This window comes from Agrobacterium sp. NPDC090273 (assembly GCF_044772305.1).
GTDB lineage: Bacteria > Pseudomonadota > Alphaproteobacteria > Rhizobiales > Rhizobiaceae > Agrobacterium.
Map to the genome: position 1 here is coordinate 340064 of NZ_JBIVYN010000001.1, position 55912 is coordinate 395975.

A 55912-nucleotide genomic window follows, 5' to 3' on the forward strand; every position below is an offset into this window, starting at 1 on the left:
TCCGGGCGAGGGCAAGTTCATCCGGCGTGTTGATGTTGAAGAAGGGATCGATACTGCCATTCACCGTTTCAAGCGGTGGGAAGGATACGCCGATCGTCACATGGCGGGCAAGATAGGCGCGGATGCGCCGGTTCTTCTCATCCTGCAGCCATTCTTCCAGATCGTCTGCCAGCGCAACCGGCCAAAGGGCGAAGACCGGGTGAACCTGACCGCCGGAGGCGGCGATGACGATCTCGTTGTCGCTGGTAACATGTTCTGCGAGGCGGTTTGCCAGATCCTGCGGGAAGAACGGGCTGTCGGCGGGCGCGGTGAGAAAATGGCTCTTGCCGGTTGCAGCAGCCTTGAAATAGCGCATTCCGGCCAGAACACCCGCCAGTGGGCCGGCGTGGCCGGTGATCGTATCCGGGAGCACCGGCTTTCCGAACTGGTCTGCCCAACCATTTGCGGCGTTGACCGCGACGTCCGAGACCTGCGGTGTCATGCGTCGCAACACATGCGCCAGCAGCGGCTCGCTCCCAAGCATGACGGTCGCCTTGTTGGCGCCCATGCGTCTGGAAAGTCCGCCAGCGAGAACAAGACCGGGAAAACGTTCAGCTACGGACATTGTGTTTCTTTTCCCCAACGCGGATGAACCAGGTGGTTATGAATGCGATGATGCCGGTTACCAGCATCACCAGAAGCAGCGGCCATGTGCCGGCTTCCTCCGACAGGACTGCCGAGGCAAGGACCGAAAGTGCGGCTCCGCCGCCAATCGTCATGGCGCCGCCGAGGCCGGAGGCGGAACCGGCAAGATGCGGCTGGACGCTGACCATGCCGGCATTGGCGCTGGGTAATGTCACGCCATTTCCGACGCCGATCAGCGCCAGCGGTACGAAGAAAACATACGCGCTGTGAATGCCGATGCCGGTCAGTGCTATTGCGGCCAGAATGCCGGCGAGACCGATGACATTGCCCGACAGCATCATGATGGTGATGCCGATACGGCTGGCGTAGCGGCCGGAAATGAAGTTTCCGATCATATAGCCTGTTGCCATGAAGAAGAATTGCAGACCGAGCATGGCCGGTGAGAGGCCGTAAATCACGCTGCCAACGAAGGGGGCGCCGCCGAGAAAGGAAAAGAACATACCCGACGAGAAGGTCGATGTCAGTGCATAACCCCAGAAAAGCGGGGAGCGCAACAGCTCCGGCCAGGCATGGAACTGCTCGGAAAAACTGCTGGATTTGCTGTCGTTGGTCTCGCCAAGGTCGAACCAGGCCAGCGCTAGGATGACGACGCCGAGGATGGCGAGAAGCGCAAAACTGGCCTGCCAGCCGGAGACATCGTTGAGGATGCCGCCAATTGTCGGGCCGATCATCGGCACGACCGACATGCCCATGGTGATGTAGCCGATCATCGAGGCGGCCTGTTCCATCGGCACCATGTCCCTGACGATGGCGCGGGCCAGCACGAAAGCCGAGACGATGGCCGCCTGCGCAACACGACCGGCCATGAATACGCCTGTGGTGGTGGCAAACCCGCAGACCAGCGTGGCGAGGATCATGATGGCGATGCTGACGAGCATGACCGGGCGTCGGCCAAAACGGTCGGATAGGGGGCCTATAACGAGTTGCAGGCAGGCTGTGGCAGCGAGATAACCGGATACGGCAAACTGCATGACCGCGTAGTCGGTTTCAAAATAGACGGCCATGGCCGCAAGCGACGGCAGGAAGACGTTCATGCACAGCGCTGCGACGCCCGCGATGATGACCAGCGTGAGAATGTGGGGCGGTGTCGTCCTGTCCAGGAAACGGCCGGTATTCACGTCACTCTCCCGCTTCTTCCGCGCGCATGGATCTCGTTACGTGAGGTTCCGTAACGGAAGCCGGCCTGACGGTTGGCGGCTCGGTCGGTGTGACGGCCGAACGCTTGGCAAGTTGCGACCGGTTGCGCTTGCTTTCGCGGTAGAACGTATAAAGTCCTGAGCCGATGACGATGGCCGCTCCAACGATCGTCCAGGAGTCGATGCGTTCGTTGAAGAAGAAGATGCCGATCATGAAGCCCCAGAGGAGGCTGGTGTAACGGAATGGCGCCACGAAGGAGATTTCTCCGGTGCGCATGGCGACGATGATCGCCTGATAGCCGATCAGAACCAGCACCGCCGAACCGGCAAGGTGAGAAATTATCCAGCCATTCATCGGTTGCCAGCCGCCGAAAGGCTGAATGAGCAGGCCGCCCATCGCCATGTTTACGAATGCCGTGATAACAGTTACCGCAAGCGAGGGGACATCGGCATACATCTTGCGCGTCAGCAGATCGCGGGCGGCGGTGACGGCAAGCGATGCGACGACCAGCAATGCGCCGAAGGTGAAGCCATCCGGGCCGGGGCGCAGGATGACGAGGACGCCGAGAAAACCGACAATGATTGCCAGCCAGCGCCGCCAGCCAACCGGCTCGCGCAGGAACAGGGCCGCCCCAAGCGTCACCACCAGCGGCAGCGATTGCAGGATTGCCGAGGCATTGGAGAATTCGATGAGACCGAGTGCGGTCAGATAGAGGACGGCGGCTGTCACCTCGCAGAGACAGCGCAGGATGATGATTGGCCGCAACAGCGTCTTCAGCGGGCGCAAGGCGCCAAAATGACGTGCGGCAAAATAGACGAGGATCGCGGTCATGATGCCGCGAACGAACATGATCTGGCCGGTGTTGATGTAAGGGGTGACGGATTTCGTCAGCGCGTCGTTGGCTGTAAAGCTCGCCATCGCAACCGCCATAAGCAGGGCGCCGCGGGTGTTGTCCGTCAATGCCATTCCATCTTGTCCTAGACCATGCGCAGCCGTTCGTCGGTCTGGCTCAGCAGCGACATCTCACTGCAAAAAGGCCACGACTCCGCATTCCTCCACCGTTCAGACGTGACACGGTCCGGATGTCATTTCAACCGTTTATATCTGGGGGTCGCGAGAAAGAAGCGCCTGTTGGCGCCTAACCGCCGGTTACGCTCATGTGACGCGCAACAGCGGGGCGTTTATGGGTGCGATCGATGATGAAATCGTGCCCCTTGGGCTTGCGCAGGATGGCTTCATCAATCGCTCTGGAAAGATAGGCATCATCGTCGGAAGCCCGGAGTGCGGTGCGCAGGTCCGCGGCATCGTCCTGCCCGAGACACATATAGAGCGTGCCGGTGCAGGTCAGGCGAACGCGATTGCAGCTTTCGCAGAAATTATGCGTCATCGGCGTAATGAAACCGAGCCTGCCGCCGGTCTCGCTGACCGTGACGTAACGTGCCGGACCACCCGTCTGGTAATCGTTGTCGGTCAGGGTGAACAGTTGCTCGAGAGACGCCCTGAGTTCGGACAGCGGCAGATATCGGTCAGTGCGATCTTCCTCGATCTCGCCCATCGGCATGGTTTCGATCACAGTCAGGTCCATGCCGCGTGCATGCGCAAAGCGCATCAGTTCTGGAATTTCGGCCTCGTTGAAATCCTTCAACGCCACTGCGTTAAGCTTCACCTTGATGCCGGCGGAGAGCGCTGCGTCGAGCCCCTCCATGACACGACCGAGATCGCCCCAGCGGGTGATCTGGCGAAACTTGTCGGCGTCGAGCGTGTCGAGCGACACATTGATGCGCCTGACGCCGCAATCGGCGAGTTCGGCTGCGAATTTGGAAAGCTGCGAGCCGTTGGTGGTCAGCGTCAGTTCTTCAAGCGTGCCTGCATGGACGTGACGGCCGAGATTGCGCACCAGTTCCATGATGTTCTTGCGCACCAGCGGTTCGCCACCAGTGAGGCGCAGCTTTCGCACGCCGCGCGCCACGAAGACGGAACAGAGACGATCGAGCTCTTCCAGCGTCAGCAGATCCTTCTTGGGCAGGAAGGTCATGTGCTCTGCCATGCAATAGGTGCAGCGAAAGTCGCAACGGTCGGTTACGGAGACGCGCAGATAGGTGATCGCGCGCCCGAATGGGTCTACCATCGGTGCGGTTGTTTCCGTCAGGGACTGCGCTTTATCGAGCGATCCGAGGAAGCCGTTCACGTGTCCGTCTCCATTCGCCAAACGTGTTTAGAAAATCTCTTGGCGTTCATTAGGATGTAGTGCCTTGCCTATCGTTGGGCAAGCTCGTAATTCTCGCGCAAAAGCCACTGCTGCGGAAGTGAAAAATGAGTGATGTCTGGCCTATAGAACTGCGTGTGTCGAAAGACCGGAAGGAACTGACCGTCTCGTTCGATGACGGAACCGCCTTTCGGCTGAGCGCGGAAATGCTGCGCGTCCTTTCTCCGTCGGCGGAGGTGCAGGGACACGGGCCGGGGCAGAAGGTCACGGTTCCCGGCAAGCGCAACATCACCATTCGCGCCCTTTCGGCGACCGGAAACTACGCCGTCCGGATCGTTTTTGACGATGGCCACGACAGCGGCATCTTCACATGGAGATATCTGCGCGAACTCGGAGAGACGGGTGACGCACTGTTTCAGTCCTATGAACGGGAACTGGCGGAAAAAGGCTTGAGCCGGTAACGGCAATCCCGCTAGAACACATCAAGGGTGTTGAGAGAGGCATGCTTCGGGAAACCGGGGTCTTCGCCTCCTTTGCTCCGGACTTTCTTGAACTTTGACGGCAATTCGACGAGGGGCGACACCCTCGTCCTGCATTTGATACGGGGTGGCGCGTGGCGGTCGAAGCGAACGGAAATGATCTGGCTCAGGTGGTCGTGCTTTTGGCTGCCGGCGTTGTGGCCGCGCCGATTTTCAAGCGGATCGGACTTGGCTCGGTTCTCGGCTATCTTGCTGCCGGTCTTGTCGTGGGCCCCTATGGTCTCGGTTTCTTTTCCAATTCGCAGGCCATTCTCCACATCGCCGAACTTGGCGTGGTGATGTTCCTGTTCATCATCGGCCTTGAAATGCAGCCGTCACGGCTGTGGTCGATGCGCAAGGATATATTCGGGCTCGGCGCACTTCAGGTGCTCGTATGCATGGCCGGCCTGACGCTGATCGGCATCGCGCTTGGCTTTCCGATCATTCCATCCTTCGTTGCCGGAACGGGTTTCGTGCTGACGTCGACCGCGATCGTCATGCAGATGCTTCAGGAACGCAACAGCATGTCCAGTCTCAAGGGGCAGCGGATCATTGCGATCCTGCTGTTCGAGGATCTGGCCATCGTGCCGCTTCTGGCGCTGGTTGCCTTCCTTGGTTCAGGTGGGGAGGAGGTCACGGCCTCCGAGCGCTGGGTTTCGGTCGGTATTGCGCTTTCCGCCGTTGGAGCACTCATTCTGGCGGGCCGTTATCTTCTCAATCCGTTCTTCCGGCTTCTGGCTGCCTCCGGCGCGCGTGAGGTGATGACCGCGGCAGCGCTTCTGGTGGTGCTGGGATCGGCACTTCTGATGCAGGTCAGCGGCCTCTCCATGGCGATGGGTGCGTTTCTCGCCGGTGTTCTTCTTTCGGAATCCTCTTTCCGCCACCAGCTCGAGGCTGACATCGAGCCATTCCGCGGCATTCTGCTCGGGCTGTTTTTTCTCGGCGTCGGCATGGCGATCGATATCGGCGTGATCGGTGCGAACTGGCAGCTCGTTGTGGTCAGCGTTGCCGGTTACATGTTGCTGAAGGCGTTCCTGATTTACGGCGTTGCGCGTGCGCTTGGCACGACGCGCCGCGAAAGCCTGGAGCGGGCGGTACTGATGGCGCAGGGCGGCGAATTTGCATTCGTGCTCTATTCGGCGGCTGTCAACGCCGGCGTACTCGACCGCGAATCCAATGCCATCCTGACGGCAACGATCATCATCTCCATGGTGCTGACGCCGCTAATGGTCATCCTGCATGACCGTATCGTTCCCAAGGCTGCTCCCAATACCGACGACCTCGATATGCCGGAAAATGTCGAAGGCAGCATCCTGCTGATTGGCTTTGGCCGCTTCGGCCAGATTGTCAGCCAGCCGCTTCTGGCGCGCGGTTACACATTGTCGCTGATCGACAGGGACGCCGATTTCGTCCGTGATGCGGCGGAGTTCGGTTTCAAGGTCTATTATGGCGATGGTTCGCGGGCGGAAATTCTGCATGCTGCCGGCGCCGGAACGGCGCGTGCCGTGCTGATCTGTGTCGACGACAAGGAAGCGGCGATTCGTATCGCCGAAATCGTCAAGCACGAGTTCCCGCTAATTCCTGTTCTGGCCCGCGCCTTCGACCGTGGCCATGCCATCGATCTGCTGAAGGCCGGGGTGGACTACCAGATCCGCGAAACACTGGAATCGGCGCTGATTTTCAGCGGTGAGGTGTTGACTGCCATGGGCGAGGACCAGGAGGATGCGGTGCGTCTCGTCGAGGAGTTCCGCGACAGGGACGCGGAGCGCTTTGCGATGGAAATCGTTGGCGGTATCTATGCCGGGCGTTCGCTGATCCGTGGCAATGCCCAACCTGCCGATCTCGTTGCCGCCCGCACTGCGCGCGAGCGTGCCGAACGGGAAAAGGTGGAGCAGGACGAGGAGTAAGCGGGCTGTTGTTCTCCTGAAGGGGGCATGGTCTGATGTCGATGAGGGAAGAGGGCAGATGACGATTATTCGTAGCGTCGAGGAATTGAAGGCCATCTATGACGGCGTGACCGAAGCATCGGTTGCCAAGGTAACGAGCGCGCTGACCGCCGAATATCGGCAGATGATCGAGGCATCGCCCTTTGTGGCTTTGGCGACGGTTGGACCCGAAGGTATGGATTGTTCACCGCGCGGTGACAGGCCGCAGGCTGGCGACGGTGTCGTGCGCATCGGCGACGAAACGACACTGCTGCTTCCCGACTGGCGCGGCAACAACCGCGTCGACTCGCTGATGAACATCGTGCGTGATCCGCGTGTGGCGCTGATGTTCCTGATCCCCGGTTCCAATACGACGATGCGGGTCAATGGTACGGCTGTGGTTTCCGTCGATCCCGACCTGCTGCAGAGTTTCGAGATGGATGGCAAGCATCCACGCACCGTGATCGTCATCACCATTGGCGAGGTTTATTTCCAGTGTGCGCGTGCGCTCATGCGCTCCGAACTGTGGAACCCCGAACATTTTGTTGATCCGGCCTCGTTGCCAACGCCCGGCACCTTGCTGAAGGCCGCAAAGGCAAGCTTCGATCAGGAAACCTATGATCGGGAATGGCCGGTGCGCGCCGCAAAAACGATGTGGTGACATCGTGGAAGTGGTGACGCCAAAATAGAGAAAAGGCCGCTTTCGCGGCCTTTTTTAATCAGCTCTTTCGGTTTTTCAGCCTTTATTTCTTGTAGATCAGCCAGTTCTTGCCGACGTAGTTCTTCTGCATGCCCTCTTCAAAAAAGACGGTGCGATTACGGCCGGTTTCCTTGGCATGGTAGAGGGCCGTATCGGCATGGGCGTAGAGCTCGCCTGGATTGTCCGCCTGGGCAGCAGACGCGAAGCCGATCGAAATCGTCACCGGGCCGTAATCGATACCCGACTTGGAGTGACGGAATGGCGTGCTTTCCAGCGCAAGGCGGATGCGTTCGCAGGCCACCATGACTTCTTCAGGCGTATTGCCATCCAGAATGATGGCGAATTCCTCGCCGCCGCTTCTGGCAACAAAACCATCCTTGCGCACATTGGCGCGAATGACGGAAGCGACAGTTGCCAGGATCTTGTCACCAACCGGATGACCAAAGGTGTCGTTGATCTTCTTGAAGTGGTCGATATCCAGCAGGGCGAGCGTCGTGTAGTTCAGTCCGAGAGAGCTGTCATAGATGCTGGCAAGCCGGTCGTCGAAAGCACGACGGTTGGAAAGCCGTGTCAGGGAGTCGGTGTTGGCGATGCGCTTATATTCGTCCAGTTCCAGACGAACCTGATGCATTTCCTCCGCATGGCGGTTGACGTCGTTGACTGCCTTTTCGCCATCGACAAGCTTTGTTCCTGTGGCCTCTGCCAGAAGGGCAATGGCGTTTTTCAGGATGTTGGTGCTGGTCGCGTTCTTGTCATCGATGCGCTGGCGCGTCTCGCCGAGAATTCTGTTGTAGTTCTCGATCGAGGATTGTTCGCGACGCAGCGTGTTCAACAGGGCTTCCAGCTCCTGGCGCACGCGCTCCTGCACGTCGTCGATCAGTCTGACAGCGCTGGTGTCGAAGTAGTGCGCGCATAGATCGTCCAGCTCTTCCTGCGTTGCCCGGCTGCCGAGTGCCGTGAGATCTCTCGTCAAGGCCGGGTTGGAGCCGATATAGGCTTCGTAGAAAAGCTGGTAGTTACGCGGAATTGGCGAAACGCCCATGCTGCGCATCGCATAGGTGATCTGCGCGGCGATATCAGGCCCCGTCGCCTTCGGCGTGGATACCGTGTTCATCAAGGAACTCCAGTGAGTCTGCTTACTTTAGAGATTATTGTTAGGAAACTTGTTTTGAAAAGCCTAATTTACAGCGAAGTAATTTTTGTTCACTGAATTTATCTTTCGGAATTTGTACTTATTTGACAACGTATAGGTTTTCAAATTTCTTTTCGTTCTTTGGTCGTTTTTCTTGATCATGCCGTCCGGCAGGTCGTCCGGTTGCAATTGTTCAACAATGCAAGTCTTGCCGTGGACGAAGCTTTGCGGTGGGAGCGCCCACTTACACCGGAACGACCGCATACAACAGAGTGTTCTTTGCGCCGATGATATTTTAAACGATATTATTGGGAAATTTCACCGGCGTTACTGTCGCAGGCAGGTGACATCGTCGGAATGTTTCAGACGTTTTGGGCCCGGAAGCGAATGATCGGGCATTGCGAACCTGCCGCAAGCTCAGGCGCATTGGGTGGACGAACGATCAGGCAGTCGGAATGAGCGAGGGTCTTCATCATCGACGAATCCTGCTTGGTGTAGGCTTCGGCAACTGTTTCCTGTCCATCATCGACGATTAGCCGGGCGCGAACATAGTCCTGACGGTGATCGTTTGCCTTGAGTGCGGTTGCGGTCGTCGCGAGGCCCATTCGCGGCATGGGGGCAAGACGGGCGATCTTGCGGACCAGCGGCTCCAGGAACAGCAGGCTGCAGACAAGGCTTGCCACGGGATTTCCCGGCATGCCGAGAACCTGCATGTCGCCGATCGCCCCCACCATCAACGGCTTTCCGGGCCGCATGGCAATGCGCCAGAAATCGAGCTGCATGCCTTCGGCCTTCAAGGCGGCCTGCACAAGATCGTGGTCGCCGACGGATGCGCCGCCAAGTGTCACGAGAACATCCGCCCTGGCAGCGATTGCCTTGCTGATTGCCGCACGGATCAAGGTATCGTCATCAGGAATGATGCCGAGATCGAGAACGTCCGCGCCTGCATTTTTGGCGAGGGCCGAGACACCGAATGTGTTCGAGGCGATGATCTGGGCCGGGTTCGGGCTGCTTCCGGGCGGCAACAGCTCGTCGCCGGTGGCTAGGATGGCGATCAGCGGCTTGCGGTAGACGGCAAGTTTCGCGTGGTTCATTGCCGCCGCAACTGTCAGTGCGGTAAAATCGAGCTGACGCCCGGCTGCAAGAACGGTTTCACCTTCGGCAAAATCCTGCCCGCGCGGGCGAATATGTTGTCCGACCCTGACTTCGAACGTTGTTCGAATCCTGTTCTCGTCGAGACGGTCGGCGTCTTCCTGAATGAGAATGGCGTCTGCACCTTTCGGCACGGGCGCGCCGGTGAAGATGCGGACGGCTTCGCCATGGCCGAGCGTTCCCTCAAATGCATGTCCGGCGGCAGCCTGGCCAATGACGGTCAGAACGGAGCCGATGACCGGGGCATCAGCGGCGCTGAGCGCATAACCGTCCATGGCCGACGCATCGAAAGGTGGCTGGGTGAGAAGGGCAGGCAGATCGGCAGCCAGAACTCGACCGTCGCACGCCGACAGCGGCAGCAACTCGCTTTCCGTAACGGGAGCCGCCGCATCCAGAAGGCGGGCCTTGGCATCGTCAACGGGCAGCAGCGGTTTCATCAGGGTTCCTCGCGCCGGAAATCGCCGGATTTTCCGCCGCTTTTTTCAACGAGGCGAATGTTGATGATTTCCATCGCCTTGTCGGCGGCTTTCGCCATGTCATAGATCGTCAGGCAGGCGACGGAGACGGCAGTCAGCGCCTCCATCTCGACGCCGGTTTTTCCCGTCAGCTTTGCCATCGCCTCGACGCGCAGGCCGGGCAGGGCGCTGTCTTCGGTGATGTCTACCGCCACCTTGGTCAACATCAGCGGGTGGCACAACGGGATAAGACTGGCGGTCTGTTTGGCAGCCATGATGCCGGCCAGCCTTGCCGTACCAATGACATCACCTTTCTTGGCGTTGCCTTCGCGGATCAGGGCAAGCGTTTCCGGCTTCATTTTTACGAAACCTTCGGCGATGGCGACACGGACCGTATCGGCCTTGTCGCCAACGTCGATCATATGCGCCTCGCCGGACGCATCGATATGGGTCAGCTTGCCGTCGCCGCTCATTCTGCGGCCAGAACGCCGGTCTTGCCTGTCAGCAACGCCACGGTTGCCGCCGTCACGTCGTCCTTGCGCATCAGGCTCTCGCCAACCAGGAAAGTGCTGATGCCGCTCTTTTCGAGACGCTTGCAATCCTCGAAGGTAAAGATGCCGCTTTCACCCACCAAAAGCTTGTCGGCGGGCACGAGACCGGCCAGCTTCTCGCTGGTTTCGAGGCTGACCTCGAAGGTGCGCAGATTGCGGTTGTTGATGCCAAGCAGCGGCGAGGACAGCTTCAGTGCCCGTTCGGTTTCCTCGGCGTCGTGCACTTCCACCAGCACATCCATGCCGAGCGCGAGGGCTTCTTCTTCAAGGCGTTTCGCGTCATCGTCCGAAAGTGAGGCCATGATCAGCAGAATGCAGTCGGCGCCCCAGGCGCGTGCTTCATGCACCTGGTAGGTGTCGAACATGAAATCCTTGCGCAGTGCCGGCAACGCGCAGGCATTGCGTGCCGCGGTCAGGAATTCCGGTGCACCCTGAAAGCTTGGCGTATCGGTCAGGACCGAGAGACAGGCAGCACCACCAGCTTCATAGGCCGCGGCGAGCGCCGGCGGGTTGAAGTCTGGACGGATCAGGCCCTTGGACGGGCTTGCCTTCTTGATCTCGGCAATCAGCCCGAACTTGCCTTCCGCCTGCTTTGCCCACAACGCCTTGTAAAAACCGCGCGGTGCGGTCTGGTCTGCGGCCATCGCCTTCAGTTCCGCAAGCGGCACCTTTGCCTTGGCAGCGGCGATTTCTTCCAGCTTGTAAGCTTCGATCTTCTTCAGAATGTCGCTCATGGTGCGGCTCTCATTCCTCGTTGGAAACGGCGACCAGGCGGTCGAGTGCGGCGGCAGCCTTGCCGTCATCGAGTGCAGCGGATGCGATCTTCATGGCATCGCCAAGCGTTTCCGCCTTGCCGGCGATCACCAGCGATGCGGCAGCGTTGCAGAGCGAAACGTCGCGATAGGCGTTGCGCTTGCCGGAGAGAACTTCGCGCAGGGCAGCCGCGTTGGCAATGCCGTCGCCGCCCTTCAGGTCGTCCATTTTCGCTACGTCGACACCGAAATCCTTCGGCGTCAGATCAAAGGTGCGGATCTTGCCGTTCTCCAGTGCTGCAACATGGGTGACACCTGTGGTGGTCACTTCATCCATGCCATCGCCGTGGACAACCCAGATGCTTTCCGAACCGAGGTCACGCAGCACTTCGGCCAGCGGCACCAGCCAACGGGGCGAGAAGACGCCGAGCAGCTGGCGTTTTGCGCCTGCCGGGTTGGACAGCGGGCCGAGCAGGTTGAACACCGTGCGTGTGCCAAGCTCGACGCGGGTCGGACCGACATGGCGCATGGCCGAGTGGTGAAGCTGCGCAAACATGAAGCCGAGACCGGCTTCGGCAATGCAGCGTGCAATCATGTCAGGGCCGATATCGAGCTTCACGCCGAGCGCGGAAAGCGCATCGGCCGTACCGGATTTCGAGCTGAGCGCCCGGTTGCCGTGCTTTGCCACCGGTACGCCCGTGCCGGCAACAATGATCGAAGCCAGGGTCGAGATGTTGTAGGTGCCGATGCCGTCGCCGCCCGTGCCGACGATATCGATGGCGTCCGCAGGTGCCTTGACCGGCAACATGCGCGCCCGCATCGATGACACCGCGCCGACAATTTCGTCGACCGTTTCACCGCGAACGCGCAGCGCCATCAGAAATGCGCCGATCTGCGACGGGGTGGCCTCACCGGACATCAGGATGTCGAAAGCCGCTCGCGATTCTTCGCGGTTGAGGCTTTCCCCGTTGGCGACCTTGGCAATCAGCGGCTTCAGTTCGGCCATGTGTTCAAGCCTCCCGCTTAGAAGCCGACCATCGCCTGATCGGCGAGGGGCTGATTGATGGTGACACCATAATCGTTCTGCAGACGGTTGACCATCTGGTCGAGCATGTCGTCGCCGGCTGCCGAGGCAATGGCCGTCAACTGCTGGTCATCGTTGGTCAGCGCATCTGCTGGTGCATTGGCGTCGACGGACGTGACCTTGAAGAGAATGCGGCTGGAGCCATCGGCATCTGCGGCTGCGCCGACCATGCCGTCGCCACCGGAGAATACAGCGGCGATCGTCTGCTGACCGAAGATCGCGTCCTCGCCGTTGCGGCGCAGGCCCGACTTCTGCTCGACGGCAAGGCCGAGTTCGCCAGCAATGGTTTCCAGCGTTTCGCCCTTTTCAACGCGTGCCTTCAGCTCGTCCGCCTTGGCGGCAAGTGCCGTACGCTGCTGCTCTGCCGTCCAGTCGGCGACGACATCGTCACGGACTTCGGCCAGCGTGCGGTCGCGGGCTGCGATGATTTCATCGACGTCGAACCAGATGTAGCCTTCGCGACCAAGGTTGATCGGCAGCGCTTCCGTGCCGGGTTCGGTCTTGAACACGTCAGAAACGAGCTGTGGGGAGGGCAGACCCTGAATGGTGTCGCCCTTTTCGTCGAGACCGGAGGCATCGGCGGCAGCGATGGTGACTGGCTTGAGGTTCAGTTCCTTGGCTGCGTCAGCAAGCGAGGAGCCGCCTGCACGCAGGTCTTCGTAACGGTCATGAACGTTGGTGATTTCTTCAGCCGCAGCAGCGGTTGCGAGATCCTTGCGGATTTCCTCTTTCGATTCATCCAGCGTCTTGGTCGTTTCCGGCGTGATGCCGGTAACGCGCAGAACGACCGGACCAAATGCACCTTCGACGACCCGCGTTACGCCGCCATCCTTCTGAACGGCAAAGACCGCATCGGCCAGCGCCGGATCAGGAACGGTGTCGCGGGTGAATTCGCCGAGCATCACGTCAGACGCCGTTTTGCCCTGATCCTTGACGACCTGGTCATAGGTGGTGTTGCCAAGGCGGATCTGCTCTGCGGCAGCTTCGGCCATTTCCTTGTTCGGGAAGGTGAGCTGCTCGACGGTGCGGCGACCGGCGGTGCGGAAGCTGTCCTTGTGGCTGTCGTAATATTCGGTGATCTGGGCGTCGGTGATCGCGGTCGGATCGGCAATATCCGACGGCTCAAGCTTCACATAGGTGAACTTGCGGAATTCCGGAGCGCGATATTTCGACTTGTTGGTCTCGAACCACGGCGTCAGCACGTCGTCGCCCGGTGCCTTGACCGGAGGAATGACGGCGTTGGAGAGGATCACATAATCCACCGAACGCTGTTCGTGGCGATATTGCTTGAGCGCGTCGACCAGGACCTGTGGCGCCTTGAAGCCATCGGACACGGCTTCGACGATCTGGCTGCGAACGGCAACCTTGCTGCGCTCCTTGATGTAATCATCCTCGCGGAAACCGGAGTTGCGCAGACGCTCGCTGAACAGATTGCGGTCAAACTGGCCGTTGACCGACTTGAAGGCGGGGTCTTCGGCGATGAGGTTGGCAAGCCGGTCTTCGGAAAGGCCGAGATTCATCTTCGAGGCCAGTTCGTCCAGCGCCGCGCCTGCGGCCAGCTGGCTGAAGACCTGACGGTCAATGCCGAAGGCCTTGGCCTGTTCGGTCGTCAGGCGTGTGCCAAACTGGCGGCTCAGGTCGGAAATCTGCCGCTGGTAAGCGAGACGGAATTCCTCCGGGCCAACCGTCTGGTCGCCAACGGTCACCACCGCGTGGGAATTCGACGTGACAAGCGATGCGGAGACACCCCAGATGCCGAAAGAAACAACAAGCAGGAGAAGCAGCAGCTTTGCTGCCATGGTTCGAGAAGCATTTCTCAGGGAATCGAGCATCGTTATGCAAACCTCAAAAGAACATCGTTTGCCAATCAGGCGCCAAGCGTGCTGGTCAAAGCGACGCGAAAACACCGGGCATGGCCGCAGCGGCGTTCATAGCCGGCTGCACCGTATCGGGGTTCCTTAAAACAATCCAAACGGAAATTGAAGGGAATTTCCCTTGGAAAAACGGGGTTTGGCAAAAACGGTTCTGTGATCTCGCCCGGCAAGCGCTGTCGTTCTCTCGGCAAAAGGCGGCTGCCGGCGCAGCCGTCGCATCGTTTCTTGCTGCTTGTGAGCGCTTCCAGCGTCGTTATTTCGCTGTCGAATATAAACCCGAATTCACCAAGCCATTGGCATGAATGGGTTTTTCGGTATGCAGGTGCGCATCGATCGGTGGCTGAGACAAGGAGGCAGGGGCATTGTTCGCATTCGGAGGCAGGGTTGGCCGGCCGTGCTGCCGATGACAAAACAAAACCGCCCGGAAATCCGGACGGTCGAATAAGAATCACGTCGCTGTCGCGCTCAGGTTCTCGTCAGAAGACCCGGTTGCGCTTCATGGCTTCTTTCAAATCCTCGCCTTCACGCCGCATTTCTGCGACGGCAGAGACCATGGAAGCCACGAACATAAGGCTGATGAGGGCAAGAAGCGCTGTCAGTACTGTGGTCATGGCATGTCTCCGTTCTCTTAGACGGGGGATTGAGCCTCAATTATCAGTAGTAGTTCATGTACTGATAGCGGGCGGTGAGTTGCGGATATTCCGGGCCCTGATGTTCGGCCTTCTGTTCATAAAGGCTAAACGTTGTTGCCACCATCGCGATGACCAGCATTGTCCAGGCGGTGCTGATGACGCTGATTTTCGCCGAGGTAGACTGTTTTTCTTTTACAAACATCTGTCCATTCCTTGTTCATTTGATCCGAACGCGCCATGTCCATGCATGTTCCGCGTCAATCATAAAAATCGATTAGCATCGCGCCTCTGAAACTTCCTTGAATGGCTTGTTCATCTGGCGTTCAGAAAACCGGCTCCTTACGTCAATCGAGAAAAAGGTACTCGGCTGCGAATGACGTGACGATCGATAGAACGATCATGAAAGCCAGCATGTTTGTTTCTCCAGGTGCTCAACGAGCGAAAGTGCCTTTCGGTTTCCCGATGCTGCTGATTTAAATGAATGGCTCTGAAACGCTCCTGAACACGCCATTCATATGCCGTTCAGGGCGCTGATGGGGTGGTCGAAAACGGCAAATGTCTTGCGCCGCGCCGCTTGCCGTGACAAAAGGCGGCTCAACAATGCCGTGTATCGGCGCCAGTCCCGGCGAAGTATCGAGAGCGATATGACGATTGCCTTTTATCCCGGATCGTTCGATCCGATGACCAACGGACATCTGGATGTGTTGATCCAGGCGTTGAACGTTGCATCGAAGGTGATCGTTGCCGTCGGTGTTCACCCTGGCAAGGCGCCGATGTTCTCGTTCGACGAGCGTGCCGCATTGATCAAGCAGGCGCTTGCCGAAAGCCTTCCCAACGAGGCGGCCCGGATGGACGTCGTCTCCTTTGACAATCTTGTTGTCGATGCTGCCCGCCAGCATGGTGCGCGCCTTTTGCTGCGCGGCCTGCGCGATGGCACCGACCTCGATTACGAAATGCAGATGGCCGGCATGAACCGCCAGATGGCGCCGGACATTCAGACCGTATTCCTGCCTGCCGGTTCGTCGTCGCGACCCATTACGGCCACATTGGTCCGCCAGATCGCCGCGATGGGCGGCAATGTGGAAGCCTTCGTTCCGAAAGCCGTGCTCGAAGCCCTTAACAGCAAGCTGAAACGTTAGTTTCAGTGTCATATCTGGGAGCCAATTCAATGAAACTGCTGAAGTTTGCCTTTGCAGGCGCCATGTTTGTCGGCGCACTCACCGCCAGCACGCTCGCCTCCGCTGCCGAAACGCTGACCATTCAGCTCAAGGACGGCCCGGTTGTTATCGAGCTGATGCCCGATGTTGCGCCGAAGCATGTGGCGCAGATCGAGGCACTGGCAAAGAAGGGCGCTTACGACAACGTTGCCTTCCACCGCGTCATCGACGGTTTCATGGCGCAGACCGGCGACGTGCAGTTCGGCAATATGGAAAAGGGCTTCAGTGCCCAGCGCGCCGGCACCGGCGGCTCCGATCTGCCGGATATCAAGGCCGAGTTTTCCAAGGTTCCGTTTGAGCGCGGCACCGTCGGTATGGCCCGTTCGCAGGACCCGAATTCCGCCAATTCGCAATTCTTCATCATGTTTGCCGAAGGCGCTTTCCTCAACGGTCAGTACACCGTCGTCGGCAAGGTCGTATCCGGCATGGAAGCCGTCGATAAGATCAAGCGTGGTCAAGGCGGCAATGGCGAAGTTTCCAACCCCGACCGGATGATCAAAGTCACCGTCGGAAATAAGTAAGGAGAGATATCATGGCCGAGATCAAAGATCCGGAAAACACCCTCATCGTGGAAACGACGGCTGGCAAGGTCGTCATCCAGTTGCTTCCGGACGTTGCTCCGGGTCACGTTGCCCGCATCAAGGAACTGGTTTCCGAAGGTGCTTATGACGGCGTCGTGTTCCACCGCGTCATCGAAGACTTCATGGCCCAGACCGGCGACGTCAAGTTCGGCAAGAAGGGTTCCGAGAGCTTCAACCCGGCGCGTGCCGGAATGGGCGGCTCCGACAAGCCGGACCTGAAGGCTGAGTTCTCCGCAGTTCCGCACGTTCGCGGCACCTGCTCGATGGCCCGTTCGCAGAGCCCGAACTCTGCAAACTCGCAGTTCTTCATCTGCTTCACCGACGCACCATGGCTGAACAAGCAGTACACCGTCTGGGGCCAGGTCATTGAAGGCATGGAATCCATCGACAAGGTAAAGCGCGGCGAGCCGGTGAAAGATCCCGACTCCATCGTTTCCATCCGTCTTGCATCCGCAGCCTGAGCTCAGGATATAGACGTTTGACCGCTTAGAGCGCCGTGCATCCGCTGGGATGCACGGCGCTCTCACTTGTTAAATCCTGGCATCGCGCTTTCGGACAATCGCTTCCGATATTGGCGTAATGCATCGGCCGGCGTCCGCCGGACAGGTTTTTGAACTTCAAGAGCACCATCATGCGCGTAGACCTTTTCGATTTTGATCTTCCCGAGGAAAACATTGCCCTTCGCCCGGCCAATCCGCGCGACAGTGCGCGCCTGCTCGTGGTTGATCCGAATACGGACCGCATGACGGATCACAACGTGTTCGATCTTCCGTCATTTCTGAAGCCCGGCGATGCGCTGGTGTTCAATGACACGCGCGTCATTCCCGCTCAGCTTGAAGGTGTGCGGCTGCGCGAGGGCGCGCAGGAAACACCGGTTTCCGCAACGCTGCACATGCGTGCCGATGCCAGCCGCTGGAAGGCGTTTGCCCGTCCGGGAAAGCGCATCAAGCAGGGTGATCGCATCCGCTTCGGTTATGAGCGCGACAATGCCTGCGGTCTGGCCTTCCTTGAGGCGATTGTTGAGGAAAAGGGCGACGAGGGTGAAATCACACTGTTGTTCGATGTATCGGGCCCGGTACTGGATGAAGCGATTGCCTCCGTCGGCCATATTCCGCTCCCGCCTTACATCGCCGCCAAACGGCCCGAGGACGTGCAGGACCAGACCGATTACCAGACCATCTATGCCCGTGAAAAAGGCGCGGTTGCCGCGCCGACTGCCGGTCTTCATTTTACGCCTGCATTGTTCGAGGCGCTCGATAAGGCCGGTATCGAACGGCATTTCGTGACGCTGCACGTTGGTGCGGGCACGTTCCTGCCGGTCAAGGCTGACGACACCGACGATCACAAGATGCATCTGGAGATCGGTTACGTCTCGCAGGAGACGGCCGACAAGCTCAATGCCGTGAAGGCGAGGGGCGGGCGCATCATCTGTGTCGGCACGACCTCGCTTCGCCTGATCGAAAGTGCGGCGGCCGAAGACGGTCAGATCAAGCCGTGGTCTGCCGCAACCGGCATCTTCATCACGCCGGGTTATCGCTTCAGGGCTGTCGATATCCTGATGACGAATTTTCACCTGCCGAAATCCACGCTGTTCATGCTGGTTTCGGCCTTTAGCGGGTTGGAAACGATGCGGGCGGCCTATGCCCATGCCATCGAAACCGGCTACCGTTTCTATTCCTATGGCGATTCCAGCCTGCTGTTCCGGAAAAACTGATGCACGAGAACTTTACCTTCACCCTTAAAGCAACCAGTGGCGGCGCCCGCCTCGGCGAAGTCGCGATGCCGCGTGGCGTCATCCGCACGCCGGCCTTCATGCCGGTCGGTACTGTGGGTACCGTCAAGGCCATGTATCTGGATCAGGTGCGCGAGCTCGGCGCCGACATCATTCTCGGCAATACCTATCACCTGATGCTGCGTCCCGGCCCGGAGCGGGTGGCGCGGCTTGGCGGTCTGCATGAGCTGATCCACTGGCCGCATCCGATCCTGACCGATTCCGGCGGTTTCCAGGTCATGTCGCTGTCCGGTCTGCGCAAGCTCGACGAGAAGGGCGTGACGTTCAAGAGCCACGTCGATGGCTCGCTGCACCACATGTCACCGGAACGTTCCATTGAAATTCAGGGCCTGCTGGATTCCGATATCCAGATGCAGCTCGACGAATGCATTGCGCTGCCGGCCGAGCGCAAGGAAATCGAACGCGCCATGGAAATGTCGCTGCGCTGGGCCGAACGCTGCCGCGTTGCCTTCGGTGAGCAGCCGGGCAAGGCGATGTTCGGCATCGTGCAGGGAGGCGACCAGCCGGATCTGCGCATTCGCTCCGCTGAAGGTCTGAAGCAGCTTGACCTCAAGGGGTATGCCGTGGGCGGTCTCGCCGTTGGCGAGCCGCAGGATGTGATGCTTGGCATGCTCGACATCACGCTGCCGGTTCTGCCGACCGAAAAGCCGCGTTACCTGATGGGGGTCGGCACACCTGATGATATTCTGAAATCGGTGGCACGCGGCATCGACATGTTCGACTGCGTGATGCCGACCCGGTCGGGCCGTCACGGTCTGGCATTTACCCGTCGCGGCAGGGTCAACATCCGCAATGCCCGCCATGCCGAAGACATGCGCCCACTGGACGAGCAGTCCAATTGCCCGGCCTCGCGCGACTATTCCCGCGCTTACCTGCACCATCTGGTGCGCGCCAACGAAGCGCTGGGCGGCATGCTGCTCTCCTGGCACAATCTTGCCTATTATCAGGAGCTGATGCAGGGTATTCGCAAGTCGATCGAAGAAGGCCGCTTTGCCGATTTCTATGCGGAAACCATAGAAATGTGGGCGAGAGGCGACATCGAACCGGTCTGACCCTTCGCTCCCCATCGCTGCAGTTCGGACGCCCTGGCTTGGCAAACGCGCCTTATGTTCTTTTCCGGGATGATTCCACCGGTACGGTGACGGCGTTCACCGAACCGGAAGAGATCATTTTTGCGGACGAGCCAGAGGCGTTTTTTGCGGCGCTGAAGCGCATGGAAACCCTCAGAAAGAGCGGAAAATATATTGCCGGTTACATGTCTTATGAAGCCGGCTACCTATTTGAGCCCAAACTTGCGCCTTTTACCCAGACGGATCGCAAGGTGCCGCTTCTGCTGTTTGGGGTGTTTTCCGGGCCACACGAAAACGATAGCCGATTCGACCGTCCGGTGAACCTACCGGCGGCGGACGCGTTGCTTTCCGATCCACACCCGGCCTGGACGCTTTCCGAATATCGCGAGCGGTTCGACCGTCTGCACATGCATCTGCGGAAAGGCGATTGTTATCAGGGCAATCTGACAATGCCGGTACATGCGCGCTGGTCCGGCGATCCCCTGACCGCGTTCTGGTCGTTGATCGAGCGGCAACCGGTCAAATACGGTACCCTGGTCGATCTCGGCGGCCCCGTCATCCTGTCCCGTTCGCCTGAACTGTTCTTCTCGGTCGATGGAGAGGGATGGATCGAAACGCATCCGATGAAGGGCACGACCCCGCGCGGAGCATCAGAGGCGGAAGACAGGGCGATCATCGCGGCGATGCTTGAGGACGAAAAGACCCTGGCCGAAAACCGCATGATCGTCGATCTGCTGCGCAACGACATTTCCCGGATTACCGAAGTCGGCAGTCTGGATGTTCCAAAGCTGTTCGAAATCGAGACCTATCCCACCGTGCATCAGATGGTCAGCCATGTGCGGGCAAAACTCCTGCCAGACATCACGGTCGAAGATATTTTCTCGGCGCTGTTTCCCTGTGGTTCGGTTACCGGCGCTCCGAAAATGTGGGCCATGAAGATCCTGCATGATCTGGAGCAGACGCCCCGAGACGTCTATTGCGGCGCGATTGGCGTCATGTCTCCGAGTGGAGAGATGCGGTTCTCCGTGGCAATCCGCACCATGACGCTGTTTGAAGATGGCAACGCCACCTTCAATGTCGGCGGTGGCATTGTCTTCGATTCCGAGGCAGAGGCGGAGTATGCGGAATGCCTGCTGAAATCCCGTTTTGCCGTCGGGGACAGATTGTTGCAGGGGCGATAAGCGGAAGCTTTTTGTCTTCTCGCTTTTGGTCTGTGAATAAGCTCGGTATCTTTCCGTAGCCTATCTCTCTCTTCCCTCATTCCTAGCTTGTGTCGACTAACGCTCGATCACGTCAAACGCGCCATTGTCCACCAGAACTTCCGTCGCATGGGGATGACTGAGGAAGCCAGCGGGGCTTGCGCTGGCGCCATAGGCGCCGGATTGCAGGAAAGCGACGAGGTCGCCAGCCTTCAGTTTTGGCAGGGCGGCGTTGCGGGCAAGGGTGTCGAGCGGGGTGCAGAGCGGGCCGACGACGGTTGCGGTTTCATCGCATGTCTCGCGCATCCTGGCTGGAGCCACGATCGGATAATTGCGCTTGACGATCTGGCCGAGATTGCCCGATGCAGCCAGATGATGATGCATGCCACCATCGGTGACAAGGAATGTGGTACCGCGCGAGACTTTCACCGAATTGACTTCGCAGACATAAATGCCTGCCGGTCCAACCAGATAACGGCCGGGTTCGACAATCACCCGCGTCGCCGCAAGGTTCGGATCGCCCGCAAGCATGGCTTTGAGAGGGGCAATCGCAGACGCGACAACGCTGAGGTCAAGCGGCGTCTCACCGGTGAAATAGGGGATGCCCAATCCGCCGCCGAGATCGATTGTTTCAAGCGGTTTGCCGAGCATGGCCGCAACGCGGCCGCCGAGCGTGACAGCATGTCTCCACTGGGAGACAAGTGCGTCCGCATCGAGAATCTGCGTGCCGCCATAAACGTGGATGCCGACGAGATCGACATTCGGCGCTGTGTTGAAGAGCGGCAGAATGGTTTCGAGTTCTTCCTCATCGAAACCGAAAGCGGTCGCCTTGCCGCCCATACGCATGGCACCGGCCTGCGCATCCGGCACCGGGTTGATGCGGATCGAAACCTTGACCGGCTTGCCGATGGCCTTGAGGCGGGCGATTTCTTCAGCGCTCTCAACGTGTATCTCGCCGATACCGCCATCGATCACGGCGCGCAACTCGCTTTCGCGTTTGCCGGGACCGGCAAAGATGATGTGTTGAGGCGGGACGCCAGCCTTCAGTGCAGCGTGGTACTCGCCGATCGACGCGATCTCGGCACCAGCACCCTGACCATGAAATAGCGCGATGACGGCTGGCAGCGGGTTGGCTTTTACCGAATAATAGATGTCGGCAAACCCGTTCAGCGCCGCCTGCAGATCAGCATAGGTCCGGCGCATGACAGCGGCGTCGTAGATGAAGGCGGGTGTTCCGGTCCTGGCAACGATGTCGCCAATCGGCACGCCACCGGCAAAAAGATCGTTTCCCTTCACCTCGAACCATGCGGAAGCAAGGTCCGGGCCGTGGTTTGCAGTCTTGTCCGTGGGCGCCATCGTACCGTCTATTTGTCTGTCCGTTCGCGCACCAAGGCGCGATAATCGACCTTGCCGTTTGCTGTCACCGGAAGCTGATCGACCAGTTCAATGGCGCGCGGGATCATGAAGGGGGCGAGCATTTCCGCAGCTTTTCTGAGTGCCGCGGAAACATCGATGTTCTGGTTGGCTGCTGTTGCCACAGCATGCACCTTTTCCCCCGCGAAGGGGTCTGGCAGGCCAATCACCGCAACCTGATGAAAAAGACCTGTCGACATCAGGCTTTCTTCCACCTCGGTCGGGCTGATGCGATAACCCGATGATTTGATCATCGCGTCATTGCGGGCAACGAAACTGAAAAAGCCGTCTTCGTCTTCAATCGCCAGATCGCCGGAGTAACATACCGTTTCGCCGCCCTGTGTGGCGGGAATGAAGGGGTGAGGTCGCAGCACCTTCGCGGTGTCTTCCGGCCGGTTCCAGTACCCCATGGATACCGTCGGGCCGCGATGAACGAGAATTCCGGGTTCACCGGGTTTTGCGCGTTGTCCTTCTGCGGTGACAATGAAGATCTCGCATTCCGGAATGGCCTTGCCGATGGAGGTCGGGCGGAGGTCGATTTCTTCCGGTGGCAGGTAAGTGGACCGGAATGCTTCGGTCAGGCCGTACATCAGGAAGATTTTCGTGTCGGGCAGCTTGTCCCGCAGCGCCTTGACGGTTTCGGAGGGAACACGCCCGCCGGAATTGGTGAGGTAACGCAGATGCGGCAGCGGCGTTTTGGCAAGAAGCGGTGCGGCACGCGTCAGGATCGCCCACACGGTCGGCACGCCTGCAAGTGCAGTAATCTCGTTGTCACGCAGTGCCTTGACGATATCGTCGCCCAGTCTGAACGTCGAAATCACCGTGACTGCGCCCTGTTCCACAGCCGTGAGCAGCTGGTTCAGGCCATAGTCGAAGCTGAAAGGCAGGATCGAAAGGATACGATCTCTTTCGGTGATTTCCAGATAGGTGCGTACGATGCGCGCCCCAGCCAGAAGGTTCCGGTGCGAAAGCATGACGCCCTTTGGCGAACCGGTCGAGCCCGATGTATAGAGGATCGCGGCGAGGTCCTCGCCAATTGCGGCCGAGGGTTTTGTGCCGAGATCCTGACGGGCGTCAATCTCTTCAGCCAGAAGAACCGTGACATCCGAAAGCCCTGTCAGGGCGGCGTCCAGTTCCGCACGCATCTCGGTGCTACCGATAATGAGTTTCGCGCCGCAATCCTGCACGATATGGCGGATTTGCGGAGCCTTCAGCAACGCATTGACCGGGACGAAGGCGCCGGAGGCGGCGCTGACACCGAAGATCGACCAGCATTCCTCAAGGCCGCGTGGCAAGAAGACGACCACACGGTCGCCGCGTTGCAATCCTTTCTCCCGCAGCGCTGCCGCACAGCGCGCCGTTGCCAAGGCAAATTCGCGGTAGGTCAGCGATTTTCCATTGTGGGCAAGCGCCTGGCGGTCATTGTCCGCCTGCGCGTCCAGCAGATGATGCAGGAGGTAAGATGGTTTCATCTCTTTTCCCGCACGACAAAAGCGATGAGTTCTGCGGGCGTGCCGAGGTTGTCAGGGGTGAAGTGTTCATCCTCAAGCAGGATGCCAAACGTCTCGCCCAGAAACACCATGAGTTCCAGGAAACCGAGGGAATCGATCACGCCACCTTCGAGAAGCGGAGTATCGGCGCTGAAGGGCGCAGATGCGGGAAAACGTTGTGCGAGATAGTCGTAAATCGTGTCCGCAACATCGCGCTCGTTCAATTTCGCTGCAAGCATATCAAGTCTCCGATTTCCCGTCGTTACCTCATGTAAGTCGGGATTCACTCTTGTCTGCGCAACACCGGCAGGCGATTTAAATGGTCCATCTCAATTTCGAGACCTCAACGATCTTTGACTCTTATCGAGATAAAAGCCACGTCGCGACTACGTCCTAGAGTGGTAATAACACCAATTCTGAATATGTTTCGTTAACAAGGCGAGCATTCCACTCGCCTTTTACTTGTGTCGTCGCAGTCTTGTGCAAAGCAAAGCCGCCGCTGTTCTTGTCTTCTTGCGGGCATGGCATGGTCATGGCAAGCCGCCCATGTTTCAGAAGGAAACGGGCAATGGTGCCAAGGTTCTTCTGGGCCAGATGGCGGTCGTCGCAATAGATCAGTCGAGCGGAGGGCAATCGCTTGGTGGTTGTCTTCAAAAAGACCAGTGGGTGATAGCTGTTGTCAACACGAAGGGCAGCCAGAATACAGCCTAGGCGGCGGTGGTCTTCCAGCATCTGCGTTATATCTAGGGAAAAGGCATCCTGCGGCACCTTCTGCATTTCGACGACTGCCGCCTCTGATGGGCGAAGGGCCTTGAGGGGCAGCGGATAGAACAGCGTGACATCCGTGGCCGTTATAAACCCCAGCCTTTCATTGAGCGTGGCGGCCTCGGGCGAGGGTGTCAGATCGGTGTAGGTTTCATCCGGCGATGCGGATACCAGTTGCAGCATACGCGGCGCAAACCAGCGGCAGGATGGATCGAGATACCAGCTCGAGAGGTTGACAACCGGGCGCTCGCTGCCGGGCAGGCGGCTTTTGAGTGTCAGGAGAACGCCGACTGCCTCTTCCTTTCTCATCAGAAGCTGGCCGATACTGCCGAGATTGCGGCGCTCGTGATGGGCGCTGACGCGGGTCAGGCCTTCGCGCCAGAAGGAGGCCGTTTTTTCCGGAAAACCTTTGACCAGCAGCGCATGGGCTGCGTCGATGTTATCCTTGTCGATGGGAACGGTCTTCAGCGTCTGTTCTCCGGGGTTTCGTCTCGCCGGGCCGAAAGCAGTTTCAACCGTGCCGCGTATTCAACGCTTTATGACGATAATTTTACCGGGCCGTTAAGTGCCGAGGTTGAGCGGCGAGTTGTGCGATCACATTTTTATGATCGGTTGGACAGGAGGCGCGAAAGATGCGCCGCCTGCCAGTTCGGGTCGGATCGTGAGGATCAGTAGACGACGACGCCGCGGATCGATTCACCCTTGTGCATCAGTTCGAAGCCCTTGTTGATGTCTTCGAGCGGCATGGTGTGGGTAATCATCGGATCGATCTGGATCTTGCCTTCCATGTACCAGTCGACGATCTTCGGAACGTCGGTACGGCCACGCGCGCCACCGAAGGCCGTGCCCATCCAGTTACGGCCGGTCACAAGCTGGAACGGACGGGTGGAGATTTCCTGGCCAGCGCCTGCAACGCCGATGATGACAGACTTGCCCCAGCCACGGTGCGAGGCTTCCAGCGCCTGACGCATGACCTTGGTGTTACCCGTGCAATCGAAGGTGTAATCCGCGCCGCCGATCAGGTCGCCGTTACGCTTGGTCATGTTGACCAGGTAGGGCACGATGTCGTCGCCGACTTCCTTCGGGTTGACGAAGTGCGTCATGCCGAACTTTTCGCCCCAGGCCTTGCGCTCGGGGTTGATGTCGACGCCGATGATCATGTCGGCACCGGCAAGACGCAGGCCCTGCAGCACGTTGAGGCCAATGCCGCCAAGACCGAAGACGATGGCCGTCGAGCCGATTTCGACCTTTGCGGTGTTGATGACGGCGCCGATACCTGTGGTGACACCGCAGCCGATGTAGCAAACCTTGTCAAACGGAGCGTCGGGATTGATCTTGGCAAGGGCGATCTCCGGCAGAACCGTGAAGTTCGAGAAGGTCGAGCAGCCCATGTAGTGATGGATCTTGTCCTTGCCGATCGAGAAGCGGCTGGTGCCGTCAGGCATCACGCCCTGGCCCTGCGTCGAACGGATGGAGGTGCAGAGGTTGGTCTTGCGCGAGGTGCAGGAATAGCACTCGCGGCATTCCGGCGTGTAGAGCGGGATAACGTGGTCGCCCTTTTTGACCGAGGTGACGCCTGGGCCGACATCCACGACGATACCGGCACCCTCATGGCCGAGAATGGCCGGGAACAGGCCTTCCGGGTCAGCGCCCGACAGCGTAAAGTCGTCGGTGTGGCAGATGCCCGTGGCCTTGACTTCGATCAGCACTTCGCCCGCACGCGGTCCTTCGAGCTGAACGGTCATGACTTCCAGTGGTTTGCCTGCCTGAATGGCAACAGCGGCGCGAACATCCATCGGTGATCTCCTTGGGATTGCCTATGTGATTTGAAACGTTTTTTGCCTGAGCCTGCCGGGAGCGACAAGGGCCACAGGTGTAAAAATACGGTTTGTGGAATCAAAACGGGGTGCGTGGGAAACGCACCCCGCCTGTTTTTAAAAGATTGTGCCGTCGTGAAACTTACGAGGCTGCGACGTTTTCCTGTTCGTCGGCGGCAGTTTCAACACCCAGCCACCCGGCGCAATCCTTGAGGGCGCGTGCGGCAATAAGCTGGCGCTTCATGATGGTCTTGTCCTTGCCACGGAAGCGCTTGACGCCTTCCGGTTTGACGATGGAGCCCGGTGCGAGTTCCGGAAACAGGCCAAAATTGATGTTCATCGGCTGGAAGGAGCGCTTGCCCGGCTCATCGGTGGAGGAGAGGTGTCCGCCGGTGATGTGGTTGAGAAGCGCACCAAGCGCGCTGGTCGCGGGCGGCGGGCTCAGTTCCTCACCCTTTCGCTCGGCAGCGGCGAAGCGACCGGCCAGAAGGCCGACCGAGGCGCTTTCGACGTAACCCTCGCAACCGGTGATCTGGCCGGCAAAACGGATGTCCGGACGCGATTTCAGTCTGAGATACGGATCGAGCAAAATCGGGGAATCAATATAGGTGTTGCGGTGCAGGCCACCGAGACGCGCAAACTCCGCGTTTTCAAGGCCGGGGATCATGCGGAAAATATCCGCCTGCGCACCGTATTTCAGCTTCGTCTGGAAGCCGACCATATTGTAGAGCGTGCCGAGCGCATTGTCCTGACGAAGCTGTACGACAGCGTAAGCCTTGACGGTGGGGTTGTGGGAATTGGTCAGCCCCATCGGCTTCATCGGGCCGTGACGCAGGGTCTCGCGGCCGCGCTCGGCCATGATCTCGATTGGCAGGCAGCCATCGAAGTACGGTGTGCCTTCCCATTCCTTGAAGCCGACCGTATCGCCTTCGACCAGCGCGTCGATGAAGGCATTGTACTGCTCTTCATTCATCGGGCAGTTGATGTAGTCCTTGCCGGTGCCGCCCGGACCGACCTTGTCGTAGCGCGACTGGTACCAGCAGATATCCATGTTGATGCTGTCGCGGTGAACGATCGGCGCAATGGCATCGAAAAATGCAAGCGCATCTTCACCCGTTTGCGACTGAATGGCGGCGGCGAGATCGGGCGATGTCAGCGGGCCGGTCGCAATGATGGTGTTGCCCCATTCCTTCGGCGGCAGGCCGTTGACCTCTTCGCGCACGATTGTCACCAGAGGGTGACTTTCCAGCATGTCCGTCACGGCCTGCGAAAAACCGTCGCGATCGACGGCCAGCGCGCCACCGGCCGGAACCTGGTGTTTGTCGGCGCAGGCCATGATCAGCGAGCCGGCAAGGCGCATTTCGGCGTGAATGACGCCAACGGCATTTGCAGTCGCGTCGTCGGAGCGGAAAGAGTTCGAGCAGACGAGTTCAGCCAGCGTATCGCCCTTGTGTGCGTCCGTGCCGCGTACACCGCGCATCTCGTGCAGAATGACGGGGACGCCGCTCTGTGCGATCTGCCATGCGGCTTCCGAGCCGGCCAGTCCGCCACCAACGACGTGAATGGGGGAATAAGTCTTGTCTTGCATCGTCAACCCATATGCCGCCGGGAAGCATGAGCCTCCATGACGCGGCAGTTTTTTAAAGTGAGTGTTTCGCGCAATCCTCAGGGATGCGTCTTCGTGCCGATGCAGTAGCATGCAAGCGCGTTGCCGCCAAATGTTTTCGCGGCGCGCATTGGCTGGCGCTCATAGGAGGAGGCGGAAGAAAAAAGCGGTGAGGGTGCGCGTGACTCCATGTGCGATCTTCATTCGGGCATTGCGCCTGACACCGGTGCGATCAAGTCTTTGATTGCGGGATACGCCTCGGTGCCGAAGAAACGATATAACGGAAGAAATGACCCGGAACCGCGTTCTGTCCCCAGAATCAAAAACGGCGCCAGAGGCGCCGTTTCTTTTACCTGTCGCTCAGTCATCGCGCCCTGGAGGTCGGGCAGCGGGATGACCCTTGACGCTGATTAGCGGAACGAACGGGAAGCAACGTTACGGATGTCGTAACGGGTCAGGCCAATGTCGTTCAGAGCCTGGTTGGAGAGGCTGCCGAGCTCGTTCATCGTGCGGCGGTAGCTGATCCAGTTTTTTGCAATGCGAATCGGGTTCATCGTTCTTTTCCTCAATCTAAGTTGTGTTGGTGTGTTGTCTGAATTTCGCGGCCGGCTCAGAAGTTGTTCTGCGCTCTCGGCTGTTGAGGCTTATATAGAGGCAATCAGCCATGTTTTGGAGTGCAGATTTTAAGCGACTGCCATGCATTTGTGCAATGTGTCGGCTAATTTTGCGGCTGCAGGGGTCATATGCGCGTTTTTTGAGCGAAAATGCCCGCGTCATAGGCGGTCAGGCGCGGGGTAGGGTTCATGAACCCGCCTGTGCTGCGTTTCAGGGCGAAAAGCGACGGGAATCCCTGGTGCGGAGGCTGTCTGGCTGAAGGCTTGGGGCGGCTTTAGTTCTGCCGATTGCGCAAGGTTTGGGATGCCGTTTGCATCATGCGTGTGCAGTGTCATACGCCAAAAAACAGAAAAGGCCGGAGGCGGGAAGCCTCTGGCCTTTTTGGGAGGTCAATTCTGCGCGTCGCCAGTTATGGCGACACTTTATATTACATGCCGACTGCGGTGCGAGCGACGCGACGGATGTCCTGACGGCCAATGCCGAGGTCGTTCAGTTCGCGGTCGGTCATGCGGCCGAGTTCGGTTACGGTCTGACGGTACTTGCGCCAGTTGGTGAGCGAGCGTGCAATGTTCATGGTCATCTTCCTTTTCGTGGTGTCCAGTCCGCGGCCCGTCTTGGGAGGATGTGGCCTGCGCTGAACTTCGATCTCTTGTATGGCCGTAGATATAATCGTTTTAATCGAAACAAAAACAGACAAAGCAAGATGCCACCTATGCATCATTTGCAAGGCAGTGGGCGTATTCGGCCGTTTCAGGCATTTCCGTGCTCAATTTGTGACCAAAATTGAGGCTTTCACCCGATTGTGGTGGTTTGGACCGGCTGCCAGCCAATCACCTGATGGTCCCGTCGCGGGAGAGGGTTAAAAATCGGTATGTTTTTCGGAAGGGGGCGGGTCCGAGGTGACATGATTCCCGCGATGCCACTGACGTGTGGCGAGCGTCATGCACCATTTCCCTGGTTTCAGCGCGCTCCTTATATATAGTGCTGCGAAGTTCGCGTAGTGAGCCTTTCTGGCTGATAGCCATCATTTGCGGGCTTTTGAGCGTGAAGTCGGCTCGTCCGGGCTGGAAAATTCGTTGGAAACGGACGAGGCCGGAAACCCGCGCTTGACCCTTCCTGAACATTGTGACATACCGCCGCCCAACGTGCGGGTATGGCGGAATTGGTAGACGCATTGGTTTTAGGTACCAACGCTTCGGCGTGGGAGTTCGAGTCTCTCTACCCGCACCACAAGCAAAGCTTGGCGGTGCCACGCTTGCGCCAGAGTATGCCGGTATAGGCATGGGTCGGCGAGATGCAGGCTGGAACGGCGTGATGTCCTCAGGACATCCGGTTTCGGTCGAGCAGGGCGGGGCGTCAGGTCCGGTCCGGCGCATTTTGCTGCGCGGGAGGTCTGACGGTTCGCGAGATACCGCTCATTATTTCCCGAACCCAAGCACATATCAGGTGTCCGGCGCCGTTTGTGCAATGAGAATTGAAGTCACGGCCGGTATCCATGTTTCCGGCGCAGTGCTCGAAAGTAAACCAACGGCTGTCTGAGCACCGCCGCCATGATTGTGAAGGTTTGAGAAAATGCAGGTTATCGAAACGCTCTCTGAAGGGCTGAAGCGCGAACTCAAGGTCGTTATCCCGGCTGCCGACATGAAGGCTCGTCTGGATGAGCGCCTGGTTGACGCCAAGGACAAGGTTCGCATCAACGGTTTCCGTCCGGGCAAGGTACCGGTTGGCCACCTGAAGAAGATGTACGGCAAGTCGATCATGGTCGAGCTCGTCAACGAACTGGTTCGCGAGAAGCCGACTGAAATTCTCTCCAGCCGTGGTGAAAAGTCTGCAACGCAGCCGGCAATCGCCATGACCGAAGACGAAAAAGAAGCCGACAAGATCATTGCAGGCGAAGCCGATTTCGAATTCACGCTGGCTTACGAAATCATTCCTGCGATTGAACTGAAGGCCAACGACGGCATCAAGGTTACCCGCGAAGTTGTTGAAGTCTCCGAAGACGAAATCAACGAGCAGATCCTCAAGATCGCTGAAAGCGCACGCACCTACGAAACCAAGAAGGGCAAGGCCGCTGAAGGCGACCGCGTCACCATGAACTACCTCGGCAAGGTCGACGGCGTTGCTTTTGACGGTGGCGCTGCTGAAGACGCAGAACTGGTTCTCGGTTCGGGCCGTTTCATTCCTGGCTTCGAAGACCAGCTCGTTGGCGTCAAGGCTGGCGACGAAAAGACCATCACCGTAACGTTCCCGGCTGATTACCCGGCTGCAAACCTTGCTGGCAAGGAAGCTGCCTTCGACATCACCGTCAAGGAAGTTGCTGCTGCTGGCGCCGTTGAAATCAACGACGAACTTGCTTCCAAGCTTGGCCTCGAGTCTGCTGAAAAGCTCAAGGAAATCGTCAAGGGTCAGATTGAAAGCCAGTACGGCAACGTCACCCGCCAGAAGGTCAAGCGTCAGATCCTCGACCAGCTCGACGAGATGTACAAGTTCGACACGCCGGCTGGTCTCGTAGACGCCGAGTTCGACAACATCTGGCGCCAGATCAACACCGATCTCGCACAGTCCGGCAAGACTTTTGCTGACGAAGACACCACCGAAGAAGAAGCTCGCGAAGAATACCGCAAGCTGGCTGAACGCCGCGTTCGCCTCGGCCTCGTTCTCTCCGAAATCGGCGAAAAGGCCGGCGTCGAAGTGACCGAAGAAGAAATGCAGCGCGCCCTGTTCCAGCAGCTTCAGCAGTTCCCTGGCCAGCAGAAGGAAATCCTCGATTTCTTCCGCAACACGCCTGGCGCTTCCGCTTCGCTGCGCGCTCCGATCTTCGAAGAAAAGGTCATCGACAAGCTGCTCGGCGAAATCTCGGTAACGGACAAGACCGTTTCCAAGGAAGAGTTGCTGGCTGACGACGCTGAAGAAGCGACCGAAACCAAGAAGAAGGCTCCGGCCAAGAAAAAGGCTGCTGCCAAGGCTGACGACGCTGCTGAAGGCGAAGAAGCCGCTCCGAAGAAGAAGGCTCCGGCCAAGAAGAAGGCCGCTGAAGGCGACGCCGAATAATCTTCTTCAGCACACGCTGAACAAACGAAAGGCCGTGGCGAAAGCTGCGGCCTTTTTGTTTTGGAAGCGGGCCCTTCAAACCCTGGAACGGTCGCGTCATCTAAACGCTCACTGGTATGATTTCGCCCTACAAGCCCCACACCAGATCCTCTAAAGCCGTCCTGCGATTGTAATGAACGCAGCCACAAGCTGCGATGGTAGCGGGGAATCCCATGAGACACGATGAGGTAATCGGCAGGGGCAGTTTCACACTGCAGCGCCAGGATGTTTTGGCTGTGATGCAGGATATGCGTGGGGCGTCCGCACAGGTCGTCGATGACAAGACAAGGCTCTGGAGAAAGCTCAGGATGCTTTCGGTCGTCGTGCTTATTCCGACGATGATCGCTGGCATCTGGGTAAACAAAGCGCCGTGGATGCAGATCGGCGTGGTGGTTCTGATGGTGTTTGGTGTTCTCTTCAAGTTCAGTGACTGGCGCATCAAGCGCGGCATGAACCAGTTGGGCGCCACACGTAAAGTTTCGCGCAACGCTGTCGTCAAAGCCCTCGAAAAACGGATTTTCAAGGGGCGGGACAGTGTTCGGGGCGAGGCGCGCTTCGGTGAAGATCATTTCGAACTGGTGCAGGATAATGTGCAATTTTCGGCCAGCTATGATGATGCCGAAAAGATCGGCCTTATTTTTCAGCGAAACGGCATGCTGCAAATCACCCCTGGTGATGCCCGCAATCTACCGGACGTGATCTTTTTCATTCCACTCGCACAACTTTCCGGCGCGGAGAGTGTGATGGAGCGTGTTCAGCAGAGCCCGTCATTCGTTTTTACCTACGCCTAGGTTTTGCCGGTTTTTTTTGATCTTTTAGACCTGACTGCATAGCCAGGCACCGGACACGGGCGTGGCGATACAGTCACGATCCGCGCCTTTAATGCGGCGCATATAATTTTTGCTGCATGTGCGCTTGTTCATCTCCCGTTCATCTGGCAGAATGCCAAGCATGATTTCCTGGTTGCTTCGCGCTGCCATCAAGGGAAATGCAAGGCCATCCCAAGGGGGTGGCCCTCATCGCCGACAATCTCGTTGGACTCGACTTTTACCGTGCAAACCGGATCGCACCGGTGCGCCCTTAAATGGCCTGGGAACAAGATATGCCGTCACGGACGCCAATTTTCGTTTTTTGCCTGCCTTTCGTTGCAAGCCTTTTTGCCGCAAGCACAGTTTACGCTGACGATGCCGGCCTGATTTGGAAGCCGGTCAAGAATTCCAGCCGGTCTTATTCGGCGCGGCTTGGGGCAAAGCTGCCGACCGATACGCCCATTCGCGCCGGGCTCGAAATGGGTATGAATGCCTCGAGGAAAGGGCAGGTGACGGATACGCCTGTGCGGTTCTGGGGCAACATGTCGATTGCTTCGACAAACCTGCCGGGGGTTTCACTTGCCCGCGATGTGGCAGTCATGTTCAATGCCCTGACCGGCTCCAGTGCGCTGACGATGACATCGTCGCAAAAGCGTATCGTCACGCCAGAGCTGGATATCGAAGCCAATCGCAATTTCACCGTTCGCTATGATGGCTCCGCGCAGCAGTGGAGCGGTCTCGATGTCTCGCAATCCCTGCGCCTGACGCGCTCGCAGACCGGCACGGCCTTCGTTCTGACAGGTGCCAGCCGAAACAGTTTCGATGAGTTCTCGACCGGCGTTGCCGTCGAACAGAAGCTTGGCGATCATCTGACCGTCAGCGGCACGCTCAATCAGGGCTTCGAGGACAGTTTCCGTCCCGGCGTGAACGCTCGTTACAGCATCAAGTGGTGAGCGCTTATACGACTTGATGGGTCTGTCACCCCGGATCACGTCCGGGGTAACGGCTGCAAATAATGACTGGCGATAGCGCGGCCTATTCCTTCTTTTCACCCATGCGGTTCCAGGCATCCAGGCCGGCAATCTTGTAGGCTTCGGCAAGGGTTGGATAGTTGAAGGTGTTTTCGACGAAATATTCCACCGTGCCTTTGAGGTTCAGCACGGCCTGGCCGATATGCACCAGTTCGGTCGCGCCTTCGCCAACGATGTGGACGCCGAGCAGGCGGCGGGTCTTCAACGAAAAGATCATCTTCAGCAAGCCGCTGTCGAGACCCATAATGTGACCGCGTGACGTTTCGCGGAAATGCGCGATGCCGCATTCATAGGGAATGCCGCGCTCGAGAACTTCTTCTTCCGTCAGGCCGCAGGTGGAAATTTCCGGTACGGCGTAGATACCATAGGGGAAGAACTGCGGCGGTTCGCCAGCCGGCGCACCAACCGCGTGGCGGGCAGCGATACGGCCCTGTTCCATCGAGGTCGATGCGAGGCTTGGGAAGCCGATGATATCGCCGGCGGCATAGATGTTCGGGACGGAGGTCTGGAAGGTCACGGGATCGACCTTCAGACGGCCACGGCTATCGGCTTCCAGTCCGCAGGCGGCAAGGTTCAGCGTATCGGTCGCGCCGACGCGGCCAGCGGCAAACAGCACGGTCTCGGCTTTGAGAACGCGTCCATTGCCAAGCGATACCAGGCACTTGCCGCTCTCGTCTCGCTCGACCTTTTCAGCCTTCTGGCCGAAGATCAGCTTCATGTTGCGATCACGAAGCTGGTAGGTGAAGTCCTCGACGATTTCCTTGTCGATGAATTCCAGCATGGTTTCGCGCGGTTCGATCACCGTTACCTGGGTGTCGAGCGCGCTGAAGATGGTTGCATATTCGATGCCGATGACGCCTGCGCCAACCACGATCATCGAGCGCGGCAGTTCCTTGATTTCGAGAATTTCGTCGGAATCGATCACGGCCTCGCCATCGAAGGGAATGTGCGGCGGTCGGTAGGGTCGGGTACCGATCGTCAGCAGGATAGAGGTGCCGGTGACGCTCAGGATTTCGCCATCGTTCTTCACGACCTTCAGCGTGTTGGCGTCGATGAAGCTTGCCGTGCCGCGAATGTGCTGTACGCGGTTGCGGGCGAACTGGTGTTCGAGAACCTCGACTTCGTGGTCGAGTGTTATCAGCAGGCGGCGGCGCAGGTCTTCGGCATCGATTTCCTGTTTGACGCGGTAGGAGCGGCCGTAAAAGCCGCGCTCGCGCCAGCCCGTCAGGTTCAGCGCGGTTTCGCGCAGCGTCTTGGAGGGGATGGTGCCGGTGTGTACCGAGACACCGCCAACGCGGGTGCCTTTTTCCACGACCAGAACTCTTTTTTCCAGCTTGGCAGCCTGGATGGCGGCGCGTCTTCCCGCCGGACCGCTACCGACAACAATCAGATCGTACTGGTGCATGAAAAACCCCGGAACATTAATGCATTTGCGATGACCGGAACTGTTGTCCGGCCTGGCGTCGCTGCGAAACGGGCATGATGCCCTTTCGACGGAGGGAACTGATTCCCTTGCCTTGCCCGCAAGAGTGCAATGCAACAAACGCCTGCGTCAATCTGTAGCGGAAGATTCTGACGGATTCGTAACCGGAACAGCCAATCTCCGTTTTGCGACGTGGAAAATGAATGGCTGCTGTTATCGCCGGGCAGATTGCCGCCGGTTCAGAGCTTCCTGTCTGTTACCTTGCTATGAAGCTGCGCCAGTTCCTGCCGCAGCAGGGCGAGTTCGGCCAGAACCTTCACGTCGATCTTTTCGTGCAGGGACAGAACCTCAAGCTCGGCCTTGAGATTGACTTCATAGTCCTTGGCGGCCTCGAAGCGGTCACGCGCCGCCTGCCGGTTCTGCGACATCATGATGATCGGCGCCTGGATGGCTGCGAGCATGGAAAGCAGCAGGTTGAGGAAGATGAACGGGTAGGGGTCAAAGGCACCGGTGGTAAGGATGATGGTGTTGATCACCGCCCAGAAGATCAGGAAACAGCAGAAGCCGATGATGAAGCCCCAGGAGCCACCGACCCTGGCAATGCCATCGGCCAGTTTGTCACCAAGGCTGGCGCCGGCGGAAAACTCCGCATTCGTGTCCGTCGAGATCAGCTTCTTCTGGTGCGACAGTTCCAGAATGCGCCGCTCCACCTCGCCAATCTCGCGGGACGAGCGTTTGAAATGCGAAACGATATAGTCGGAGATATCTGACACGGCGGAACCCCGCTTGGCTTTTGTACGTGCTGAGACATAAGCCCGCATGGCGACGGAATTCAAATGATTTCCGTGCCATGCGGGCCGGCGTCCCTCGCCGATGGGGTCAGACTGACGGCTGCTGCTCCGTGTTCAGCCAGTTGAAGCCTGGGAAGAAGCGCTCGCGGCCGTATTGCTTGCCAAACATCATATCGAATTGCAGCATGCGATAATTGCTCACCGACTGGGGAACGTCCTTCGGTGAAATCGACCAGTCGGGCAGGGCGTCGCCCTCCTTCGTCACCAGCATGTGCCTGTCGATGACGGAGAACTTGTCCTGAAGTTCACCGAGTGTATCCGTATAGAACGGGTCGGAGAAGCCTGCCGTCTTGAGAATGTGGTAGGGCAACAGGGACGGGCTGATCGTACCGATGTTCTTCTGCACGCCCTTTTTCGACGACCAGACGACGAGTGGCGTTTCGTGTTCCTTTTTCATGACGTCGAGCGGCGCGCGGCGGCTTGCCACCATGCCCGGCATATAGCCGCTTTCCATGAAGGTACGGCCAAGCGGCGGCAGATGGTCGCCGAAAAGAACGATGATGGTTTCGCGGTCGCGCTTCTTGGCCCACTTCATCAGCTTGACGAGGGATTCATCGGCTTCGACCACGCCCTGCGTGTAGGTGGTGAGCGCCTGCGATGCCGGTGCGGAGAGATCGCCGCTGACGCCAATGGTATTGGCAGCGTAACGATCGGCCTCGTAAGGGCCATGTCCCTGCAGGGTGACGGCAAAGAGGAACAGCGGGTTCGCGGTCTGGTCCGCGGTCGTCATGATCTCTTCCATCAGCGCGTCGTCAGAGGCAAAGTTGCCGCGCTTTTCCATCGGAGGCAGGGTTTCTTCCGAGCGGAATTCCTCGAAACCGAAGTTCTTGTAGACTTCCTTGCGGTTCCAGAACCATTCCTGGAACGGGTGCATGGCAATGGCCGAATAACCTTCGCCACGGAAGAAGCTGGCGAGCGAGGGAACTGGGCGACGGATATATTGCTGATAGGGAATGCTGCCATAGGGCAGGAAGGCGTTGGAGAAGCCGGTCAGCGCCTCGAATTCCACATTGGCCGTCATGCCACCGAACTCCGGCGAAAACACGTTGCCGGATTGCTTGGCGCGGATTGCCGGCATCGGATCGGCTGAAAGCTCGACGTTTTTCAGTCGTGTCGGGTCCCACAGCGATTCACTCATCAGCATGATGACATCAGGGTAATCGCTCTTGTTGGCAGCAAAGGCGGAGGAATCAGGCATCAGTTCGGCGATGGTGTTTTCGCTGTAGCCGTCGGGTGCCGAGACATTGGCCATCGGAATGTTGAAGGCAAAGGCCATCAGGAAGCCGTTGTGACGGTAATTTTCCTTCTGGTCCCACATCATGGGGATGATGTTGAGGCGGTCACGCATCCAGGAGTAATGTGAATACTCCATCAGCGAACCGAGACCGGCCAGCAGGGGCAGGGCCAACGCAAGGCTCAGGACACGCTCGCGCCAGCGCAGCGATGGCGCATGTTTGCGAACGGAGATCCACGCAAAGACCAGCACTCCGACAACGGCGCAGAGGCCGAGGACGACAAGTGCCGCCACCAGCGGCTGGGCTTTCAGCATGGTCGGCAGGAGTTCAACGATCTGACGGCCGAACAGCAGGTCGGAGGGGTAGAGCGGATCGGAAAGATAGGTCTGTTTCTGTGCCGAAATCAGCGCCACCAGCAGCAGTGTCGGAGCAACGACGATCAGCGACAGATAACGGCGGCCGAAAACGGCATCGAGCGCGATAATCAGCAGCGCCAGCGAGGCAATGGTTGTCATGCCGGGGCGAACGGACGAGGTGAGAAACGGCCCAACATCTGTCAGCGTGCCGCGCACGATCCATTCCAGTGCAACAATCAGCAGAATGGAGATCACCACAAGATTGGCGGTCGTGTAGGCAATCGCCGCACCTTTGGAAAGGGCACGGTTGGAAAGGCCGCGAGCCAGGCCAAACGAAAAGACAGACTTCGCCTTTTCGGAAGCCGCTGTTTCAGGCGCCGAATTTCTCAAACTCTTAAACTCCGGTATGCAGTGCGACGTGACGAAGCGGGAGTGAATCGTATGTCGCGAAAGTGTCATGTAACTGTCACATAAGCGGGATGAATGCGACATGAACTTTGCGTTCACACACAGATGGCGCGATAACCTCTGCGTGAACGCAAGAGATGATGCGCGCACTGCATTTGCCGCGTTGCGGAGCGGGCGCGAGCGCGGTAATGAAGAGCCATGAGCGACAGACAGACCACTGCGAACCATCTCCGGATTGCCGTCGGGCAGTTCAATCCCACAGTCGGCGACGTGGCGGGCAATCTCGTCAAGGCGCGTGAGGCGAGAGCCGATGCGGCAACGCAAGGGGCCGATCTCCTGCTTCTGACGGAGCTGTTCATTTCCGGCTATCCGCCTGAAGATCTGGTTTTGAAGCCGGCTTTTCTGAAAGCTTGCCTCAAGGCCGTGGAAGAACTGGCAGCGGATACGGCCGATGGCGGGCCGGGCGTGATTATTGGGTTCCCGCGCCAAGGCGAGACCGGCCGGCACAATTCTGTGGCGCTTATCGACGGTGGCAAGATCATTGCGCTGCGCGACAAGATCGACCTGCCCAACTACGGCGAGTTCGACGAAAAACGCGTCTTTTCGGAAGGTTCGATTTCCGGCCCCTATAATTTCCGGGGCGTGCGGATCGGCATTCCGATCTGCGAGGAAATCTGGAACGACATGGGTGTCTGCGAGACGCTGGCGGAAAGCGGCGCCGAGCTACTGCTGGTGCCGAACGGTTCGCCCTATTATCGCGGCAAACTCGATGTTCGCCATCAGGTCGCGCTGAAACAGGTGATCGAAAGCGGCTTGCCGCTGATTTTCGCCAACCAGCTTGGTGGCCAGGACGAACTGGTGTTCGACGGCGCAAGCTTTGCCTTCAATGCCGACAAGACGCTGGCCTTCCAGATGAGCCAGTTCGAGGCGACGCTTGCCGTTACCGACTGGAAGCGCAACGGCGATGGCTGGCGCTGTGAAAACGGGCCGTTCTCGAAAATTCCTGAAGGCGAAGAGGCTGACTACCGGGCCTGCCTGCTTGGCTTCCGCGACTACGTCAACAAGAACGGCTTCAAGAGCGTGGTTCTCGGCCTTTCCGGCGGCATCGATTCGGCCATCTGCGCGGCAATCGCCGTGGATGCGCTGGGCGAGGAGCGGGTTCGCTGCATCATGCTGCCATACCGCTACACTTCCGAGGATTCGCTGAAGGATGCTGCGGACTGCGCCAGGGCACTTGGCTGCCGTTACGATATCGTGCCGATTGCCGAGCCGGTGGACGGTTTCATGTCGGCGCTGTCGGACCTGTTCGAAGGCACGGAAGAGGGCATTACCGAAGAAAACCTGCAGAGCCGTGCCCGTGGAACGATCCTGATGGCCGTTTCCAACAAGTTCGGCTCAATGGTGGTGACGACGGGTAACAAGTCGGAAATGTCGGTCGGCTATGCTACTCTTTATGGCGACATGAACGGTGGCTTCAACCCGATCAAGGATCTGTACAAGATGCAAGTCTACGCAATTTCGAAATGGCGTAATGACCATGTGCCGCCTGGCGCCCTCGGCCCTTCGGGCGAGGTCATTCCGCAGAACATCATCTCCAAGGCGCCATCCGCCGAGCTTCGCCCCAACCAGACGGACCAGGATTCGCTGCCGCCATATCCGGTCCTCGATGATATTCTGGAATGCCTGGTCGAGCAGGAAATGTCGGTTGAAGATATCGTGGCGCGTGGTCATGACGTTGCCACCGTGCACCGCATCGAGCATCTGCTCTATCTCGCCGAATACAAACGCCGCCAGTCGGCGCCGGGCGTTAAGATCACCAAAAAGAACTTCGGCCGCGACCGGCGTTACCCGATCACCAATCGCTTCCGTGACCGGTAGTTTTTTATGACGCGCAACTTTAGCTGCGCGTCATTTTCACCGCCGGCAAACGGCACGGAGTGAACCGCGCCGCCGGATCTGGCCTTTATATGGCTTGCCCGACATCGATGCGGTTGCCATCCGGGTCTTCGAAAACGAAGGCCCGCAAACCGTAGTCCTTGTCCTGCAGGCCCTTGATGATGCGCAGGCCGTTTGCCCTGCAAAGGGCGTGCAGCGCGTCGACATCGCTCACCATCATATGCGCCACGTTGAAGGGGGCTGCCTTGTGCGATGGCTGCAAGGTCAGGTGAAGTTCAGCATTGCCCTGCTTCAGGATCATGAAGCCAACGGGATTGCCGTTTTCGAAAGTTTTGGTGAAGCCCAGCACGCCCACATAGAAATCATGGGCCTTCTGGATATTCTTGACGGGAAGCATTGCGGCGACACGGCCGAACCGGATCGCTTGATCGGCATTGGTATTCATCGAGAAACCTCGAAGGAGAGAGGGCGACAGACGCGGACGGTGCCGGTTCGTTGCCATGCTCCAAATTTTCGTATGCAGGACGGTGCCTGCGACGTTGTGACCATAGAGACAGCTTCGGGGTATGCAAGCGCCAAATGTTTCGGCCATAGTGCGGGTCGATGACGAAGCGGGAGGCAGAATGCGCAGTTCGATCGAAATCTATAATATCCGCACACGCCAGGCGCGGGTGGTCTGGCAGACACCGGAACTGTTCGAGGCGCCGAACTGGTCGCCTGATGGCACGTATCTGCTCTTGAATTCCGAGGGATTTCTCTATCGCCTGCCGCTTTCCGGCGATCCTTCGCCTCAGAAGGTCGACACGGGGTTTGCGACGATCTGCAACAACGATCACGGCATTTCACCCGATGGGTCGATGTATGCGCTCTCGGACAAGGTGGAGTTCGGCAAGAGCACCATCTATCTTTTGCCATCCTCCGGTGGCGCGCTGAGGCTGATGACGAAAAACCTGCCGTCCTACTGGCATGGCTGGTCGCCGGATGGAAAGCAGTTCGCCTATTGTGGCATTCGCGATCAGGTATTCGACATCTATTCCATGGAGATCGAGACCGGTATCGAGACCCGCCTGACGCATGGCGAGGGGCGCAATGACGGCCCGGATTATTCTGCCGATGGGCAGTGGATCTATTTCAACTCCAGCCGCACCGGCCAGATGCAGATCTGGCGCGTGCGCACTGATGGTTCGGCGGTCGAGCGCGTGACAGACAGCGTTTATGGCGACTGGTTTCCGCACCCGTCACCGAAGGGAGACAAGGTGGTTTTCGTCTCCTATGATGGCGATGTCTTCGACCATCCACGCGACCTTCATGTGCGCGTGCGGCTGATGGACCCCGATGGCGGCAATGTCGAAACGCTGTTTGATCTCTTCGGCGGGCAGGGCACGATGAACTCCCCCAACTGGTCACCGGATGGGGATGAGTTTGCCTATGTCAGGTATTTCCCTGTCGGATAAGCCGGCACGCGTGTCTGTCTCCGTCACAGCGCACGCATGAAAGAGATATTTCCAGCCCAAGGATTTGGGCTGGCCGGATTTCGGCTCAAGGCCCAATAAGACGGGCAGGCTGGGTGTTTGCCACAGCCATGTCTCCGTTCGGCATTCATGATGCTTGCATTCCCGCGCCGCCGTGGCCATAACCTCAGGCATCAGGTGCCTGCCCACGGGGCGGGAGAATCGGGAATCCGGTGTGAGACCGGAACGTGCCCAGCGCTGTAAGGCGGACACCAGCTTTGATTGCCACTGAAGTCATTCGGGAAGGCGAAGCGGGTGGATGAAGCCAAGTCAGAAGACCGGCCTGATACGATAGACCAACCCGCGCGGACGGCGGAAGGTTGTTGATGGGTGAGGCGCTCTCGTGTCTTGCCCCGGCATTGTTGGGGATTAACGATGCAACCTGAAGACTTCCGCAAGGCCATGCGTCCGGCCAGTGAATTTTGCGAACAAGACAAGGCCGCGCTTTACCGCGCCATTGAAACGCGCCGTGATGTGCGCGACGAATTCCTGCCCGATCCGCTGCCGGATGATCTGGTGACACGTCTGCTGGCCGCCGCACATGCCGCGCCATCCGTCGGTTTTATGCAGCCGTGGAATTTCACTCTTGTCACCGATGGCGCCATCAAGCAGGCGGCCTGGGTGGCGTTTCGCCGCGCCAATGAAGAGGCGGCGGAGATGTTTTCCGGCGAGCGGCAGGCGCTTTACCGCAGTCTGAAGTTGGAGGGACTTCGCAAGGCGCCGCTCAGCATTTGTGTGACCTGCGACCCGACCCGTGGCGGCGATGTGGTGCTGGGACGCACCCACAATCTGCGCACGGACGTCTATTCCACCGTCTGTGCCGTCCAGAATCTCTGGCTTGCTGCGCGGGCTGAAGGGGTCGGCGTTGGCTGGCTCAGCATCTTTCATGACAGCGACATTCGCGTCATTCTCGATATTCCCGAGCATATCGAAATCGTCGCCTGGCTCTGCCTCGGCCGCGTCGACACGCTCTATAGCGAGCCGGAACTTGCCGTCAAAGGCTGGCGCCAGCGCCTGCCACTGGAAGAGCTGGTGTTCAGGAACGGCTGGGGCAACCGCTGAGCGTTGTTACTGTTGCGGCTGGATACCCTTGAGGGCAGGGTTCTTCAGATCGATGCGGCTTGTTTCGTCCGGCAGGAACTTTGGGCCGACGACGCGCACCTTGTTGTTGTGCGGATCGTACTCACGCTCCGGGACCTGCAGTTCCGGCGCCTTGGCAGCCTCGGGCTCGACAGGCTTCGCCACCTTGTCTCCCGGTGGTGACGTGATGTCGGTGATGCTGGAGTAGGGCTTTTCGGCCTCCGGCGTCGCAGCCGCTTCCTGCTTTTTCATCTCGTCCTGATAGGCCGCCATGTTGCAGCTGCAGCCCGGTGCGCGGGTGGACGCATTGCGATAGGCGAAAGCCGTCGGCAGTTCCTTGTAGGGTTTGCCGGTTTCGGCCGATACCATGTCGGATGTCTCCTGATCCGTCATGGAGTGGTAATAAAGTTCTGTTTCCGTGCCGGGGCACATGTTGCGGCACTGCTCCGCCTGTCCACGAAAATCAAGTGGCGAGGCGTTGGAAGCAATCGGAAAGAATGAACCGTCGCAGGTCTTCACGCAGAGGGTTCTGAGACCGGCCTCGCCGGATAGGCCGGGTTGCGTGGGGATTCCCGTCTGGTCGTACCGCGGGGCGTTCCCGTATACCGTAACGTTACGTTCCGTTACGGCAGGCCGTTCGGCCTCCACCGGGCTGCAGCCATTTGCGTCCAGAGCCGCCAGAATGCGCTGACGGCGAATGCCGGGATCATCACCGCGCTGGGTTGCCAGTGCCTGATCGCGATCATGGATGATGGCATCGCGCTCGTGTTCAGCGTCGAGAAGCGCATCGCCTATTTCCGCGCAGACACCGGCATTCGGACTGCCGTAGGTGATGATGCTGCCGGAAGAACAGCCGTAGCCACGCAGATCGTTCCTGATCCTGCGGATGGCGATGTTCTGGCGGGCAAGGGCGTTGGCGTAGAAGCGGACTTCCGCCGTGTTGCCGATGACGCGAGGTGGCTCACGCAACTGGGCATAGAGCGTGTCGCACACCTCGTTCGCAAATGCTGCAGCGGGTGCGGCAAGGAACATCGCAAAAAAGAAGCCGGTCATGCGGCTGCGGCAGGTCAATTTGTCCGTTCCGTCAGGTCTTGCGGGCAATGCTGTCAGCCGTGCTGTCGGCATTGCCAGTCCAAAGTGTCTTTTCGGACTTTAGCATATGCCGTTGCCGCAAGGCGGCAACAGCGCGTTCAAAATTGCGTTAATATCCCGTCAGGAGGCCATCACACCGAAGGGTGCGAGGCCTGAACGACAGCCAGAGCCGCCATGTTGACGACGCCGCGCGAGGTGACCGACGGCGACAGGATATGGGCCGGCAGAGCCGTGCCGAGCAGGATCGGGCCGACATGTAGACCTTCGGTCAGCGTGCGGGTCACACCGAGCGTGATGTTGGCGGCATCGAGGTTCGGGAAGACCAGAAGGTTGGCCTCGCCCGTCAGTGCGCTGTTCGGCATGGCGCGCTTGCGCAGTGCTTCCGAAAGCGCGGAACCACCCTGCATTTCGCCGTCCACTTCCAGTTCCGGTGCCACGTTCTGGATGATCTGCAGCGCACGGCGCATCTTGCGCGCGCTTTCTGAATCACGCGAACCGAAGTTCGAATGGCTGGCGAGCGCGATCTTCGGCGTAATGCCGAAACGACGGATTTCCTTGGCGGCAAGTACCGCCATTTCGGCCACTTCTTCCGAGGTCGGCTCGTAATTGACGAAGGTATCCGTCAGGAACAGCGCGCCCTGCTGGGTGATGAGCAGGCTGAGACCAGCGAAGGAGCGGACGCCTTCCTGCTTGCCGATGATCTGGTTGACGTCCCGCAGGTGGCGGTCGTAACGGCCTTCAAGGCCGCAGATCAGGGCGTCTGCTTCACCACGCTTTACCGAGAGCGCGCCGATGACCGTGCTGTTGGTACGAACGATGGTACGCGCCGCTTCCGGGTTGATGCCGACACGGCCAACGAGGGCAAAATAGTCGTCGACATATTCGCGGTAACGCGGATCGTCTTCCGGGTTCACGACGGCAAAGTCGGTGTGCGGACGGATACGCAGGCCAAAACGCTTCAGGCGCGTTTCGATGATCTGCGGACGGCCGATCAGGATCGGAACGCCGGTGCCTTCTTCGAGAAGAACCTGTGCGGCACGCAGGACGCGTTCGTCTTCGCCTTCCGCGAAGATGATGCGCTTCTTTTCCGCGACCTTGGCCGTGTTGAAGATCGGCTTCATGATGAAGCCAGAACGCCAGACGAAGCGGTTCAACTGGTCGAGATAGGCTTCGAAATCGGTGATCGGACGCGCGGCGACACCGCTTGCGGCCGCGGCACGGGCAACAGCGGGCGCGATGCGCAGGATCAGGCGCGGATCGAATGGCGACGGGATGAGGTAGTTCGGGCCAAAGACCGGCGTATCGCCGCTATAGGCCTTGGCGGCAACTTCGGAGACTTCTTCACGCGCCAGCGCTGCGATGGCCTCGACGGCGGCCATCTTCATCTCTTCGTTGATCGTCGTGGCGCCGCAATCCAGCGCGCCGCGGAAGATGTACGGGAAGCAGAGAACGTTGTTGACCTGGTTCGGGAAGTCCGAACGGCCAGTGCAGATCATCGCGTCCGGCCGGGCAGCGCGGGCAGCCTCGGGCATGATTTCCGGGTTCGGGTTGGCAAGCGCCAGGATCAGCGGGTTTTCCGCCATGCGCTCCAGCAGTTCCGGCTTCAGCACGCCTGCAGCCGAAAGGCCGAGGAACACGTCTGCGCCATCAATGGTTTCGGCAAGCACGCGCTTGTCGCTCTTCTGGGCGTAAACTTCCTTCCACTCGTCCATCAACGTGTTGCGGCCGTCATAGACGAGGCCTTCAATGTCGTGGACCCAGATGTTTTCCTTCTTTGCACCCATGGAAACGAGAAGGTTAAGGCAGGCGAGGGCGGCCGCACCGGCGCCGGAGGCGACGATCTTGACGCTCGACAGTGACTTTCCGGTCAGTTCCAGCGCGTTGGTGACGGCTGCCGCAACGATGATGGCCGTGCCGTGCTGGTCGTCGTGGAACACCGGGATGTTCATCTTTTCTCGAAGCTGACGCTCTACCTCGAAACATTCCGGCGCCTTGATGTCTTCAAGGTTGATGCCGCCGAAGGTCGGCTCCAGTGCTGAAATGGTCGAGACCATGTCGTTGATACCGGGCGCGTCGATTTCGATGTCGAACACGTCGATGCCGGCGAATTTCTTGAACAGAACGGCCTTGCCTTCCATGACCGGCTTCGACGCCAGCGGGCCGATGTTGCCGAGACCGAGAACGGCCGTGCCGTTCGAGATCACCGCAACCAGATTGGCGCGGGCCGTGTAATCGGCAGCGGTTTCCGGGTTTTCGTGAATGGCGAGGCAGGGTGCGGCAACGCCCGGCGAATAAGCGAGCGCGAGATCGCGCTGGTTGCCGAGCGGCTTGGTCGCCTGGATTTCCAGCTTGCCTGGACGCGGATAGCGGTGAAAAAAGAGCGCCTGTTCTTCAATGTCGGCCTTTGCCGTGGTGGCGGGCGTTTTGTTCTTATCTTGAGACGTCATGCTTTTCACCGTCGTATCTGTTTTGTCTTGGTAGGCACCTGCATACAACAAACAGCCTGTGCGTACAGCCGTTATTTGCCGCTCCGTCATGCAAATTCGGGGCACGGGTTATTCGCATTTTCGTGAGGTACGCGGCCGGAATTGTCACAAAAAAGCCTGTCTGTCATTTTGCTGAAACACGAGTCTGGTTCTGAGAGGCATGAAAGTCGCAGAAGACGCAGCCGAACAGGGGGATGAATTCCGTGGCCGGTCACAGTGAACCCAGACAGTTCAGAACGCTTTTCATTTCGGACGTCCATCTTGGCTCAAAAGCCGCCAAGACGGATTTCCTGCTCGACTTCCTGAAACATCACGAGGCCGAGACGCTGATACTCGTCGGTGACATCATCGACGGCTGGCGCTTGCGGCGCAGCTGGTACTGGCCGCAGGGCTGCAACGACGTCGTGCAGAAATTGTTGCGCAAGGCGCGCAAGGGTACGCGCATCGTTTACATCCCAGGCAACCATGACGAATTCCTGCGAGAGTTTCCCGGCACGCATTTCGGCGGCATCGAAGTGGCCGAGCGGATGATCCACGAAGCGGCGGATGGCAAGAAATACCTCGTTATCCACGGCGATGAATTCGATGTGGTGGTGCGCAATGCAAGGCTTCTCGCCTATCTCGGTGACTGGGCCTATGACGCGGCCATCGCGCTCAACATCGGCATTGCAGCCGTGCGTCGGCGTATCGGCCTGCCTTACTGGTCGTTCTCGGCTTGGGCAAAGCTGCAGGTCAAACACGCCGTCAACTTCATCGGCGAGTTTCAACGCGTTGTTGCCGACGAAGCGCGCCGTAACAATGTGGATGGCGTGATCTGTGGCCATATTCACCATGCGGTGATGGAAGACATGGATGGCATCCGCTACATCAACACCGGTGACTGGGTGGAAAGCTGCACGGCGATTGCCGAAAACATGGATGGCAGCTTCGAACTGATCACCTGGATGCAGGCAAGCGACGTTGCCTCCGAGGGCGCCTCCGACGAGATGGAGCCGGTCAACCTGCCGGGCCTGATCGGCAGACGGGCCGCCTGAGCTCACGGACTTCATATAAAAAGGGCGCGGTGTAAAATCCGCGCCCTTTTTTATGGTGTGAATGGTCAGCCCCACAGTTCCGGTTTGGGCGGGTAGACCAGCGATCCCTCGTAGATGAGGCCGGGTTGGCGATCCTCTGCAAGAAGCAGGGGGCCGTCGACATCGGCAAAGGCCGTGTCCTGTGCGGCGAAGATCGCAGGCGCCATGCCGAGCGAGGTGCCGAGCATGCAGCCAACCATGACGGTGTAGCCCAGCCGATCCGCCTCCGCCTTCATCGCCAACGCTTCCGTCAGTCCGCCCGTCTTGTCGAGTTTGATGTTGATTGCGTCGTAGCGATTGCGCAGACCTTCCAGATCCCTGGTGGAATGCACGCTTTCGTCGGCGCAGATCAGGACAGGGTGCTCGATGCGGGCGAGAATATCATCCTTGTCGGCGGGAAGCGGCTGTTCGATCAGCGAAATCTTCAACTCCGCGGCCAGCCGCAGGTAATATTCGATATTGCCGTCATTCCAGCCTTCATTGGCGTCGATGATGATGCGGGCGTCGGGGGCTGCGGCGCGTACGGCACGCAGGCGCGCTTCATCGCTCTCCGTGCCGGTCTTGATCTTCAACAACGGGCGGGCGGCATTTTCCGCCGCCTTGGCCGCCATCGTCTCAGGTTCGCCAAGGGAAATCGTGTAGGCGGTGACCAGCGGTTTTGCGGCGGCGCCAAGCACAAGATCGGCAACGCTTTTTCCGGATGTCTTGGCTTCGAGGTCCCACAAGGCACAATCCACCGCATTGCGGGCGGCGCCCGGCTTCATCGCCTTTTGCAGTTCGGCACGTGTCAGGCCATTGGAAACGGCGTCGGCCATTTCTTCGATATCGGCGATCACGCCTTCAATGCTCTCGCCGTAACGCGGGTAGGGAACACATTCGCCGCGACCGGTGACGGAACCGTCGCGGATCGTGCACGTTACGACGTCGGCGTGAGTCCGGCTGCCGCGCGAGATGGTGAAGCTTCCTGCAACGGGAAAGCGTTCGGTTGTGGCTTGGAGGTAACGGGGCATGATTTTTCACTTCCGAATAAGCGACAAGAAGGGGATGACGCCAAATTTATTACGAATTGTCAGCCGTCACTGTGGCCTGTCAAAGGTCAAAACGTTATGAAACCTTTAAGATTCTCATGAAGGCTGCATTCGCTCGGAGCATTATGCAAGAACAGGACAGACGGCAACAGGCGAACCCGGCCGCAATCTCCGAGGACAACAATGTCCACGGCGAGGGTGTTCGCTACGCGCTGACCGGCTCCTGGCGAAACAGCGATCTGGCGCATGTCTTCGAGGCTGTGGAGAAGATCGGCAAGAGTGCGCCGGGCGGTGCAATCGATATCGACCTCTCCGGCGTCGACGCCATCGATACGACGGGCGCCTGGATCATTCACCGCTTGCGGCAGGAGCTTGAGGCGCGCGGCGCCACCGTCAAGCTCGACGGCAACAGCCGTGTCGAAGACCTCATCGGCCAGTTGCCCGATCAGCCGCCGCAGCCAAGCGAACCGGTTGAAAAGCGCGGCTGGGCAGAACGCATCTTCGCACCCGTTGGCGAAGCGGTGATCCAGAGCGGTGCGGATTTTCTGGCCGGCATGTATATTCTCGGCTCCGCGGTGCGCGGTGCGCAGATGAAACTCGGGCGCGGACGCGGCGTATCGCCTGCGGCCATCGTCAACCAGATCGATCACATGGGCGTGCGCGCCGTGCCGATCATCGTGCTGATGTCGTTCCTGATCGGCGCGATCATCGCGCAGCAGGGCGCGTTCCAGCTTCGCTATTTTGGCGCGGAAGTCTTCGTTGTCGATCTCGTCGGCATTCTGCAATTGCGCGAAATCGGCGTTCTCCTGACCGCGATCATGATTGCCGGTCGTTCTGGCAGCGCCATTACCGCCGAAATCGGCTCCATGAAGATGCGCGAGGAAATCGACGCGTTGAAGGTCATCGGCCTCAACCCTGTCGGTGTTCTGGTGTTTCCGCGGCTTGTTGCGTTGACGATCGCGTTGCCGCTTCTGACCATTCTGGCCAACTTCGCCGCGCTTTTTGGCGCTGCCGTCGTGGCGCTGCTTTATTCCGGCATCACATTCGAGGTGTTCCTGTCGCGCCTGCATGGTGCGGTCGAGCAATCCACCATTGCCGCCGGCATGATCAAGGCGCCGTTCATGGCGCTCATCATCGGTATCGTTGCTGCGGTGGAAGGCATGAAGGTTGGCGGTTCGGCAGAATCGCTCGGCCAGCATGTGACGTCCTCCGTGGTGAAATCGATCTTCGTCGTCATTCTGGTCGATGGCCTGTTTGCCATCTTCTACGCAGCCATCGATTTTTGAGGAGGGCGCGTTGAACCAGCCGACCACACAGTTACAACCGGCCCAGACGCCCGAGAAAGACCGCGAAGTGGTGCTTTCCGTCGAAGGCGTGACGGTTGGTTTCAGCGGCAAGAACGTGCTGGAGAACCTCAATCTCGACGTTTATCGCGGCGAAATCCTCGGCTTTATCGGTCCGTCCGGTGCTGGCAAGTCGGTGCTGATGCGCGCGGTGCTGCGTCTTCTTCCCCGTCAGGCGGGCACGATCCGCATTCTCGGCACGGATTACGACAAGGCGACCGAAGACGAGCGGGTGAAGCTCGACACGCGGCTTGGCGTTCTTTTTCAGCAGGGTGCGCTGTTTTCCGGTCTGACGGTCAAGGAAAACATCCAGCTTCCGATGCGTGAATATCTCGACCTGCCGCAGAAGCTGATGGACGAACTGGCCTATCTCAAGATCGAGATGGTCGGTCTGAAGCCCGATGCGGGCGACAAGTATCCGTCGGAGCTTTCCGGTGGCATGATCAAACGTGCCGCACTTGCTCGCGCGCTGTCGCTCGATCCCGATCTGGTTTTCCTGGATGAACCGACTTCTGGCCTTGATCCCATCGGCGCCGCAGAATTTGATATGCTCATTGCGCGCTTGCGCGATTCGCTCGGTCTGACCGTGTATATGGTGACGCACGATCTCGACAGCCTGTTTTCCGTCTGCGACCGTATTGCGGTGCTGGGGCAGAAGAAGGTTCTTGTCGAGGGAACGCTGCAGGACATGTTTGCCTGCGACGACCCCTGGGTGCAGTCCTATTTTCGCGGCAAGCGGGCGCGTTCTGTCGTTCTTCCGGACGGCAAGCACGAAAATCCGGTGGAGTAACGAACAGTATGGAAACCAAGGCGAACTACACCATTGTCGGAATTTTCACCCTGATCGTGATCGCCGCTGCTTTCGGCTTTGTCTACTGGATGGCTGAGTTCGGCCGTGGTGGGCCGACAGCGCAGCTCACCGTGCGTATTCCCGGCTCGGCAAACGGCCTTTCGGTCGGTTCGCCGGTGCGCTTCAACGGTATTCCGGTTGGTACGGTGCGCGGGCTTGCCATCGACCGCGACGATCCGGCCTATTCCATTGCCTTCACCGAAGTGCAGGCCGATGCGCCGGTGTTTCCTTCGACCCGCGCCGTGCTTGAAATTCAGGGCCTGACCGGTGCCGCCTACATCGAGCTGTCCGGCGGCAACAAGGATGGCGAGCGCATTCTCCAGAAAGCCGTTGATACCGGTGTTCCTGCCGAACTGACAGCCGATCTTTCGAGCGTGACCAACCTGCTTGCCACTGCCGACAAGATTTTGAAGCGCGCCGATGGCGCCATCGGCGAGCTGCAGGGCTTCGTGCAGGATGCGCGTGGACCGTTGACGCAGACGGTGCGCAACGCCGAGAAGTTTTCGGATGCGCTGGCTGCCAACTCCGATGGCATCAAGACCTTCATCGCCAGCCTGAGCTCGCTCTCTACGACCGTGCAGTCCGTTTCGGTGCGTCTCGACAGCACGTTGACGGCCGTTGAGGATCTGGTGAAGGCAGTCGATGCCGGCAAGATCGATTCCATTCTGACCAATGTCGACAAGGTGACGAAGGATGTCGCCACCGCATCGAGCGATATTCAGGGCATCATGGAAACGGTGCAGAGCACTGCGCGCAACTTCGAGGCTGCCAGCACCGAGGTGCAGACTGTCGTCAAGCGCGCCGACGCGCTTCTGGCTTCCGTCGATCCGGCCAAGGTAGGCAATGTCGTGGACGATGTGTCCACCGCCACTGCCGACGCACGCGATGCGGTCGCCAACTTCAAGCAGATTGCCGATGATGTGGGCGCACGCCGCGCCGATATCGATCAGGCCGTGTCCGACTTCACCGAAATGGGACGCAAGCTGAACCTTGCATCCAGCCGTGTCGATGGCATTCTTGCCAAGATCGACACCATGCTTGGAACCGAGGATGCCAACTCGCTGTTTGCCAAGGCGCGCGAGACGCTGGTGTCCTTCAAGGCGGTGGCCGACAATCTCAATGCGCGCATCGGTCCGATTGCCGACAATCTGACCCGGTTCTCCGGCTCCGGTCTGAAGGACTTCCAGGCGCTGATCGGCAGCACGCGACAGACCGTCGACAATCTGAACAATGCGATCACCAATATCGACCGCGATCCGCAACGGTTGATTTTCGGGGGCGAAACCGTGAAACAATACGATGGCAGGACCAGGCGTTAAGAGGGGTTTTGGGGTGAAAAGACGACTGATCAGCGGCAATACACGCCGCACCCTTTTGCTGGTTCCGCTGGTATCCGCGCTGCTGGCCGGATGTGCCGGAAGCCCGAAGAACGACACGTTCGATCTGTCGGTTTCGTCGGCTGGCGAGACGCAGGGACCATCGCTGAAAAGCCGGCAGTTGCTGATTGCCGATCCCACCGCTCTGAAGGCGCTCGACAGCGAGAACATCGTTGTGCGGCTTTCGGGATCGGAAGTGCAGTATCTCGCCAATTCGCAGTGGAGCGATCGCCTGCCGCGCATGGTGCAGTCGAAGCTGGTTGAAGCGTTTGAAGATACCGGCAAACTGGGTGGTGTCGGACGGCCGGGGCAGGGCCTTGCCATCGACTATCAGGTCGTGACCGATATCCGCGCCTTCGAGATCGATACGGCGCGCAATGTCGCCAACATCGAAATCTCGGTGAAGCTGCTCAACGATCGCAACGGCACGGTCAAGGCGCAGGAAGTATTCCGCGCCGGTGCCCGCGTCAGCGGCTCGGGTAATGCCAATCTCGTCAAGGCACTCGATCAGGCCTTCGCGTCCGCAACGCGCGATATCGTAAGCTGGACGCTGAAGTCGCTTTAACCGGCTGTCGTCATTCCTGACATGGAAACGCTGTGCGCGCGGTCGCGGCCGGTTTTGACCGGCCGCACCTGATGTTGTCGACATGCGAGGTCCTCATGCGAATTTCAACGCTGCTGTTGGTTGCTGCTCTTTCCATTGTTGCGCAGACCGGTGTCGCCTGGGCGGCGGGCCTGCGGCTGGTTGAAGTGCCTTCGTCTCAAGGCAAACCGTCGATAAGGGCGGCACTCTGGTCGCCCTGTGCGGCAGCGCCGGTTGACACCCGTATTGGACCTTTTGTGCTGCCCGCCGTGCGCGATTGCGACATCGCCGAGGGGAAATATCCGCTCGTGGTCATTTCGCATGGCTTTGAAGGCACCTATCTCAGCCACCGCGATACGGCTACGGCGCTGGCGGATGCCGGCTTTCTGGTGGTGGCGATCAATCATCCCGGCGACAGTGCTCTCGACATGACACGGGCCGGCGAGGTTTCGGCACTGACCGAGCGCCCGTCCGATGTGATCCGCCTGCTCGATCATCTGCTTGGCGACTGGACGGACAGTCGTTTCATCGATGCCGATAAGATTGGTGTCTTCGGCTTTTCGCGTGGCGGCTATACGGCGCTTCTGCTTGCCGGTGCTGTTGCCGATTGGAAGAATGCCACGCTGCCGTGTCCTGAGGGGCAGGCGACAGTCTGCGCCGGGATGAAGGAAGAAGGCGTGGGAATGCAGGATGCCTTTCGTGATGCCAGAGTGAAGGCCGTGTCCGTTGCCGATCCGCTGAATGCTTTTCCCGATGCCGACGATCTGCGAACGATTACGATCCCTGTCCAGCTCTGGCGGTCGGAGCGCGGTGGCGACGGTGTTACGCCGGAGGATTTTGCGGCACTGCGCGACAACCTGCCGGCAAAGCCCGAGTTTCATACGGTGGATGGGGCAGGGCATTTTTCATTTGTCGCCCCGTGTCCGGCCGAAATGGCAGAGATGGCGCCGCAGGTTTGCGGCGATGAAAAGGGGTTTGACCGGGTGGCGTTTCACCGCACGCTCAACGAAGGCGTGGTGGCCTTCTTCAAGGCGTCGTTGCGCTGAGATTGCGCTCAGAGGGGGTAGGGCGACCTATTCGGCCGCCGCTTCTGTCTGCCACTCAGGCAGCGGGAACAGCTTGTCGTAGGCCAGATTGAATATGAAGGCATAGACCACGTAGAACAGCGCGAACGAGATATCCATCACCAGCGCATGCATGAGGCTGATGCCGAGATACCAGGCGATGAATGGCATCAACGCGATCAGCAGGCCGATCTCGAACAGCACGGCATGGGCGACACGGATTGCTGGCGTCTTGAGGGTGGTACCCTTCAGGCGCTGCATGGCGTGATCGAAGATCAGGTTGTAGAGATAGTTCCAGGTGGTTGCCAGCGTGGCGCTGACCACACCGACGATACCGATGTCTTCCATCGGCATGCCGAAAACCAGCGCACCTAGCGGAACGACCAGCAAAAGACCGATGATTTCAAAGCTGAGCGCGTGGCGGATACGATCTGCAAGGGAACGCATGGTGTTCTCCGGTTGATGTCCGGGCCGTCCCGATGCGATTGCCATGATGGCCGAGGTCGTCCTCGCGAGAGCGATATAAGCCTTTGCAGCGCCGCTTTCAAGCATTTGCAGGGATAGCTGAGGGAACAAGACGGCATGTCTGTCGTTAACGCCTCGGAAGGAGGCGTGCCATGCAGCAGAATTCCACAGCTGGAAGAACGATTAAGGCCGCAAACACGGAAACGGTATCGACGTATCATCCGATCATCATTCCCCTCAAGGGAAGTTTCGCAGCGATGATATTCCGCCGTTCCCGGGGCCCAAAAACACATGATGTGCAAAAAGGGTAGCGGTGTTTGATCCGGTTTTTCTTGCCTCGTGCAAGAGAAGATTGGTGCGCAGACTGTATTGCCGTTTTTTAGTGCCCACTAAAGTGTGATTTTCAATCAGCAAGATCTCCACATAGACTGGAGATCGCCATAATAGCGAAGGGAGAATGACATGAAATCAGTTCTCATAATCGCCGCTGTACTTGGTTTTTCCGCCAGCGCAGCGTTTGCGGAATGCGCAGGTCATCAGCAGATCAACGCATCCGTTCCAGCCGTAGATCGCGAATTCAAGACCGCCAGCATCGTTCCGCCGTCTGATCCGGTGGAAAAACCGATCCTTGTTCTCAAGAAGACAGACCGCCTTCCATCATCGACGACGGTGGGAGAGCCGGAAGCTGCACTGCAACGCATGCAATAAGCCTGGCGACATCTTCATACGATCATCCCGCGTGGCATCTGGTTCGCGCGGGATTTTCATTTTTATAGCTGCAATCAGCTATCCAGCTTCAGAGAAAGCTGCCGCTCCACGGGGCGCTTTTTCAGAACATAGAGCGGGCGGGTGGTGATGACTTCGGTGCGCCGCTGCAACTCACGCCGTCTTTCCAGTGCGCGCTCCCGCATGCTCTGCGAGCGGGCAACAACGGACAGTGCATTTTCTATGGTGATGTCTGGCCTGTTCATGCTGACCTCCATAATGTTCACTTTATGTTCTCATTAATGGCGGTTGATGTCAACACTGTGGCAGCGTGGGCAAGTCCTGTCTGGAAATGGGGTAAGAAGGGAGGAGGGCGGCTCAGGAGCGGCTTCTCACTGTTCGGGATGAATGGCGGGCAGATACCCGCCTCCCGTCGTCTGGCGCGCTCTCAGCAGAGCGGGCGCTGTTCTGACAGAACAATCTCGGAGGTAAAGTCGCCGACATGTTCGCTTGCCAGTGCAATGATGGCCATGGCGGCCTGCTGGCGGTTCCATCCGGCATCGATTGCCTTCTCGAGCAACCCCTGGATCGATGGTTCAAGTGCGAACTGGCATTCCGATTGATAGTCGAGCGTGCCGATGGAAAGCGATGGTGGGTTAATGGCGGCCCGCATCGTTTAGTCTCCCTGTTTTCCCGCATGTCGCACGCCATACATAGTGGCGACATGTCTCTTCAGAGGCCCGTGATGCAGCAAGACCTGATATCTCGCACGCATCGCAGACAGCGATTCCCCACAGCAGCCGGACGTTAGCGGGAAGTCGCAACGACTGTCAACGAACGGTTGGTGGTGTTTGCAACCGAGACGTCGGGTTACGTGTCGTCAGCGTCGTGATCTCACAATTTTTCACTTCTAAATGGCTTTTTTCGCCAGATCAGCAGGGCCATGACATAAAGGGCGAACATGACGAACCAGGCGAGCGGGGCAACCATGAAGAGGGCAGCGTAACCGCAGCTTCCCTCGAAACAGGAGCCGAGAAGGCCATTTGCGGCAAGCGCCGACGACAATAAAAATGCAAGCGTTCCGCTTCCGACGATGCCGAGAACGAACAGCACTATATTGGTGATCAGTCTCATGGTCTTAATCATAAGTACGATTAAGACAGCTTTGGGGAAAAACGCGGTCGATCCGGAAATTTTAACGGGTGGGGCAAATCAAAGGCAAATTCCACCCTCGCGGCTTCGCTGAATCATCAGCGAAGCGTCTGTCGGGCGGGCCGTCTCGCCTTCACCTATTCGGTGATTGTGTATTCGCCGAGTTCACAGAGGTCCTGCGTGTCTTCGAGATCTTCCAGCTCGTCGCCCTGAAATTCGAAGCGCATGTCGTATTTGCATACGGTGCGGCCATCGGCGATGGTGATCTCGATCGCTTCTCCCGGACCGAGCGCCTGTTTGCCGAAAACGTCATTTTCCCAATCGTCGACGCCGACCGGTGAGGTGTAAAATGCGTTCAGGACGGAATTGGTGCCGTTCTTCAGCGTGAAGACGAGATCTTCCGCGTGGGAAGCACCGGCAACCGTCATTGCCGCGCTAAAGACCGCGACTGCGACCAAATTCAATTTCATTGTTCCCCTCCAATCCATGTTGTGTCGGGAGAGAAATACAGGGAAGAATAGCTGTTGCAATTTGTATCACTTGGCGTGGTTAAATTTCATGGTTTCAACGGGGTTCGGTGATTAACCGATGCAATCCCTGAATATAAAATCGCATGGTACTCGCGTTTTACATGAAAT

General features: G+C 58.7%; 55 protein-coding genes, 1 tRNA gene and 1 riboswitch (1 of these 57 only partly in view). Of the genes, 24 read left to right on the top strand and 32 right to left on the bottom strand.

The window, feature by feature from the left end; genetic code table 11:
- The 4 genes from mobA to moaA all read right to left on the bottom strand — a co-directional run.
- Positions 1-604 carry the 5' portion of a molybdenum cofactor guanylyltransferase MobA gene (mobA, locus tag ACIQT8_RS01650; protein WP_138793187.1) on the bottom strand. It extends 26 nt beyond the left edge of the window, so only the first 604 of its 630 coding nucleotides appear in the window; its start codon is at positions 602-604; its stop codon lies beyond the left edge, outside the window.
- Positions 591-1802 carry a multidrug effflux MFS transporter gene (locus tag ACIQT8_RS01655; protein WP_400962723.1) on the bottom strand — a complete coding sequence of 404 codons (1212 nt, stop codon included), beginning with the start codon at positions 1800-1802 and terminating at the stop codon, positions 591-593. Before ACIQT8_RS01655 ends, mobA begins: the two co-directional genes overlap by 14 nt.
- A 1-nt stretch (position 1803) precedes the next feature.
- A complete protein-coding gene (locus ACIQT8_RS01660; RefSeq protein ID WP_262522602.1) occupies positions 1804-2787 on the bottom strand; it encodes a DMT family transporter in 984 nt (327 codons plus the stop codon).
- A 172-nt stretch (positions 2788-2959) separates the two neighbouring features.
- On the bottom strand, positions 2960-3949 hold the full coding sequence (moaA, locus tag ACIQT8_RS01665) for a GTP 3',8-cyclase MoaA (protein WP_400964335.1): 990 nt from the start codon (positions 3947-3949) through the stop codon (positions 2960-2962).
- Between the two features lie 185 nt (positions 3950-4134).
- Between moaA and ACIQT8_RS01670 the strand changes: the two genes are divergently transcribed.
- The 3 genes from ACIQT8_RS01670 to ACIQT8_RS01680 all read left to right on the top strand — a co-directional run bounded on the left by ACIQT8_RS01670 (position 4135) and on the right by ACIQT8_RS01680 (position 7131).
- The gene (locus tag ACIQT8_RS01670; protein ID WP_400962727.1) at positions 4135-4488 is read left to right on the top strand and encodes a gamma-butyrobetaine hydroxylase-like domain-containing protein; all 354 of its coding nucleotides are present in this window, start codon (positions 4135-4137) and stop codon (positions 4486-4488) included.
- 152 nt (positions 4489-4640) lie between these two features.
- On the top strand, positions 4641-6452 hold the full coding sequence (locus tag ACIQT8_RS01675; RefSeq protein ID WP_138793182.1) for a monovalent cation:proton antiporter-2 (CPA2) family protein: 1812 nt from the start codon (positions 4641-4643) through the stop codon (positions 6450-6452).
- Positions 6453-6510: 58 nt separating this feature from the next.
- Positions 6511-7131, top strand: coding sequence for a pyridoxamine 5'-phosphate oxidase family protein (locus tag ACIQT8_RS01680; protein WP_262522601.1), 621 nt, complete (start codon positions 6511-6513; stop codon positions 7129-7131).
- Positions 7132-7213: 82 nt separating this feature from the next.
- Here the strand turns inward: ACIQT8_RS01680 and ACIQT8_RS01685 are convergent, their stop codons facing one another.
- From ACIQT8_RS01685 to ACIQT8_RS01710, 6 genes are all read right to left on the bottom strand, one after another.
- Positions 7214-8284 (bottom strand): GGDEF domain-containing protein, encoded by a 1071-nt coding sequence (locus ACIQT8_RS01685; RefSeq protein ID WP_138793180.1) that lies wholly within the window; start codon positions 8282-8284, stop codon positions 7214-7216.
- 380 nt (positions 8285-8664) lie between these two features.
- On the bottom strand, positions 8665-9891 hold the full coding sequence (glp, locus tag ACIQT8_RS01690; protein WP_400962731.1) for a gephyrin-like molybdotransferase Glp: 1227 nt from the start codon (positions 9889-9891) through the stop codon (positions 8665-8667).
- Positions 9891-10382 (bottom strand): cyclic pyranopterin monophosphate synthase MoaC, encoded by a 492-nt coding sequence (gene moaC, locus ACIQT8_RS01695; protein WP_400962734.1) that lies wholly within the window; start codon positions 10380-10382, stop codon positions 9891-9893. The genes glp and moaC overlap by 1 nt, the downstream gene beginning before the upstream one ends.
- On the bottom strand, positions 10379-11194 hold the full coding sequence (gene trpC, locus ACIQT8_RS01700) for an indole-3-glycerol phosphate synthase TrpC (RefSeq protein ID WP_400962736.1): 816 nt from the start codon (positions 11192-11194) through the stop codon (positions 10379-10381). Before trpC ends, moaC begins: the two co-directional genes overlap by 4 nt.
- A gap of 10 nt (positions 11195-11204) precedes the next feature.
- Positions 11205-12218, bottom strand: coding sequence for an anthranilate phosphoribosyltransferase (gene trpD / locus ACIQT8_RS01705; RefSeq protein ID WP_262522597.1), 1014 nt, complete (start codon positions 12216-12218; stop codon positions 11205-11207).
- A 17-nt stretch (positions 12219-12235) separates the two neighbouring features.
- Positions 12236-14128, bottom strand: coding sequence for a SurA N-terminal domain-containing protein (locus tag ACIQT8_RS01710; RefSeq protein WP_400962739.1), 1893 nt, complete (start codon positions 14126-14128; stop codon positions 12236-12238).
- Between ACIQT8_RS01710 and ACIQT8_RS01715 the strand changes: the two genes are divergently transcribed.
- Positions 14086-14472, top strand: a complete 387-nt coding sequence (locus ACIQT8_RS01715; RefSeq protein ID WP_400964406.1) for a hypothetical protein — start codon at positions 14086-14088, stop codon at positions 14470-14472. The two genes, ACIQT8_RS01710 and ACIQT8_RS01715, sit on opposite strands and share 43 nt — an antisense overlap.
- Before the next feature lie 174 nt (positions 14473-14646).
- On the opposite strand, the gene ACIQT8_RS01720 is transcribed toward ACIQT8_RS01715, so the two are convergent.
- Positions 14647-14781: a hypothetical protein gene (locus ACIQT8_RS01720; RefSeq protein ID WP_262522595.1), complete on the bottom strand. Its 135-nt coding sequence runs from the start codon at positions 14779-14781 to the stop codon at positions 14647-14649.
- Between the two features lie 43 nt (positions 14782-14824).
- Positions 14825-15004 (bottom strand): hypothetical protein, encoded by a 180-nt coding sequence (locus ACIQT8_RS01725; protein WP_138793173.1) that lies wholly within the window; start codon positions 15002-15004, stop codon positions 14825-14827.
- Between the two features lie 442 nt (positions 15005-15446).
- On the opposite strand from ACIQT8_RS01725, the gene coaD reads away from it, so the two are divergent.
- The 6 genes from coaD to ACIQT8_RS01755 all read left to right on the top strand — a co-directional run bounded on the left by coaD (position 15447) and on the right by ACIQT8_RS01755 (position 20643).
- Complete coding sequence (gene coaD / locus ACIQT8_RS01730; RefSeq protein ID WP_262526110.1) at positions 15447-15941, top strand: pantetheine-phosphate adenylyltransferase; 495 nt, start codon at positions 15447-15449, stop codon at positions 15939-15941.
- 29 nt (positions 15942-15970) lie between these two features.
- On the top strand, positions 15971-16540 hold the full coding sequence (locus tag ACIQT8_RS01735; RefSeq protein WP_262526109.1) for a peptidylprolyl isomerase: 570 nt from the start codon (positions 15971-15973) through the stop codon (positions 16538-16540).
- A gap of 11 nt (positions 16541-16551) precedes the next feature.
- Complete coding sequence (locus ACIQT8_RS01740; protein ID WP_138793170.1) at positions 16552-17061, top strand: peptidylprolyl isomerase; 510 nt, start codon at positions 16552-16554, stop codon at positions 17059-17061.
- A gap of 170 nt (positions 17062-17231) precedes the next feature.
- Entirely contained in the window at positions 17232-18314 is a 1083-nt protein-coding gene (queA, locus tag ACIQT8_RS01745; RefSeq protein ID WP_400962746.1) for a tRNA preQ1(34) S-adenosylmethionine ribosyltransferase-isomerase QueA, read from the top strand.
- A complete protein-coding gene (gene tgt / locus ACIQT8_RS01750; RefSeq protein ID WP_400962749.1) occupies positions 18314-19444 on the top strand; it encodes a tRNA guanosine(34) transglycosylase Tgt in 1131 nt (376 codons plus the stop codon). Before queA ends, tgt begins: the two co-directional genes overlap by 1 nt.
- Before the next feature lie 38 nt (positions 19445-19482).
- The gene (locus ACIQT8_RS01755; protein WP_400962751.1) at positions 19483-20643 is read left to right on the top strand and encodes an aminodeoxychorismate synthase component I; all 1161 of its coding nucleotides are present in this window, start codon (positions 19483-19485) and stop codon (positions 20641-20643) included.
- A 96-nt stretch (positions 20644-20739) separates the two neighbouring features.
- Here the strand turns inward: ACIQT8_RS01755 and ACIQT8_RS01760 are convergent, their stop codons facing one another.
- The 8 genes from ACIQT8_RS01760 to ACIQT8_RS01795 all read right to left on the bottom strand — a co-directional run bounded on the left by ACIQT8_RS01760 (position 20740) and on the right by ACIQT8_RS01795 (position 28941).
- Positions 20740-22017 (bottom strand): type III PLP-dependent enzyme, encoded by a 1278-nt coding sequence (locus tag ACIQT8_RS01760; RefSeq protein ID WP_400962754.1) that lies wholly within the window; start codon positions 22015-22017, stop codon positions 20740-20742.
- An 8-nt stretch (positions 22018-22025) separates the two neighbouring features.
- Entirely contained in the window at positions 22026-23546 is a 1521-nt protein-coding gene (locus ACIQT8_RS01765) for an AMP-binding protein (protein WP_400962757.1), read from the bottom strand.
- Positions 23543-23803, bottom strand: a complete 261-nt coding sequence (locus tag ACIQT8_RS01770; RefSeq protein ID WP_262526103.1) for an acyl carrier protein — start codon at positions 23801-23803, stop codon at positions 23543-23545. Before ACIQT8_RS01770 ends, ACIQT8_RS01765 begins: the two co-directional genes overlap by 4 nt.
- 154 nt (positions 23804-23957) lie before the next feature.
- Entirely contained in the window at positions 23958-24638 is a 681-nt protein-coding gene (locus ACIQT8_RS01775; protein WP_400962761.1) for a hypothetical protein, read from the bottom strand.
- A gap of 359 nt (positions 24639-24997) precedes the next feature.
- Positions 24998-26125, bottom strand: coding sequence for an S-(hydroxymethyl)glutathione dehydrogenase/class III alcohol dehydrogenase (locus tag ACIQT8_RS01780; RefSeq protein ID WP_262526101.1), 1128 nt, complete (start codon positions 26123-26125; stop codon positions 24998-25000).
- A gap of 163 nt (positions 26126-26288) precedes the next feature.
- The gene (gene trmFO / locus ACIQT8_RS01785) at positions 26289-27734 is read right to left on the bottom strand and encodes a methylenetetrahydrofolate--tRNA-(uracil(54)-C(5))-methyltransferase (FADH(2)-oxidizing) TrmFO (protein ID WP_138793162.1); all 1446 of its coding nucleotides are present in this window, start codon (positions 27732-27734) and stop codon (positions 26289-26291) included.
- 428 nt (positions 27735-28162) lie between these two features.
- On the bottom strand, positions 28163-28306 hold the full coding sequence (locus tag ACIQT8_RS01790; RefSeq protein ID WP_138793161.1) for a DUF1127 domain-containing protein: 144 nt from the start codon (positions 28304-28306) through the stop codon (positions 28163-28165).
- Positions 28307-28794: 488 nt separating this feature from the next.
- The gene (locus tag ACIQT8_RS01795) at positions 28795-28941 is read right to left on the bottom strand and encodes a DUF1127 domain-containing protein (RefSeq protein WP_178340833.1); all 147 of its coding nucleotides are present in this window, start codon (positions 28939-28941) and stop codon (positions 28795-28797) included.
- Positions 28942-29514: 573 nt separating this feature from the next.
- Here ACIQT8_RS01795 and ACIQT8_RS01800 point away from each other — a divergent pair.
- The 4 genes from ACIQT8_RS01800 (at position 29515) to ACIQT8_RS01815 (ending at position 33219) form a co-directional block, all read left to right on the top strand.
- Positions 29515-29597: transfer RNA gene (locus tag ACIQT8_RS01800), tRNA-Leu, on the top strand.
- A gap of 342 nt (positions 29598-29939) precedes the next feature.
- Complete coding sequence (gene tig, locus ACIQT8_RS01805) at positions 29940-31418, top strand: trigger factor (protein ID WP_138793160.1); 1479 nt, start codon at positions 29940-29942, stop codon at positions 31416-31418.
- 212 nt (positions 31419-31630) lie between these two features.
- Positions 31631-32248 (top strand): hypothetical protein, encoded by a 618-nt coding sequence (locus tag ACIQT8_RS01810; protein ID WP_400962768.1) that lies wholly within the window; start codon positions 31631-31633, stop codon positions 32246-32248.
- Positions 32249-32559: 311 nt separating this feature from the next.
- Complete coding sequence (locus tag ACIQT8_RS01815) at positions 32560-33219, top strand: hypothetical protein (RefSeq protein ID WP_400962770.1); 660 nt, start codon at positions 32560-32562, stop codon at positions 33217-33219.
- 82 nt (positions 33220-33301) lie between these two features.
- Here ACIQT8_RS01815 and sthA read toward each other — a convergent pair whose 3' ends face one another.
- The 3 genes from sthA to ACIQT8_RS01830 form a co-directional block, all read right to left on the bottom strand.
- Positions 33302-34702, bottom strand: a complete 1401-nt coding sequence (gene sthA, locus ACIQT8_RS01820) for a Si-specific NAD(P)(+) transhydrogenase (RefSeq protein WP_138793157.1) — start codon at positions 34700-34702, stop codon at positions 33302-33304.
- Between the two features lie 257 nt (positions 34703-34959).
- Positions 34960-35493: a DUF1003 domain-containing protein gene (locus ACIQT8_RS01825; RefSeq protein WP_138793156.1), complete on the bottom strand. Its 534-nt coding sequence runs from the start codon at positions 35491-35493 to the stop codon at positions 34960-34962.
- Positions 35494-35599: 106 nt separating this feature from the next.
- Entirely contained in the window at positions 35600-37552 is a 1953-nt protein-coding gene (locus tag ACIQT8_RS01830) for an LTA synthase family protein (protein WP_400962774.1), read from the bottom strand.
- A gap of 216 nt (positions 37553-37768) precedes the next feature.
- Here ACIQT8_RS01830 and ACIQT8_RS01835 point away from each other — a divergent pair, with 216 nt between their 5' ends.
- Positions 37769-39448 carry an NAD+ synthase gene (locus ACIQT8_RS01835; RefSeq protein WP_400962777.1) on the top strand — a complete coding sequence of 560 codons (1680 nt, stop codon included), beginning with the start codon at positions 37769-37771 and terminating at the stop codon, positions 39446-39448.
- A gap of 85 nt (positions 39449-39533) precedes the next feature.
- Here ACIQT8_RS01835 and ACIQT8_RS01840 read toward each other — a convergent pair whose 3' ends face one another.
- A complete protein-coding gene (locus ACIQT8_RS01840; RefSeq protein ID WP_400964336.1) occupies positions 39534-39911 on the bottom strand; it encodes a glyoxalase superfamily protein in 378 nt (125 codons plus the stop codon).
- 178 nt (positions 39912-40089) lie between these two features.
- On the opposite strand from ACIQT8_RS01840, the gene ACIQT8_RS01845 reads away from it, so the two are divergent.
- Both ACIQT8_RS01845 and bluB read left to right on the top strand, forming a co-directional pair.
- Complete coding sequence (locus ACIQT8_RS01845; RefSeq protein ID WP_400962780.1) at positions 40090-40920, top strand: hypothetical protein; 831 nt, start codon at positions 40090-40092, stop codon at positions 40918-40920.
- Between the two features lie 176 nt (positions 40921-41096).
- Positions 41097-41279, top strand: a riboswitch (cobalamin riboswitch).
- Between the two features lie 100 nt (positions 41280-41379).
- Positions 41380-42039, top strand: a complete 660-nt coding sequence (gene bluB / locus ACIQT8_RS01850; protein ID WP_400964338.1) for a 5,6-dimethylbenzimidazole synthase — start codon at positions 41380-41382, stop codon at positions 42037-42039.
- A gap of 6 nt (positions 42040-42045) precedes the next feature.
- Here bluB and ACIQT8_RS01855 read toward each other — a convergent pair whose 3' ends face one another.
- Positions 42046-43128 (bottom strand): DUF2865 domain-containing protein, encoded by a 1083-nt coding sequence (locus tag ACIQT8_RS01855; RefSeq protein WP_400964340.1) that lies wholly within the window; start codon positions 43126-43128, stop codon positions 42046-42048.
- Positions 43129-43280: 152 nt separating this feature from the next.
- Positions 43281-45596, bottom strand: coding sequence for an NADP-dependent malic enzyme (locus ACIQT8_RS01860; RefSeq protein WP_138793150.1), 2316 nt, complete (start codon positions 45594-45596; stop codon positions 43281-43283).
- Positions 45597-45829: 233 nt separating this feature from the next.
- On the opposite strand from ACIQT8_RS01860, the gene ACIQT8_RS01865 reads away from it, so the two are divergent.
- The gene (locus tag ACIQT8_RS01865) at positions 45830-46669 is read left to right on the top strand and encodes a UDP-2,3-diacylglucosamine diphosphatase (RefSeq protein WP_178340831.1); all 840 of its coding nucleotides are present in this window, start codon (positions 45830-45832) and stop codon (positions 46667-46669) included.
- Positions 46670-46734: 65 nt separating this feature from the next.
- Here ACIQT8_RS01865 and dgcA read toward each other — a convergent pair whose 3' ends face one another.
- A complete protein-coding gene (gene dgcA, locus ACIQT8_RS01870) occupies positions 46735-47718 on the bottom strand; it encodes an N-acetyl-D-Glu racemase DgcA (protein WP_400962783.1) in 984 nt (327 codons plus the stop codon).
- 143 nt (positions 47719-47861) lie between these two features.
- On the opposite strand from dgcA, the gene ACIQT8_RS01875 reads away from it, so the two are divergent.
- From ACIQT8_RS01875 to ACIQT8_RS01895, 5 genes are all read left to right on the top strand, one after another.
- Positions 47862-49022: an ABC transporter permease gene (locus tag ACIQT8_RS01875; protein WP_138793147.1), complete on the top strand. Its 1161-nt coding sequence runs from the start codon at positions 47862-47864 to the stop codon at positions 49020-49022.
- 10 nt (positions 49023-49032) lie between these two features.
- A complete protein-coding gene (locus ACIQT8_RS01880) occupies positions 49033-49869 on the top strand; it encodes an ABC transporter ATP-binding protein (protein ID WP_400962786.1) in 837 nt (278 codons plus the stop codon).
- Positions 49870-49877: 8 nt separating this feature from the next.
- The gene (locus ACIQT8_RS01885) at positions 49878-51248 is read left to right on the top strand and encodes an MlaD family protein (RefSeq protein WP_262526090.1); all 1371 of its coding nucleotides are present in this window, start codon (positions 49878-49880) and stop codon (positions 51246-51248) included.
- Complete coding sequence (locus tag ACIQT8_RS01890) at positions 51229-51870, top strand: ABC-type transport auxiliary lipoprotein family protein (protein ID WP_400962789.1); 642 nt, start codon at positions 51229-51231, stop codon at positions 51868-51870. Before ACIQT8_RS01885 ends, ACIQT8_RS01890 begins: the two co-directional genes overlap by 20 nt.
- Positions 51871-51965: 95 nt before the next feature.
- Positions 51966-52934 (top strand): alpha/beta hydrolase family protein, encoded by a 969-nt coding sequence (locus ACIQT8_RS01895; protein WP_400962792.1) that lies wholly within the window; start codon positions 51966-51968, stop codon positions 52932-52934.
- Positions 52935-52961: 27 nt separating this feature from the next.
- On the opposite strand, the gene ACIQT8_RS01900 is transcribed toward ACIQT8_RS01895, so the two are convergent.
- The gene (locus ACIQT8_RS01900; protein WP_400962795.1) at positions 52962-53399 is read right to left on the bottom strand and encodes a PACE efflux transporter; all 438 of its coding nucleotides are present in this window, start codon (positions 53397-53399) and stop codon (positions 52962-52964) included.
- 480 nt (positions 53400-53879) lie between these two features.
- Between ACIQT8_RS01900 and ACIQT8_RS01905 the strand changes: the two genes are divergently transcribed.
- Positions 53880-54125: a hypothetical protein gene (locus ACIQT8_RS01905; RefSeq protein ID WP_138793142.1), complete on the top strand. Its 246-nt coding sequence runs from the start codon at positions 53880-53882 to the stop codon at positions 54123-54125.
- 74 nt (positions 54126-54199) lie between these two features.
- Here ACIQT8_RS01905 and ACIQT8_RS01910 read toward each other — a convergent pair whose 3' ends face one another.
- The 4 genes from ACIQT8_RS01910 to ACIQT8_RS01925 form a co-directional block, all read right to left on the bottom strand.
- Complete coding sequence (locus tag ACIQT8_RS01910; RefSeq protein ID WP_138793141.1) at positions 54200-54388, bottom strand: hypothetical protein; 189 nt, start codon at positions 54386-54388, stop codon at positions 54200-54202.
- 182 nt (positions 54389-54570) lie between these two features.
- Positions 54571-54795: a hypothetical protein gene (locus ACIQT8_RS01915; RefSeq protein ID WP_138793140.1), complete on the bottom strand. Its 225-nt coding sequence runs from the start codon at positions 54793-54795 to the stop codon at positions 54571-54573.
- A 221-nt stretch (positions 54796-55016) separates the two neighbouring features.
- Positions 55017-55268, bottom strand: coding sequence for a hypothetical protein (locus ACIQT8_RS01920; RefSeq protein WP_400962799.1), 252 nt, complete (start codon positions 55266-55268; stop codon positions 55017-55019).
- 143 nt (positions 55269-55411) lie between these two features.
- Positions 55412-55744, bottom strand: coding sequence for a hypothetical protein (locus ACIQT8_RS01925; protein WP_400962802.1), 333 nt, complete (start codon positions 55742-55744; stop codon positions 55412-55414).
- Between the last annotated feature and the right edge of the window lie 168 nt (positions 55745-55912).

Excerpts from the sequence above, each read along its gene's own strand:
- ACIQT8_RS01660 (WP_262522602.1), bottom strand. The coding sequence starts at position 2,787 with ATGGCATTGACGGACAACACCCGCGGCGCCCTGCTTATGGCGGTTGCG.
- moaA (WP_400964335.1), bottom strand. The coding sequence starts at position 3,949 with ATGGTAGACCCATTCGGGCGCGCGATCACCTATCTGCGCGTCTCCGTA.
- ACIQT8_RS01670 (WP_400962727.1), top strand. The coding sequence starts at position 4,135 with ATGAGTGATGTCTGGCCTATAGAACTGCGTGTGTCGAAAGACCGGAAG.
- ACIQT8_RS01680 (WP_262522601.1), top strand. The coding sequence starts at position 6,511 with ATGACGATTATTCGTAGCGTCGAGGAATTGAAGGCCATCTATGACGGC.
- ACIQT8_RS01685 (WP_138793180.1), bottom strand. The coding sequence starts at position 8,284 with ATGAACACGGTATCCACGCCGAAGGCGACGGGGCCTGATATCGCCGCG.
- glp (WP_400962731.1), bottom strand. The coding sequence starts at position 9,891 with ATGAAACCGCTGCTGCCCGTTGACGATGCCAAGGCCCGCCTTCTGGAT.
- moaC (WP_400962734.1), bottom strand. The coding sequence starts at position 10,382 with ATGAGCGGCGACGGCAAGCTGACCCATATCGATGCGTCCGGCGAGGCG.
- trpC (WP_400962736.1), bottom strand. The coding sequence starts at position 11,194 with ATGAGCGACATTCTGAAGAAGATCGAAGCTTACAAGCTGGAAGAAATC.
- trpD (WP_262522597.1), bottom strand. The coding sequence starts at position 12,218 with ATGGCCGAACTGAAGCCGCTGATTGCCAAGGTCGCCAACGGGGAAAGC.
- ACIQT8_RS01710 (WP_400962739.1), bottom strand. The coding sequence starts at position 14,128 with ATGCTCGATTCCCTGAGAAATGCTTCTCGAACCATGGCAGCAAAGCTG.
- ACIQT8_RS01720 (WP_262522595.1), bottom strand. The coding sequence starts at position 14,781 with ATGACCACAGTACTGACAGCGCTTCTTGCCCTCATCAGCCTTATGTTC.
- ACIQT8_RS01725 (WP_138793173.1), bottom strand. The coding sequence starts at position 15,004 with ATGTTTGTAAAAGAAAAACAGTCTACCTCGGCGAAAATCAGCGTCATC.
- coaD (WP_262526110.1), top strand. The coding sequence starts at position 15,447 with ATGACGATTGCCTTTTATCCCGGATCGTTCGATCCGATGACCAACGGA.
- ACIQT8_RS01735 (WP_262526109.1), top strand. The coding sequence starts at position 15,971 with ATGAAACTGCTGAAGTTTGCCTTTGCAGGCGCCATGTTTGTCGGCGCA.
- ACIQT8_RS01740 (WP_138793170.1), top strand. The coding sequence starts at position 16,552 with ATGGCCGAGATCAAAGATCCGGAAAACACCCTCATCGTGGAAACGACG.
- queA (WP_400962746.1), top strand. The coding sequence starts at position 17,232 with ATGCGCGTAGACCTTTTCGATTTTGATCTTCCCGAGGAAAACATTGCC.
- tgt (WP_400962749.1), top strand. The coding sequence starts at position 18,314 with ATGCACGAGAACTTTACCTTCACCCTTAAAGCAACCAGTGGCGGCGCC.
- ACIQT8_RS01760 (WP_400962754.1), bottom strand. The coding sequence starts at position 22,017 with ATGGCGCCCACGGACAAGACTGCAAACCACGGCCCGGACCTTGCTTCC.
- ACIQT8_RS01765 (WP_400962757.1), bottom strand. The coding sequence starts at position 23,546 with ATGAAACCATCTTACCTCCTGCATCATCTGCTGGACGCGCAGGCGGAC.
- ACIQT8_RS01770 (WP_262526103.1), bottom strand. The coding sequence starts at position 23,803 with ATGCTTGCAGCGAAATTGAACGAGCGCGATGTTGCGGACACGATTTAC.
- ACIQT8_RS01775 (WP_400962761.1), bottom strand. The coding sequence starts at position 24,638 with ATGAGAAAGGAAGAGGCAGTCGGCGTTCTCCTGACACTCAAAAGCCGC.
- ACIQT8_RS01780 (WP_262526101.1), bottom strand. The coding sequence starts at position 26,125 with ATGGATGTTCGCGCCGCTGTTGCCATTCAGGCAGGCAAACCACTGGAA.
- trmFO (WP_138793162.1), bottom strand. The coding sequence starts at position 27,734 with ATGCAAGACAAGACTTATTCCCCCATTCACGTCGTTGGTGGCGGACTG.
- ACIQT8_RS01790 (WP_138793161.1), bottom strand. The coding sequence starts at position 28,306 with ATGAACCCGATTCGCATTGCAAAAAACTGGATCAGCTACCGCCGCACG.
- ACIQT8_RS01795 (WP_178340833.1), bottom strand. The coding sequence starts at position 28,941 with ATGAACATTGCACGCTCGCTCACCAACTGGCGCAAGTACCGTCAGACC.
- tig (WP_138793160.1), top strand. The coding sequence starts at position 29,940 with ATGCAGGTTATCGAAACGCTCTCTGAAGGGCTGAAGCGCGAACTCAAG.
- ACIQT8_RS01810 (WP_400962768.1), top strand. The coding sequence starts at position 31,631 with ATGAGACACGATGAGGTAATCGGCAGGGGCAGTTTCACACTGCAGCGC.
- ACIQT8_RS01815 (WP_400962770.1), top strand. The coding sequence starts at position 32,560 with ATGCCGTCACGGACGCCAATTTTCGTTTTTTGCCTGCCTTTCGTTGCA.
- sthA (WP_138793157.1), bottom strand. The coding sequence starts at position 34,702 with ATGCACCAGTACGATCTGATTGTTGTCGGTAGCGGTCCGGCGGGAAGA.
- ACIQT8_RS01835 (WP_400962777.1), top strand. The coding sequence starts at position 37,769 with ATGAGCGACAGACAGACCACTGCGAACCATCTCCGGATTGCCGTCGGG.
- ACIQT8_RS01840 (WP_400964336.1), bottom strand. The coding sequence starts at position 39,911 with ATGAATACCAATGCCGATCAAGCGATCCGGTTCGGCCGTGTCGCCGCA.
- ACIQT8_RS01845 (WP_400962780.1), top strand. The coding sequence starts at position 40,090 with ATGCGCAGTTCGATCGAAATCTATAATATCCGCACACGCCAGGCGCGG.
- bluB (WP_400964338.1), top strand. The coding sequence starts at position 41,380 with ATGCGTCCGGCCAGTGAATTTTGCGAACAAGACAAGGCCGCGCTTTAC.
- ACIQT8_RS01860 (WP_138793150.1), bottom strand. The coding sequence starts at position 45,596 with ATGACGTCTCAAGATAAGAACAAAACGCCCGCCACCACGGCAAAGGCC.
- ACIQT8_RS01865 (WP_178340831.1), top strand. The coding sequence starts at position 45,830 with ATGAATTCCGTGGCCGGTCACAGTGAACCCAGACAGTTCAGAACGCTT.
- dgcA (WP_400962783.1), bottom strand. The coding sequence starts at position 47,718 with ATGCCCCGTTACCTCCAAGCCACAACCGAACGCTTTCCCGTTGCAGGA.
- ACIQT8_RS01875 (WP_138793147.1), top strand. The coding sequence starts at position 47,862 with ATGCAAGAACAGGACAGACGGCAACAGGCGAACCCGGCCGCAATCTCC.
- ACIQT8_RS01885 (WP_262526090.1), top strand. The coding sequence starts at position 49,878 with ATGGAAACCAAGGCGAACTACACCATTGTCGGAATTTTCACCCTGATC.
- ACIQT8_RS01890 (WP_400962789.1), top strand. The coding sequence starts at position 51,229 with ATGGCAGGACCAGGCGTTAAGAGGGGTTTTGGGGTGAAAAGACGACTG.
- ACIQT8_RS01895 (WP_400962792.1), top strand. The coding sequence starts at position 51,966 with ATGCGAATTTCAACGCTGCTGTTGGTTGCTGCTCTTTCCATTGTTGCG.
- ACIQT8_RS01900 (WP_400962795.1), bottom strand. The coding sequence starts at position 53,399 with ATGCGTTCCCTTGCAGATCGTATCCGCCACGCGCTCAGCTTTGAAATC.
- ACIQT8_RS01905 (WP_138793142.1), top strand. The coding sequence starts at position 53,880 with ATGAAATCAGTTCTCATAATCGCCGCTGTACTTGGTTTTTCCGCCAGC.
- ACIQT8_RS01910 (WP_138793141.1), bottom strand. The coding sequence starts at position 54,388 with ATGAACAGGCCAGACATCACCATAGAAAATGCACTGTCCGTTGTTGCC.
- ACIQT8_RS01915 (WP_138793140.1), bottom strand. The coding sequence starts at position 54,795 with ATGCGGGCCGCCATTAACCCACCATCGCTTTCCATCGGCACGCTCGAC.
- ACIQT8_RS01920 (WP_400962799.1), bottom strand. The coding sequence starts at position 55,268 with ATGATTAAGACCATGAGACTGATCACCAATATAGTGCTGTTCGTTCTC.
- ACIQT8_RS01925 (WP_400962802.1), bottom strand. The coding sequence starts at position 55,744 with ATGAAATTGAATTTGGTCGCAGTCGCGGTCTTTAGCGCGGCAATGACG.